50 protein-coding genes and 1 pseudogene (1 of these 51 running past the window's edge) are annotated in these 57,671 nt (G+C 46.6%); 27 read left to right on the top strand and 24 right to left on the bottom strand.

Annotation, left to right across the window (positions count from 1 at the left end; all coding sequences use genetic code 11):
- The coding region (locus tag ACQ4M5_RS31050; RefSeq protein WP_430679676.1) for a CPBP family intramembrane glutamic endopeptidase at positions 1 to 678 on the top strand (678 nt) is incomplete at its 5' end.
- 70 nt (positions 679 to 748) lie between these two features.
- On the opposite strand, the gene ACQ4M5_RS31055 is transcribed toward ACQ4M5_RS31050, so the two are convergent.
- Complete coding sequence (locus ACQ4M5_RS31055; protein ID WP_430679677.1) at positions 749 to 2,143, bottom strand: malic enzyme-like NAD(P)-binding protein; 1,395 nt, start codon at positions 2,141 to 2,143, stop codon at positions 749 to 751.
- Between the two features lie 86 nt (positions 2,144 to 2,229).
- On the opposite strand from ACQ4M5_RS31055, the gene ACQ4M5_RS31060 reads away from it, so the two are divergent.
- Entirely contained in the window at positions 2,230 to 2,670 is a 441-nt protein-coding gene (locus ACQ4M5_RS31060) for an SRPBCC domain-containing protein (protein WP_430679678.1), read from the top strand.
- Here the strand turns inward: ACQ4M5_RS31060 and ACQ4M5_RS31065 are convergent.
- Entirely contained in the window at positions 2,660 to 3,541 is an 882-nt protein-coding gene (locus tag ACQ4M5_RS31065; protein ID WP_430679679.1) for a tetratricopeptide repeat protein, read from the bottom strand. The genes ACQ4M5_RS31060 and ACQ4M5_RS31065 overlap by 11 nt on opposite strands.
- Positions 3,542 to 3,897: 356 nt before the next feature.
- On the bottom strand, positions 3,898 to 5,238 hold the full coding sequence (locus ACQ4M5_RS31070; protein WP_430679680.1) for an NAD(P)/FAD-dependent oxidoreductase: 1,341 nt from the start codon (positions 5,236 to 5,238) through the stop codon (positions 3,898 to 3,900).
- 382 nt (positions 5,239 to 5,620) lie between these two features.
- Between ACQ4M5_RS31070 and ACQ4M5_RS31075 the strand changes: the two genes are divergently transcribed.
- The 3 genes from ACQ4M5_RS31075 to ACQ4M5_RS31085 all read left to right on the top strand — a co-directional run bounded on the left by ACQ4M5_RS31075 (position 5,621) and on the right by ACQ4M5_RS31085 (position 8,966).
- Complete coding sequence (locus ACQ4M5_RS31075; protein WP_430679681.1) at positions 5,621 to 5,908, top strand: YiaA/YiaB family inner membrane protein; 288 nt, start codon at positions 5,621 to 5,623, stop codon at positions 5,906 to 5,908.
- Positions 5,909 to 6,036: 128 nt separating this feature from the next.
- Positions 6,037 to 8,307, top strand: a complete 2,271-nt coding sequence (locus ACQ4M5_RS31080; RefSeq protein WP_430679682.1) for a PBP1A family penicillin-binding protein — start codon at positions 6,037 to 6,039, stop codon at positions 8,305 to 8,307.
- A 386-nt stretch (positions 8,308 to 8,693) separates the two neighbouring features.
- Positions 8,694 to 8,966, top strand: a complete 273-nt coding sequence (locus ACQ4M5_RS31085; protein ID WP_430679683.1) for a phospholipid-binding protein — start codon at positions 8,694 to 8,696, stop codon at positions 8,964 to 8,966.
- On the opposite strand, the gene ACQ4M5_RS31090 is transcribed toward ACQ4M5_RS31085, so the two are convergent.
- A complete protein-coding gene (locus ACQ4M5_RS31090; protein WP_430679684.1) occupies positions 8,959 to 9,447 on the bottom strand; it encodes an ureidoglycolate lyase in 489 nt (162 codons plus the stop codon). The genes ACQ4M5_RS31085 and ACQ4M5_RS31090 overlap by 8 nt on opposite strands.
- A 105-nt stretch (positions 9,448 to 9,552) precedes the next feature.
- Here ACQ4M5_RS31090 and ACQ4M5_RS31095 point away from each other — a divergent pair, with 105 nt between their 5' ends.
- Complete coding sequence (locus tag ACQ4M5_RS31095; protein ID WP_430679685.1) at positions 9,553 to 9,981, top strand: hypothetical protein; 429 nt, start codon at positions 9,553 to 9,555, stop codon at positions 9,979 to 9,981.
- Here the strand turns inward: ACQ4M5_RS31095 and tsaB are convergent.
- On the bottom strand, positions 9,978 to 10,598 hold the full coding sequence (gene tsaB, locus ACQ4M5_RS31100; protein WP_430679686.1) for a tRNA (adenosine(37)-N6)-threonylcarbamoyltransferase complex dimerization subunit type 1 TsaB: 621 nt from the start codon (positions 10,596 to 10,598) through the stop codon (positions 9,978 to 9,980). The genes ACQ4M5_RS31095 and tsaB overlap by 4 nt on opposite strands.
- The gene (locus ACQ4M5_RS31105; protein WP_430679687.1) at positions 10,568 to 11,248 is read right to left on the bottom strand and encodes a GntR family transcriptional regulator; all 681 of its coding nucleotides are present in this window, start codon (positions 11,246 to 11,248) and stop codon (positions 10,568 to 10,570) included. The genes tsaB and ACQ4M5_RS31105 overlap by 31 nt, the downstream gene beginning before the upstream one ends.
- A gap of 105 nt (positions 11,249 to 11,353) precedes the next feature.
- On the opposite strand from ACQ4M5_RS31105, the gene ACQ4M5_RS31110 reads away from it, so the two are divergent.
- Genes ACQ4M5_RS31110 through glnT form a run of 3 tightly spaced genes read left to right on the top strand, consistent with a single transcriptional unit; the run spans position 11,354 to position 14,594 of the window.
- Complete coding sequence (locus tag ACQ4M5_RS31110) at positions 11,354 to 12,292, top strand: fatty acid desaturase (protein WP_430679688.1); 939 nt, start codon at positions 11,354 to 11,356, stop codon at positions 12,290 to 12,292.
- On the top strand, positions 12,289 to 13,293 hold the full coding sequence (locus ACQ4M5_RS31115) for an alpha/beta fold hydrolase (RefSeq protein ID WP_430679689.1): 1,005 nt from the start codon (positions 12,289 to 12,291) through the stop codon (positions 13,291 to 13,293). Before ACQ4M5_RS31110 ends, ACQ4M5_RS31115 begins: the two co-directional genes overlap by 4 nt.
- A complete protein-coding gene (gene glnT / locus ACQ4M5_RS31120; RefSeq protein ID WP_430679690.1) occupies positions 13,290 to 14,594 on the top strand; it encodes a type III glutamate--ammonia ligase in 1,305 nt (434 codons plus the stop codon). The genes ACQ4M5_RS31115 and glnT overlap by 4 nt, the downstream gene beginning before the upstream one ends.
- Before the next feature lie 48 nt (positions 14,595 to 14,642).
- Here the strand turns inward: glnT and ACQ4M5_RS31125 are convergent, their stop codons facing one another.
- Together ACQ4M5_RS31125 and ACQ4M5_RS31130 are read right to left on the bottom strand one after the other, a co-directional pair.
- Positions 14,643 to 14,798 carry a hypothetical protein gene (locus tag ACQ4M5_RS31125; RefSeq protein ID WP_430679691.1) on the bottom strand — a complete coding sequence of 52 codons (156 nt, stop codon included), beginning with the start codon at positions 14,796 to 14,798 and terminating at the stop codon, positions 14,643 to 14,645.
- Between the two features lie 14 nt (positions 14,799 to 14,812).
- Positions 14,813 to 15,826, bottom strand: a complete 1,014-nt coding sequence (locus ACQ4M5_RS31130; protein ID WP_430679692.1) for a nucleoside hydrolase — start codon at positions 15,824 to 15,826, stop codon at positions 14,813 to 14,815.
- A 146-nt stretch (positions 15,827 to 15,972) separates the two neighbouring features.
- On the opposite strand from ACQ4M5_RS31130, the gene ACQ4M5_RS31135 reads away from it, so the two are divergent.
- Entirely contained in the window at positions 15,973 to 16,170 is a 198-nt protein-coding gene (locus ACQ4M5_RS31135; RefSeq protein WP_430679693.1) for a type II toxin-antitoxin system HicB family antitoxin, read from the top strand.
- Between the two features lie 523 nt (positions 16,171 to 16,693).
- On the opposite strand, the gene ACQ4M5_RS31140 is transcribed toward ACQ4M5_RS31135, so the two are convergent.
- Positions 16,694 to 16,981 (bottom strand): metal ABC transporter permease, encoded by a 288-nt coding sequence (locus ACQ4M5_RS31140; protein WP_430679694.1) that lies wholly within the window; start codon positions 16,979 to 16,981, stop codon positions 16,694 to 16,696.
- A 168-nt stretch (positions 16,982 to 17,149) separates the two neighbouring features.
- Between ACQ4M5_RS31140 and ACQ4M5_RS31145 the strand changes: the two genes are divergently transcribed.
- Positions 17,150 to 18,133 carry a metal ABC transporter solute-binding protein, Zn/Mn family gene (locus ACQ4M5_RS31145; protein WP_430679695.1) on the top strand — a complete coding sequence of 328 codons (984 nt, stop codon included), beginning with the start codon at positions 17,150 to 17,152 and terminating at the stop codon, positions 18,131 to 18,133.
- Here ACQ4M5_RS31145 and ACQ4M5_RS31150 read toward each other — a convergent pair whose 3' ends face one another.
- Positions 18,134 to 19,237, bottom strand: coding sequence for a precorrin-8X methylmutase (locus ACQ4M5_RS31150; RefSeq protein ID WP_430679696.1), 1,104 nt, complete (start codon positions 19,235 to 19,237; stop codon positions 18,134 to 18,136).
- Between the two features lie 83 nt (positions 19,238 to 19,320).
- Between ACQ4M5_RS31150 and ACQ4M5_RS31155 the strand changes: the two genes are divergently transcribed.
- The 3 genes from ACQ4M5_RS31155 to ACQ4M5_RS31165 all read left to right on the top strand — a co-directional run bounded on the left by ACQ4M5_RS31155 (position 19,321) and on the right by ACQ4M5_RS31165 (position 25,425).
- Positions 19,321 to 21,225: a heavy metal translocating P-type ATPase gene (locus ACQ4M5_RS31155; protein ID WP_430679697.1), complete on the top strand. Its 1,905-nt coding sequence runs from the start codon at positions 19,321 to 19,323 to the stop codon at positions 21,223 to 21,225.
- A 115-nt stretch (positions 21,226 to 21,340) separates the two neighbouring features.
- Positions 21,341 to 25,045: a magnesium chelatase subunit H gene (gene bchH / locus ACQ4M5_RS31160; protein WP_430679698.1), complete on the top strand. Its 3,705-nt coding sequence runs from the start codon at positions 21,341 to 21,343 to the stop codon at positions 25,043 to 25,045.
- 5 nt (positions 25,046 to 25,050) lie between these two features.
- Positions 25,051 to 25,425: a VOC family protein gene (locus ACQ4M5_RS31165; protein ID WP_430679699.1), complete on the top strand. Its 375-nt coding sequence runs from the start codon at positions 25,051 to 25,053 to the stop codon at positions 25,423 to 25,425.
- On the opposite strand, the gene ACQ4M5_RS31170 is transcribed toward ACQ4M5_RS31165, so the two are convergent.
- The 7 genes from ACQ4M5_RS31170 to ACQ4M5_RS31200 form a co-directional block, all read right to left on the bottom strand.
- Entirely contained in the window at positions 25,422 to 26,696 is a 1,275-nt protein-coding gene (locus tag ACQ4M5_RS31170) for an ABC transporter ATP-binding protein (protein ID WP_430679700.1), read from the bottom strand. The genes ACQ4M5_RS31165 and ACQ4M5_RS31170 overlap by 4 nt on opposite strands.
- Positions 26,693 to 27,361 (bottom strand): energy-coupling factor transporter transmembrane component T family protein, encoded by a 669-nt coding sequence (locus ACQ4M5_RS31175; protein WP_430679701.1) that lies wholly within the window; start codon positions 27,359 to 27,361, stop codon positions 26,693 to 26,695. Before ACQ4M5_RS31175 ends, ACQ4M5_RS31170 begins: the two co-directional genes overlap by 4 nt.
- Entirely contained in the window at positions 27,354 to 27,893 is a 540-nt protein-coding gene (locus ACQ4M5_RS31180; protein WP_430679702.1) for a hypothetical protein, read from the bottom strand. The genes ACQ4M5_RS31175 and ACQ4M5_RS31180 overlap by 8 nt, the downstream gene beginning before the upstream one ends.
- A 9-nt stretch (positions 27,894 to 27,902) precedes the next feature.
- Positions 27,903 to 30,269, bottom strand: coding sequence for a TonB-dependent receptor domain-containing protein (locus ACQ4M5_RS31185; RefSeq protein WP_430679703.1), 2,367 nt, complete (start codon positions 30,267 to 30,269; stop codon positions 27,903 to 27,905).
- A 302-nt stretch (positions 30,270 to 30,571) separates the two neighbouring features.
- Positions 30,572 to 32,728, bottom strand: coding sequence for a TonB-dependent receptor plug domain-containing protein (locus tag ACQ4M5_RS31190; protein ID WP_430679704.1), 2,157 nt, complete (start codon positions 32,726 to 32,728; stop codon positions 30,572 to 30,574).
- 223 nt (positions 32,729 to 32,951) lie between these two features.
- Positions 32,952 to 33,353 (bottom strand): ExbD/TolR family protein, encoded by a 402-nt coding sequence (locus ACQ4M5_RS31195; protein WP_430679705.1) that lies wholly within the window; start codon positions 33,351 to 33,353, stop codon positions 32,952 to 32,954.
- 20 nt (positions 33,354 to 33,373) lie between these two features.
- Positions 33,374 to 34,027 (bottom strand): MotA/TolQ/ExbB proton channel family protein, encoded by a 654-nt coding sequence (locus ACQ4M5_RS31200; protein ID WP_430679706.1) that lies wholly within the window; start codon positions 34,025 to 34,027, stop codon positions 33,374 to 33,376.
- A gap of 303 nt (positions 34,028 to 34,330) precedes the next feature.
- On the opposite strand from ACQ4M5_RS31200, the gene ACQ4M5_RS31205 reads away from it, so the two are divergent.
- The 3 genes from ACQ4M5_RS31205 to ACQ4M5_RS31215 all read left to right on the top strand — a co-directional run bounded on the left by ACQ4M5_RS31205 (position 34,331) and on the right by ACQ4M5_RS31215 (position 37,761).
- Complete coding sequence (locus ACQ4M5_RS31205) at positions 34,331 to 35,854, top strand: energy transducer TonB (protein ID WP_430679707.1); 1,524 nt, start codon at positions 34,331 to 34,333, stop codon at positions 35,852 to 35,854.
- A 99-nt stretch (positions 35,855 to 35,953) separates the two neighbouring features.
- The gene (locus ACQ4M5_RS31210) at positions 35,954 to 36,955 is read left to right on the top strand and encodes a FecCD family ABC transporter permease (RefSeq protein WP_430679708.1); all 1,002 of its coding nucleotides are present in this window, start codon (positions 35,954 to 35,956) and stop codon (positions 36,953 to 36,955) included.
- The gene (locus ACQ4M5_RS31215) at positions 36,955 to 37,761 is read left to right on the top strand and encodes an ABC transporter ATP-binding protein (protein ID WP_430679709.1); all 807 of its coding nucleotides are present in this window, start codon (positions 36,955 to 36,957) and stop codon (positions 37,759 to 37,761) included. Before ACQ4M5_RS31210 ends, ACQ4M5_RS31215 begins: the two co-directional genes overlap by 1 nt.
- Here the strand turns inward: ACQ4M5_RS31215 and ACQ4M5_RS31220 are convergent.
- From ACQ4M5_RS31220 to ACQ4M5_RS31235, 4 genes are all read right to left on the bottom strand, one after another.
- A complete protein-coding gene (locus tag ACQ4M5_RS31220) occupies positions 37,738 to 38,607 on the bottom strand; it encodes an ABC transporter substrate-binding protein (RefSeq protein WP_430679710.1) in 870 nt (289 codons plus the stop codon). The genes ACQ4M5_RS31215 and ACQ4M5_RS31220 overlap by 24 nt on opposite strands.
- 4 nt (positions 38,608 to 38,611) lie before the next feature.
- Positions 38,612 to 40,978, bottom strand: a complete 2,367-nt coding sequence (locus tag ACQ4M5_RS31225) for a TonB-dependent hemoglobin/transferrin/lactoferrin family receptor (protein ID WP_430679711.1) — start codon at positions 40,976 to 40,978, stop codon at positions 38,612 to 38,614.
- Between the two features lie 258 nt (positions 40,979 to 41,236).
- Positions 41,237 to 41,752, bottom strand: coding sequence for an ABC transporter substrate-binding protein (locus ACQ4M5_RS31230; protein ID WP_430679740.1), 516 nt, complete (start codon positions 41,750 to 41,752; stop codon positions 41,237 to 41,239).
- Complete coding sequence (locus ACQ4M5_RS31235) at positions 41,673 to 42,809, bottom strand: TonB-dependent siderophore receptor (RefSeq protein ID WP_430679712.1); 1,137 nt, start codon at positions 42,807 to 42,809, stop codon at positions 41,673 to 41,675. Before ACQ4M5_RS31235 ends, ACQ4M5_RS31230 begins: the two co-directional genes overlap by 80 nt.
- 631 nt (positions 42,810 to 43,440) lie before the next feature.
- Here ACQ4M5_RS31235 and ACQ4M5_RS31240 point away from each other — a divergent pair.
- From ACQ4M5_RS31240 to ACQ4M5_RS31255, 4 genes are read left to right on the top strand one after another with little or no spacing between them, the layout of a single operon-like run.
- Positions 43,441 to 44,247: an ABC transporter ATP-binding protein gene (locus ACQ4M5_RS31240; protein ID WP_430679713.1), complete on the top strand. Its 807-nt coding sequence runs from the start codon at positions 43,441 to 43,443 to the stop codon at positions 44,245 to 44,247.
- Positions 44,247 to 44,384 carry a hypothetical protein gene (locus tag ACQ4M5_RS31245; protein ID WP_430679714.1) on the top strand — a complete coding sequence of 46 codons (138 nt, stop codon included), beginning with the start codon at positions 44,247 to 44,249 and terminating at the stop codon, positions 44,382 to 44,384. The genes ACQ4M5_RS31240 and ACQ4M5_RS31245 overlap by 1 nt, the downstream gene beginning before the upstream one ends.
- A gap of 12 nt (positions 44,385 to 44,396) precedes the next feature.
- Complete coding sequence (locus ACQ4M5_RS31250) at positions 44,397 to 44,618, top strand: hypothetical protein (protein ID WP_430679715.1); 222 nt, start codon at positions 44,397 to 44,399, stop codon at positions 44,616 to 44,618.
- A 1-nt stretch (position 44,619) separates the two neighbouring features.
- Positions 44,620 to 44,808, top strand: a complete 189-nt coding sequence (locus ACQ4M5_RS31255; protein WP_430679716.1) for a helix-turn-helix domain-containing protein — start codon at positions 44,620 to 44,622, stop codon at positions 44,806 to 44,808.
- Here ACQ4M5_RS31255 and ACQ4M5_RS31260 read toward each other — a convergent pair.
- Positions 44,791 to 45,642, bottom strand: coding sequence for an Rpn family recombination-promoting nuclease/putative transposase (locus ACQ4M5_RS31260; protein WP_430679717.1), 852 nt, complete (start codon positions 45,640 to 45,642; stop codon positions 44,791 to 44,793). The genes ACQ4M5_RS31255 and ACQ4M5_RS31260 overlap by 18 nt on opposite strands.
- A gap of 187 nt (positions 45,643 to 45,829) precedes the next feature.
- On the opposite strand from ACQ4M5_RS31260, the gene ACQ4M5_RS31265 reads away from it, so the two are divergent.
- Positions 45,830 to 46,519 carry an AMIN domain-containing protein gene (locus ACQ4M5_RS31265; RefSeq protein WP_430679718.1) on the top strand — a complete coding sequence of 230 codons (690 nt, stop codon included), beginning with the start codon at positions 45,830 to 45,832 and terminating at the stop codon, positions 46,517 to 46,519.
- A gap of 141 nt (positions 46,520 to 46,660) precedes the next feature.
- Here ACQ4M5_RS31265 and tnpA read toward each other — a convergent pair.
- Positions 46,661 to 47,094: pseudogene (gene tnpA, locus ACQ4M5_RS31270) on the bottom strand (IS200/IS605 family transposase).
- A gap of 185 nt (positions 47,095 to 47,279) precedes the next feature.
- Here tnpA and ACQ4M5_RS31275 point away from each other — a divergent pair.
- Positions 47,280 to 47,684: a Uma2 family endonuclease gene (locus tag ACQ4M5_RS31275; RefSeq protein WP_430679719.1), complete on the top strand. Its 405-nt coding sequence runs from the start codon at positions 47,280 to 47,282 to the stop codon at positions 47,682 to 47,684.
- Between the two features lie 48 nt (positions 47,685 to 47,732).
- Positions 47,733 to 48,956 (top strand): dicarboxylate/amino acid:cation symporter, encoded by a 1,224-nt coding sequence (locus tag ACQ4M5_RS31280; protein ID WP_430679720.1) that lies wholly within the window; start codon positions 47,733 to 47,735, stop codon positions 48,954 to 48,956.
- A 3-nt stretch (positions 48,957 to 48,959) separates the two neighbouring features.
- On the opposite strand, the gene ACQ4M5_RS31285 is transcribed toward ACQ4M5_RS31280, so the two are convergent.
- The gene (locus tag ACQ4M5_RS31285) at positions 48,960 to 50,699 is read right to left on the bottom strand and encodes a CHASE2 domain-containing protein (protein WP_430679721.1); all 1,740 of its coding nucleotides are present in this window, start codon (positions 50,697 to 50,699) and stop codon (positions 48,960 to 48,962) included.
- 126 nt (positions 50,700 to 50,825) lie between these two features.
- Here ACQ4M5_RS31285 and ACQ4M5_RS31290 point away from each other — a divergent pair, with 126 nt between their 5' ends.
- From ACQ4M5_RS31290 to ACQ4M5_RS31300, 3 genes are all read left to right on the top strand, one after another.
- On the top strand, positions 50,826 to 55,754 hold the full coding sequence (locus ACQ4M5_RS31290; RefSeq protein WP_430679722.1) for a CHAT domain-containing protein: 4,929 nt from the start codon (positions 50,826 to 50,828) through the stop codon (positions 55,752 to 55,754).
- A gap of 214 nt (positions 55,755 to 55,968) precedes the next feature.
- On the top strand, positions 55,969 to 56,733 hold the full coding sequence (locus ACQ4M5_RS31295; RefSeq protein WP_430679723.1) for a DUF928 domain-containing protein: 765 nt from the start codon (positions 55,969 to 55,971) through the stop codon (positions 56,731 to 56,733).
- A gap of 53 nt (positions 56,734 to 56,786) precedes the next feature.
- Positions 56,787 to 57,671 carry the 5' portion of a glycosyltransferase family 9 protein gene (locus ACQ4M5_RS31300; RefSeq protein ID WP_430679724.1) on the top strand. The gene runs 228 nt beyond the window's last position, so only the first 885 of its 1,113 coding nucleotides appear in the window; it begins with the start codon at positions 56,787 to 56,789; the stop codon falls past the right edge of the window.

Consider the following 57,671-nt stretch of genomic DNA (forward strand, 5'->3'; position numbering starts at 1 on the left):
CATAGTAAAATCAGATGCAAGGTTTTTGCACGGTTTATAGTGCTTTATCTTGCATTTTATCAGCAATTTATCCCGCTGAAATTCAGTCCTAGAAAGCTTCTTAGACTTCCTCAGCAAGCCCTATTTACGGATAACCATTTAACGTTCATCCTGATATACGAAAGCGTTGTATTGCTGATTCTGGTTTGGTTTCTGAAGAAACGAGGCTGGAGCTTTACACAATTAGGAGTCACACCCAAATGGAAGTCCACTTTCATAGGCATCGGACTCTTTATCGCGACCTGGATTGCTTGGATTCTCGTTTATGTTGCCTTAGTAGCGCTGTTTCCAGTCATTCAGGAAATCGAACAGAGCAGAACATCTACACCATCTAGCCTCGCTCTCTGGAGAATTGCACTTGTCTCAATGCTCAATCCAGTGTACGAAAGTCTGTTTGTCTGTGGCTATGTCGTTACTTTCTTCAAGAAGTCAAACAATCTCTGGATTGCAGTTCTGATCAGTACTGTAATTAGAACGGCTTATCATTTGTACCAACCTCTGTCTGGAATCCTCTCTGTATTCCTCATCGGTTTGATATTTGCATATGTGTATGCCAAAACCAATCGATTATGGGCAGTCATTGTTGCTCATGGAATCTTTGATTTCACAGGTTTGCTTGCATATAGCCTTCAGTCCTAACAAATTCTAAATTTGAATTTTTGAACTATCTCTGTGGAGGATAGGAAATGCTATCCTCCGTTTTTTCACGTCATCGTCCTGCGACTCCATCTTCTCTCGCGGCACGTTGAACAGCAGCAGAAACCACGGTTGCCACTCGTTCATCGAACACAGATGGGATGATATGTTCTCGATCGAGATCTTCTGTCTTAATCAAAGATGCGATCGCTAGTGCCGCCTGCAAATACATATTGGTCGTGAATGCCGAGGCTCGACAATCTAATGCACCCCGGAACACACCCGGAAACGCCAACACATTATTAATCTGATTCGGATAGTCGCTTCGTCCAGTTGCCATTACTGCAACATCCTCTCGAACTAACTCAGGCTGAATCTCAGGAATTGGATTTGCCATCGCAAACACGATCGGATCAGTTGCCATCGATTTCACCATTTCAGGGGTGACTACTCCAGGCGCACTCACACCCAAGAACACATCTGCACCCTTCATTGCATCAGCAAGCTTTCCAGATTGTTCTACTGCAAAGGCGCGTTTTTGATCGTTTAAGTCTGGTCGATCGACAGACAAAATCCCTTTCGAGTCACACATCGTGATCCCAGTTGCACCGCTTTTCTGTAATAGAGTTGCGATCGCGACTCCAGCAGCACCCGCACCATTAATCACAATCCGAATCTCTGACATCGGTTTCTTTACGAGCTTGAGTGCATTCGTCAGAGCCGCAAGCGTGACGATCGCAGTTCCATGCTGATCATCGTGGAACACTGGAATATTCAACTCTCGCTGAAGTCGCGCTTCAATCTCAAAACAGCGAGGAGCCGCAATATCCTCCAAATTCACGCCGCCAAACACCGGAGCAATTCGCTTCACTGTTTCGACAATCTCATCGGTGTCTTGAGTCGCTAAACAGATCGGGAACGCATCCAGTCCACCGAACTCTTTAAACAGCATCGCCTTCCCTTCCATCACAGGCAATGATGCCTCAGCCCCTAGATTTCCCAACCCTAAAACTGCGCTGCCATCGGTAACGATCGCCACCATGTTCTGTTTCACGGTCAATTCATAGACTCGCTTGGGGTCTTGAGCGATCGCAGTACAAATCCTTCCCACCCCAGGAGTGTACGCCATCGCGAGATCTGCCTGTCCTCTGAGGGGAATCTTACTAACAACGCTAATTTTGCCACCGCGATGCAGCGTGAAGGTTCGATCGTAAACATCCAGCACTTTGATATAAGGTAAATCTTTCACCGCTTGCACGATCGTTTCCGCGTGTTCGGTACTCGCAGCATCGACCGTAATATCTCGCATCGAAATATCGCGAGTTTGTTCAATGAGATCAATCTGTCCCATATTGCCGCCGAGGATCGAAATTGCTTTAGTAACACTGGCAAGCATTCCGGGACGGTTGGGAACCTGAAACCGGATCGTCAAGCTAAAACTGGAATTGGGAGTTAGAAGGTCTGACATGGGAGGAGTGATTTGCGACTCGGCAAATCTTACCGCACTTGAGGATCATGAATTGTAAATAGCGAACGACTAAGGATTATCTTCAAATGCCAACGTTATATACAGAAATTGAAATTCGCGCCGCTCGATCGCAGGTCTGGCAAATCCTGATCGACAAAGAGCGCTGGAAATATTGGAATACTTTCTTATACGATTGCGATCCTTCTCTGCCATTTGTAGAAGGTCGCGACGTGGCGCTTTCTTTGCTGCGAAATCCGGGAGAAGAGGAAGTCCAGTTTCGCCCGATCGTGACTCTGGTACAACCCAATTACTGTTTGAAATGGCTGTCTACCATTCCCGGTCTGCGAAATGAACACGTTTTAGAACTTCAAGATACTGGGGTCAATCAAACACGATTTCTGTACCAGCAGAATTTCTCTGGAACGTTGGCTCGATTCTTACTACCGTTCATCCGACAAGATGAGCGCAAAGGCATTCAGCGGATGGCATGGGAACTCAAGCAATATGCAGAAAAGCTCAATCGTTGAGAAGCTGATCGCGACGAATGACAGCATCAGAGCAATTTGGATTCAACTCGATCGCTTTTTCAAACGATGCGATCGCGTCCTGTCGCTTTCCACTCCGACTCAAGGCGACTCCGCGACTGTACCAAATACGATCGCTATTCGGGTTCAGACTCAGTGCCCGATCATAACTCTCGATCGCGCATTCATGTGACCCTAATCGATCGAGTGCATTTGCCTGGTTGTACCAAACTTCGTACAGCGTCGGACGAATTTCTAAAACTTGCTGGTAGCTTCTTAAAGCTTCTTCGTAGCGTCCCAAGCGATAAAACAGATTTCCCAAATTGTAGTGAGCAGCGGAAAAATGGGGTCGAGTTGCAAGAGCTTGCTGGTAACTGTCGATCGCTTCTTCAAATCGCTTCAGTTGAGTTAAGACAATTCCCCGGTTGTACCAGGCTTTCGTGTAGGTCGATTTGAGTTTGAGCGTTTCTTCGTAGCTATAAAGTGCTTCATAGCTTGATCCGAGTTTCAAGAGTGCATTAGCTCGGTTAAACCAAACCTTGTAGTTTGCGGGACACAGTTGAATCGCTTTATCGTAGCTGGCGATCGCTTCTGCGTACCGTTGAAGTTGAGACAGCGCCATTCCCTGCAAATTCCAGGCAGGCTCGTAATCCGCTTTGAGCAAAATCGATTCTTTGAAGCTCTCGATCGCATCGTGATATCGTTTGAGTCCATAGAATGCTTTTCCCCGTTCAAACCAGGCAACAAACGAACTCGGTTGACGCTGTAGAAGTTTATCGAGCGCCGCGATCGCGTCCTCATAAATCCCGGCTCGACTAAGTTGCCGAGCTTGCCTAAGGTAGAATTCGACTTGAGAATCGACGGTATCGCGCATAGCTGAACAAGGGTGAATGCAATCCCCGTTTAGTATGGACAGCGAAAAAGAAAAGCAGACGAGTTTAATCTCATCTGCTCTGATCTCAAAGAAATTGAACGTGCCGTGGCGAATAAAATTCGGTGGGCAACCCATCCGCTCTAAGAGGGAGGTTGAAAAGTAGCTGTTCATCGCCTGAATCGCCCCTCGAATGGAATTCGGGGCTATCGGAACGAAGTCTGTTGAAACAGACTGAAGAGTTGACTGCAAGGGCTTTCAGTCCCCTTCAGTGGACTTTGTTCCGATAGACCGTGATTTTCAATCACGGGCGAAATGTCATCGAAGTGAAGCGTCTTCCTATACTTTCCAAACACGCTCTAAACCTTGAGTGGTTCTTCCTGCCGCGATCGTGCGACTGGCGATTCGGCTGGAACTAATGTCGTGTCGGTGATAATCCGCGCTCCACGGGCACGAGTGACATAACTCCAAACCCACTGAATCATCACGATAAGCTTGTTCTCAAACTCAATCAAGAAGTAGACGTGCGCCACAATCCAGATAAACCAAGCAATAAAGCCAGACAGATGAACGCCACCGAGATTCGCCACGGCTGCATTTTGTCCAATCACCGCAAGGCTACCGAACTCTTTGTAGAGGAATCGATCGAGCGATCGGTTTTGTAATCTCGCTTTGATCAGTCGCGCCACATACTTGCCTTCCTGCATCGCTACAGGTGCAACTCCCGGATAAGGCTTTCCTTCGGGATCAGCACAGTGAGCCAGATCGCCAATCACAAAGATATTCGGATGATTTGGAACGCTGAGATCGGGTTCAACCATGACGCGACCGACACGATCGAGCGATGCCCCAGTGCGATCGCTAATCACACGACCGACTCCAGAAGCTTTCACTCCTGCTGCCCACAGAATCGTTTTTGCCGAAATTGTCTCGGTCTGATCGTCGGATTCGAGCGTCATTTTCTCGCCGTCGATCTGGGTCACTTTGGTTTTTGTCCGTACCGTGACACCCAATTTCGTCAATTGTTCAGCCGCTTTCACGGATAAATCAGCGGGATAAGGAGGCAAGACCCGATCCAACCCTTCGACCAATAAAATCTGAGTCTCGGTGGTATCAATGCTGCGGAAATCTTGCTTCAACGTATGGTTTGCGAGGTCTGCGATCGCGCCCGCCATTTCCACACCCGTCGGACCCGCGCCCACCACAACGAAGGTTAACAACGCCTTGCGCTTTTCGGGATCAGTCTCTTTCTCGGCTGCCTCAAATGCTAGGAAGATTCTGCGGCGAATCTCGATCGCATCTTCAACCGTTTTCAAACCAGGAGCATCATCTTTCCACTGATCGTTACCGAAGTAGTGATGGCTCGCTCCGGTTGCCACGATCAACGTATCGTAAGGAATCGCTCCCCGACTGGTGATCACTTGCTGGTTTTCAGAATCGATGTCTCTTGCTTCGTCCATTAAGACGCAGGCATTTTTTTGGCGGCTGAGAATCGATCGTAAAGGGGCAGAAATATCCGCAGATGAAAGGGTTCCAGTTGCGACTTGGTAGAGCAGCGGTTGGAACAGATGAAAATTGCGTTTATCAATCAAGGTCACATCTACATCGGCGTTTTTGAGACTCTGAGCGGCATACAAGCCACCGAATCCACCACCGATAATAACCACACGATGCTTGGGCGGTTGCGTCACAGGTTCCATAGGTTGTCAACAATGCTTATGTGGGCGGGTGAAAGCTAGAAAAGCGCACTCTGAACATAGGGATACAGTCCGAAGAGCCTAAAAATGATTGGGTGATTCAGTTCAACTCATCAATTTCGGTTCCTCGCTCCTCGTTCAAAAATGCCCGGTCTCTACTCAAGTGTAATTAGCCCGTTCGTAATTTTGTGACAAATTGTAACTGAAATTGAAAGATTTTACTATCGCGTCACAAAACGATGATATTCGAGTTGTTTCTTTCATCTTCTACGAGGTTCGAGACGGAAAAACAGGACAAATCTGAGAGTGTCTATTTTTTATGCTTCGTGCTCAAAGTAACGGCTATCTTCTGAGGTATCGACTCTATTGCTTTCAGGAGAGCCTCATGCAGAAGTACGACAATACAACTCAAGCTCATAGTAGCGCATGGATTTTTCAGGCGTGGGCATCGTTCGCGATTTCGGTGACGGCAACCACGATCGGAATTTGTTATCTGCCTGTAGACGGTTGGGTGAAGGGGTACATCGGAATGGGGACGCTGTTTACGGTGGCATCGACGTTTAGTGTGGCGAAGACGACACGCGATATGCACGAATCGAAACGGCTGGTCTCGCGAGTGGATGAGGCAAAATTAGAGCGGATTTTAACGGAACACGACCCATTTAAGAAGTAGTAATGGAGGTAGAGAGTGGGGGGTAGGGAGTAGGGAGTATAAGATAATTATTTTCTTACTCCCCACTCCCCACTCCCCACTCCCCACAATTCACTAAAATAAATCGCAGTCCCTCGATCGCTCTCTCCATGACTCAACCGCCTCTGCCCCCGCGCCGATCGCAAACCGTTCTCGGCAATTTCACCCAAGCTGTTAAAACGACACTCACGCGAATTAATTTCTCGAAGCTGAGATTAAAACCTGATGCGCGAGTTCCAGAATTATTAGTGCAAGATGCAGATGCACCGAAGGCACAGGTGTTTCCGCTATTGGGCGATCGCTATTCGATCGGACGCAGTTCTAAGTCGTGCGATATCGTGGTGCGAAATCCGGTGGTGAGTCAAGTTCATGCTGTGGTGAAGCGCGATCGTAAGCGGAAGTTTTTAGGATTGCCGACTCGATCGAGGTTTATGATTCGCGATGAAGGTTCGACGAATGGACTTTATCGCGGCAAACGTAAGCTGAAATCGAAAATTCTCTACAACGGCGATGTGATTTCTTTGGGTCCGCCTGAACTTGCTGCATCGGTTCGCGTTCAGTTTAAAGATCCCCTGCCTTGGTATCTCAAAACGATTCGATATGGATTGTTTGGAATTAGTGGGGTGACGGCTCTAACGGTGGCAGTCATTGGAATCGAATGGCAACGCTTTTCGGTTTATCCGTTGCCGGAATCGGTTCAGGGTCCGGTTGTGGTCAATTCGCGAGATGGACAACCGCTCCGGACACCGAGAACCGATCGACATGTTGAAATCCAAAATCTCTCAGATTTTTCTCAATTCCTACCCGATGCGGTGATGGCTTCTGAGGATTCGCGGTTCTTCTGGCATTTAGGCGTTGATCCGATCGGAACCACTCGCGCTCTGTTTACGAACGTTCGAGGCGGTGAAATCCGAGAAGGCGGAAGTACCCTGACTCAGCAACTCGCGAGAAGTATCTTGCCGGATTATGTTGGGCGACAAGATTCGGCTGGACGGAAAATTCGAGAAGCGATCGTTTCTCTCAAACTCGAAACCGTCTACAGCAAAGATTTTCTGCTGAAAATGTACATGAATCGGGTTTACCTCGGTAGCGGGATTTATGGCTTCGAGGATGCAGCACAATTCTATTTCGGCAAATCAGCTAAGGATTTGAGCTTATCTGAAGCCGCGACTTTAGTTGGAATTTTGCCTGCACCGAATAGTTTTAATCCAGTTACGAACTATAAAGCAGCGGTTGAATATCGCGATCGAGTTCTTGAACGAATGGCGCAACAGGGTATGGTGTCGCAAGAAGAAGCCGATCGTGCCCGTCGATCGCGGATTGAGATTAGTCCGAGAGCGCGGCAAGAATTACAAAGTGCGATCGCGCCTTATTTCTACAGTGCCGTGTTTGATGAACTCGAATCGCTGCTCGGTGGCAGTCTTGCGAGTGAAGGCAATTTCATTGTAGAAACGGGACTCGATCGACGAATGCAATCGAGAGCCGAAGCTGCTTTGAGAAATAGCGTCGAAACCAGTGGCGCAAGTGCGGGCTATTCGCAAGGTGCTGTGGTCACGCTGGATGCTAAAACGGGTGAAGTTCTCGCAATGGTAGGCGGCACTGATTATCGAGAGAGCCAGTTTAACCGGGCAACTCAGGCACTTAGACAGCCTGGATCGACCTTCAAAATCTTTGGGTACACAGCAGCTCTCGAACAAGGCATCTCTCCCGGAACCAGTTACTCTTGTGCGCCCCTAAACTGGGGTGGACAAGTTTATGCAGGCTGCGGAGGAGGTTCGGCAGATTTCTACACGGGAATGGCACAGTCGCTCAACGTTGTGGCACTGAGAATCGCTCAAGATGTGGGACTTGATAAAGTCGTGCAAACGGCACAGCGGATGGGTGTGAAGTCGAATTTAAAAGCGGTTCCGGGACTGGTTTTAGGACAAAGCGAAACAACCCCTTTAGAAATGACCAGTGCGTTTGGTGTGTTGGCAAATGATGGGGTTCGGAATCGTCCGCATACGATTAAGCGAATTCTCGACAGTGGAGACTGCAAGAATCGCGAAGATATCAATACTTGTCGGGTGATTTATCAAGCTGATCAGGATGGCGAGAACAATCAGCGAGTCATTCAACCGGAAGTGGCGCAAACGATGACGACTTTGCTCCAGGGCGTTGTGCGATCGGGAACTGGACGTGCTGCCGCGATCGGACTCGGTGAAGCAGGAAAAACCGGAACCACGAACGATAATAAAGACCTATGGTTTATTGGATATGTCCCAAGTCAGTCGATCGTAACTGGAGTTTGGCTTGGAAACGATAATAACGCTCCAACTGACGGAAATAGCGGGCTTGCTGCGAAACTTTGGGGCGATTATATGCGGCAGGTTGTGAAATAAGGTTCGTAACTTCCCTCCGCAGGAATACAGGTTGTAGTTCTGAAAAATTTTCAGCTATTGACTATGTTCAATTCGTGCTTCCGAAGAAATACGGATTGCTAATTCGCGTTTCGATGAGAATTTGCTAGATTGAGAAGCATCTGATTTATTTAACGAAAACTACCTGATTTCGGTCATTTTCCCGTAGTTATACAGCAGGGCTTGACCTCTTCCTTAAGGCGGATTGTGAAAAATCTTTGCAAAACCTTTAATACTTGCATGGATTGTAAATCTACCTTTACCGATTTGGCAGACCTCAGATGACAACTACAAGGGTGCAATTACGAAATTCGTCTTCTACCGCGCCGAAATCTGCGAAGTGTGATTCCCTTTTTGATGCTCACACCATGACATACTCCCTTTTGAATACGATCCCGCCTGAGCGGGTCGGTCTTAACGGCGAATATGACCATAGCGGTTTGGCGAAGCGAGTTCTTCAGGCTTTCCAAGCTCATTTCCCGACTCAAGATTTGGCAGGATTGCGAGTAAATCAACGTGGCAAGGTCGTGATCTTGCTGGGAAGTTTACAATCGACAAAATTATTAGACCAGTTAACGACGATCGCGCTCGAAGTGGATGGCGCGATCGATGTCGAAACTCACGGGATTCGATTTAGATAATCTCGAATTCAATGCCATACGTCGATCTCAAATCGCAAGTGTCGTGATCGACGATATTGGTGTCACTTAGTTCGAGATTGTAGAAATCAACCACGTCGCCATCGAAGTAGGGTCCGGCGTGCCAGGTTCCGATGTCGAGTTTGATGAAACAATTTCCGGGAATGCGGAATGCAGTGAGATCAGCGATCGCTGGATTTTCTGCTGTTCCTGGAGGCGCAACGACGATTAACCATTCTTTGCCTTCGAGCGAACCCAGACATTGAGTACATTGCTTGTGTCGAGTAATTTTATGAAACTTTCGCCCTCGATGCTTCAGGCACATGATGTAGAAGCGAGGAATGCCGTTCTGTAGATGCAATTGAGCATCTTCTTGATCAAAACTTTTCCCGTCATTTGAGGCTTGGATCAACTGCCCAAATGGACGAAAGTTTTCAGCGGTGATCAGACTGGCTTGAAGTTGTTGAATGGTTGGAGACGGCATTAAAATCTCTCCCGTGGTTTATGGTGAACCTTTCTTCAGATTGACGATCGATTTCTAAATTCCTTCTAGGATGCCATGAGTAACTCGTTACAGAGGATATAACTCATGAATACATTAAAACGAATTCGCCAAGCTGTATTGTTGGTTTTATTGATGGCAGTGGTGCTGTTTGCTCCGATGCAGGCGGCATTTGCGGCAGATCCGTCTTATTCTCCTGGTGCGCCTGATAGTCCGCTGAAGAAGGAAAAGACGCTGTTTGAAGGTCGTCGCAATGTCAGCACTGGAGAACAACCGCAGGCGAAAGATTTACCAGAGAAGATTCAGCAGGATTTGAAGAACATCGACAGCGATCGACCCAAGACGACGGGCGAATGGAATCGTGAAGCACAGGAAACCGCAGGCGAACCGGGTAAGCGCTTAGGTCGGATTGCAAAGGAAACGGGTGAAGCGGTGAAAGATTTTGGAGGAATGTATCCTGATACCGCAGAACGCAGTGGCGATGCGTTGCAAGAAAGTCTCGATCGTTCTAACTAATTCGTTTCGACTGGATGTTGACCGTAGTAGGGGAGTGCCTCCGACCAGTGGGGGCGCTCCCCTTTTTGCCAGTGTTGAACTGCGATCGCTAAAATTCCCTCAACAGATTGCCCTTGATTCGATTCCGCTTCAATTCGCTGATCCAGGGTGTGCTGTTCTAAACTTTTTGTCCATTGTTCTGCTGACATGACTGAATCGGGTTGCAATGCAATTCCATTCTGATAAATCGCTGTGTAGAGTTCGCCTCGTTGAGCAGGCATTTGAACCGCGATCGTTCCAGAGTGATTGTGTGCGATCGCAGCTAAACTCGAAATTCCGAACAATGGAATCTCTAACTGTTGTGCCAAAGTTCGAGCAGCAACGACTCCGATTCGAGTTCCAGTAAAGCCACCAGGACCGATCGCAACTGCAATAAAAGCAAGATCTTTCCAAGATTGCGGTTTGAGAAATTCTAATAGATGTGTGTGTAACGAGCTAGATAAGTCGCGACCGAGATTGAGAACGATCGATCGCTGATCTTCCTCAAAGTTAGAAATCGCCAATCCTAGATCCGGACTGCTGGTGTGAATGGCTAAACCGTACATCGTTACTTTCTCTTGATCTGCACTGAATAACATAAACGATCGCCGCGCGAAATCGATCTTCCATGTACGATCGCACAATTTCCTTCCGTATAAGCCGTGTGCTGATAAACAATCAATGGATGTCCAAGCGGCACTTCTAATAGTTCTCCTGTTTCATCATCCGCCTGTGTACATTCAATCACTGCATCAAGTTTTTCTGTAAAAATCCCATGCTTTTCCAGAGCCGTTAAGCTAAGTTTTTGCTTCAGATCCTTCTCATAAGCTTTTCCTAACTCTGGAGCAATGTAAGTGATATCAACACAGCCTGGAACGCCGTTAAATAACAGTACCTTCTTTTGAAAATAAGCGGACTTTACCGATAGTATTTTCCCAACTTCTGGCGGAACCATCACTAATTCAAATACTAACGATCGAACCGTTACCGTAACATCCTGTTCTGCCATATCTGCTTCAAGCAACAACGGACTAGAGAGCCTGTGAGTGACTTTTTGATGATCTGCAACGAACACGCCTTTTCCTTGTTGAACCGTGACTAAACCTTGCTGCATCAAATTCGCGATCGCTCGTCTTGCCGTAATCCGACTCACCTCAAACTCTGACATTAATTGGTGTTCGCTCGGTAGCTGATCGCCGGGTTTGTATTGTCCATTGATCATACGATCGCGGAGTTCTTTAGAGATCATACTGTGCAGAGGAATAGGCATCATTCGTAGCTTGAGATACAGCGATTTAGTGATATATTGCTATCTTGCTTGTTATAACAAGTCCAGCTTCTTAAGGAAAAAACGATGAGTTCATCTGTTTCTGAGTCTAACTTGGTTGAACCCGAATCAAAGCGTCCGTCACCGTTGAGTAACGAAGCTTTGAAGAACTTGAATACTCGATCGACCTCTAAAGGATTGTTCCAACTTTCGGCACACTTCACAATTCTGGGTATCAGTGGCTATCTTTGGGGCACGAATCTAGGGCATAACTGGTTCATTGCAATTCCCGCTGTGATTGTCTATGGATTCGGCTTCGCTGCAATGTTCGCACCCATGCACGAATCTTCTCACCGAACTGCATTCGAGAACAATTTATTGAATGATTCGGTTTGCTGGCTTGCAGGTGTGCTGTCTTTCTACAATGGTGCGTTCTATCGCCGCTATCACAAGTGGCATCATCGCTATGCTCAAGACTTTGATAATGATCCAGAGCTAAGTGATCCGCTTCCTCAAACCTTAGTAGATTATTTGATCATGCTAAGTGGCGCTTCTTGGTGGTGGGGCAAGCTGAAAACTCACTATAAAGTTGCCACTGGACAGCTAAAAGACTATCCGTACATTTCGGAAGAATCGCGGGATAGTGTCATGTTTGCAGTCCGATCGCAGTTAGCCGTTTATGGAATTGCGATCGCGATTTCTGTGATCGCTGGTCATCCTTGGTTTATTACCTATTGGCTTTTCCCCTTGATGGTTGGACAGCCGATGCTCCGAATGATTCTGCTTTCAGAACATACCGGATGTACGCATGATAACAATCCATTGACGAATACTCGATCGACAAAAACGCTCTTTCCGCTTCAGTTCTTGATGTGGAATATGCCGTATCATGCTGAACATCATCTCTATCCCTCGATTCCATTTCATCAATTACCTGCTGCACACCAACAGTTAAGAGAACATTTCACCTACAAAGATCAAGGCTATGTCGAAGTAAACTACAGCTTTGCTAAAAACCTTGTATGAGTCATTGTTTCACTCTGAAAGACTTTCCGCTGTACTGTGGTGCAACATTGCCCGAAGCCCAGATCGTGTATCAGACTTACGGGACATTGAACCACGATCGAACAAATGCAATCCTCTATCCAACCTCATACGGAGCGCAGCATACTGACATCGATTGGCTCATCCGCCCAGACGGAATCTTAGATCCAACCGAATGGTTTATTGTGATTCCGAATATGTTTGGGAATGGTCTATCCACTTCACCGAGCAACAGCGAGATTGAAATAGAAAGCATTTGGTTTAGTCACTACGACAATGTTCGTGCACAGAAACAGCTACTTGAGGAAGTCTTTCAGATTGAACAATTAGCTCTCATCTATGGTTGGTCAATGGGCGCACAACAGGCATATCACTGGGGTGCGCTCTTTCCCGATCGCGTTCTCAGAATTGCTGCTCTCTGCGGAACCGCTCGAACAACGGATCACAATCGCATCTTTCTCCAAAGCTTACGAACAGCATTAACCGCTGATCCAGCTTGGACAGGAACCCGATTTGAACGATTACCCGATCGAGGTTTTCGTGCCTTTGCCCATATCTATGCAAGTTGGGCAGCTTCCCAAGCTTTCTATCGTGAAGGTATCTATTACCAACTCGGCTACAGTTCCTTAGAGGATTACATTGCTCAATTCTGGGAGATGAACTATCGCAAACGTGATCCGCACAACTTGATAGCAATGATCGATACTTGGCTGCATTGCGATGTCAGCGACAATCCGACCTATCAAGGCGACTATATTGCTGCGATGAATGCGATCGAAGCCAAAACTTTTGTAATCCCTGCAACAACTGATTTGTACTTTACACCGGAAGATTGTGCAGCAGAAGCCGCTTTGATTCCGAATGCAGAATGTCATTCAATTGAATCTATCTGGGGACATCGAGCAGGCAATCCGTATCAATATCTGCCTGATGCTGCATTTATTCGATGGCTAATCCAAACCCTACTCCAACAATCACTATGACGCTTTCTCAAACCGCTCAAGCTCAAGGAATTCGCTACTTTCTGATTTCGTTCACTGACTTGTTTGGAGTCGCTCGATCGAAGTTAGTTCCAGCCGAAAGCATTGATCAAATGGCGACAAGTGGAGCGGGATTTGCGGGATTTGCAGCTTGGTTAGATATGACTCCGGCTGATCCAGATATTTTGGCGATTCCTGATGTCGATAGCTTGATCCAACTTCCTTGGCAGCCTGATGTTGCTTGGTTAGCAGCGGACTTGCACACAATCAATGGTGAACCTTTAGAACAAGCGCCTAGGGTGGTTCTGAAGAAGGTTTTACAACAAGCTCAAGACTTAGGCTATCGAGCGCGAACAGGTGTTGAATGTGAGTATTTTTTGCTGAGTGCGGACGGTGAGCAGATATCGGATTTGCGCGATCGACAAAGCAAACCTTGCTACGATCAACAGTCCCTCATGCGCCGATACGATGTCATTCGTGAAATCTGCGATGCAATGTTAAAACTCGGTTGGGGTGCATATCAGAACGATCACGAAGATGGAAACGGACAGTTCGAGATGAATTGGATGTATGCCGATGCGTTAATTACCGCCGATCGACAAGCTTTTTTCAAATATATGGTGAAGTCGATCGCAGAAAAGCATGGTCTCCGAGCCACTTTCATGCCCAAACCGTTTGCACATCTGACTGGAAATGGTTGCCACACTCATCTTTCACTGTGGGACAATGCGGGACAAGAGAATCTATTCTATGATCCTCAAGGCGAACTGGGACTCTCTCAACTCGGCTATCAATTTATTGCAGGTGTCTTACATTCGGCTGAAGCGCTTTGTGCCATTACGAATCCAACTATAAATTCCTACAAGCGCATCAATGCACCTGTGACTTTATCCGGTGCAACTTGGTCGCCAAATACTGCTAGCTACAGTGGCAACAATCGAACCCATACTATCCGAATTCCTGATGCTGGAAGGTTTGAGTTTCGTTTAGCTGATGGAGCCGCAAATCCTTATCTATTGCCTGCTGCACTGATTGCAACAGGGTTAGATGGTATTGTGCAGAAGCGCGATCCGGGGGTTCGACGAGACAACAATATGTATACTGATCCGCTGCCTGCAAGTGAAGTGAAACTGCTACCAAAAAACTTGCTAGATGCGTTGCGGAGTTTGGAAGCAGATGAAGTGATTTATCGATCGCTCGGTGAACCATTCACGAAAGCCTATCTCAACCTCAAACACCAGGAATGGAATCGGTTTACGAGTTGTGTGACACCTTGGGAATTGGAAAACACACTAGATTGTTAATATACCAGTAGATGTCTTAGGAACTATACGTACGCGAAATGTTTGCCACTATTGACATGATGCCGCAGTTGGAGCGGGTACAGGCGCAGCAGTCGGAACAGTAACCAATCGTCGCCATGCAGTTCGTAATACGGCGAATGGTGCAGCGGTCGGTGCTGTGATCAATGTTCTCACACCGAAGCCACGTCGATAGTTAAAGTTCACTAGATTCTGAGGGGTCAGGGTTTTCCTGATCCCTTATTTAATGCTTTCAAGTCCTCAATTAAATTCGTAAAGAATCGAGTAGCATCGACTTCTGTTGAGATCCAAGCGTTTGCAGGCTGTTTTGCGAGATTACGATCGTCGATCGCCGTCATTCCTCGCGTCCATCCTTCCCGCGTCTCAATCTGCACTCTCGCCCGTCTCCACACCATTGTTTCCGGGTAAAACAAATACCCCAAAGTCGCTGCATCATGCACTAAAAAGCCCAAAGTACCATCGGTTTCCCGATACTTCAAGGCAGTGCTAATCATGAACTCACAGAGATTTGTCAGGAATTTGGATAGTTCGCTGGTTGGGTTGGATTGAGCGTGCAGCGAAGCTGATCCGTACCGGATCGCATTTCCCATTTCTCTCGTAAATACCAATCGCCGCGTCACATCCAAGGAAGTAATCACCAAATCATCTCGACTGTTCAAAACAATCTCTGCTGCTTCTGGATCAAACCACAGATTAAATTCTGCATGAGGCGTAACGTTCCCTGGACAATGAAAAGCACCGCCCATAATGATAATTTCCTTAGCTTTTCTGAGAATGCCAGGATGTTTCTTCTCTGCCGCTGCAAGATTTGTTAGAGGCGCGATCGCAATGACGGTAATTTCTCCCGGCATTGCGTTTAATCGATCGATCAATATCTCATCCGAATATCGAGCCGTTTCATAGCGATGAACTGGAGCGGGAAGCTGTGCGGAGAGATTGCCCATACCATCAGAACCATGAATATGTGAGGCATCGTCTGAGGAGTGTGTGAGCGCAACTCCTCGCCCCACTTCCACCTCTGCCAACCCTCCTAAACTTAGAATCCGACTCGCACTAGAAAACGTCTTCTCAGTCGAAACATTCCCGCCTGCTGTCGTCACCGCAACAAGTTCTGCCAATCCCTGCTTCACCAAGCTCTGAAGCCAAAGCAGCGCAAAGATATCATCGCCACCCGGATCGGTATCGAGAATAATTTTAGGAACAGTAGGGAACATAAACAGATACTAAATCGATGAATGATTATCCAAATTCTATTTGAAATTAGTCTTTCAAAATCCGTGCGCTACAATCCTTCTTGAAAGCTTCTTAACACAGCTTACCGTATGAAAATCAAGGCAATTATTTGGCAAGAAGACGTTGTGTGGTGTGCTCTGTACCCGCTCTTCCTGGATGCCATGCTTGGGGAGAGAGCTACGAGCATTTATTAGAAATGCTGGAAGATGCGGTTCAGGACTGGTTGGAAGTTGCCAGCGATCGCGAAGAGCTTGAGCCAGAAAAGCAATTGATTGAGCTAACCCTACGAAAGCCATTTCCGGCAAAATGCTTTGCAAAATTGTAGAGCGAAATGGCTGGGAGCTAAAGCGAATTACGGGTTTGGAGTCGATCGGATTTGGTCGTTGCCAGGTCACACTGTCGGAGGAGAACTAATCATGGGTTGGAAATCTTATGATCTCGATCGCATTGCTCAAAAATTAGTCCTGAATGCCAGAACAAGAGATCCACAATCACTCAATCAGTCTCACAAGATGCGAATGGCAGTTGCTTATGGGCTAGAACGGTTTTGGGGTGAACATTTGCGCCTCAGTGGAAAAGAACAACAAAAATCAGACTACTGGAAAGAGACGTGGGATGAACTCGTTGCCATCATGAAACGAGCAGGCGTAACGATTCCCAATGATCCAGCCAATGTCAACAATGTTAAACAAGTCCAAGCAATGTCGGAGAAGCTATGGGCATTGAGATTAGAAGATCAACGAATCGCGATCGCAGTTCTGACCCAACTCTGTGATTGCATTGGTTTCCTGTTCGAGGTTGCCTTACTCAAAGGGATGAAGATAACCGGTGTGGTACTAAGCGACCAGTTAAATCGCTGCATCAGCTTTCACACGACTTTGAGAGCGAATCCAAGCAATCAAAGACGCGCCCAGAATTCTAGCCCCGAATGCGCCAATCAAAATATCAATTCCCAAAAAGAACGAAATCGATAGCTCTGGCAGCACACAATGAGCAATCACATCCCCAAACAGTGCCATACGTTGCACAATGAGGTAGCTTCCGACCACTGGGCAAAGGATGCCGACTAAAAGCTCGATCGCTAAAGCATTTCTCATAAACTCAAAGCCAAGCGGTTCTAGCAACACTTGAGGCATACTGATTAGCAAATAAGGGTTGAGTTGAGAAGCTCACTGCATCTAGTCCCCTCATCTCTCGATAGCTAACCGCTAACTGCTGAACCTTCAACATTCATTTAGATTTGAATTAAGTGAGAACGATTATCATTGTAGGATAAAGACGTTCATTTCAAACTTTAAAAAAGTATGGATAAACCATTTCGGCTGCGTTGGACTGTGGCAACGATCGCAATTGCTCTCAGTGGTTTCGCCTGCACGCCTCAGTCACCCTCCACTAATCAATCTGCCCCAACTCCGCAAGCCTCACCCGTGTCAGAAGGTGTCCCTAAAGTTGTTGCAACTAATACAATCCTCTGTGATTTAACCAGGCAGATTGCAGCAGCGACGGTGAATTTAACTTGTTTAGTCAAGCCGGGTGCAGATCCGCATGTCTATCAAGCGACTCCCGAAGATCGTAAAGCGATCGAGCAAGCCAATTTAGTGCTGTATGGGGGTTACAATTTTGAACCGACCCTGATCAAACTGATTCAAGCCTCATCTAATTCGGCTCCAAAAGTTGCAGTCAATGAACTTGCAGTTCCCAAGCCTCAGCAGTTTGAAGAAGATGGAAAAACCGAAGCTGACCCTCATGTCTGGCATAATGCTCAAAACGGAGTACGAATCGCAGAAGTGATTCGCGATAACCTTGCAAAAATTGCTCCGAACAATGCCACACTCTATGCGGACAATGCTAAAAAAGTAACCGGAGAAATCGGTCAAATTGATAGCTGGATCAAAACTCAGATCAGCACCATTCCTCAAGCTTCTAGAACATTAGTCACGACCCATGATGCACTGGGATACTATTCACAAGCCTATAACATTCCTGTTGCAGCCCTTGAAGGCATCAGCACCGAAGAAAAACCAACGGCTGCTAAGGTCAAAGAGCTAGTCGGGGAAATTCAAGAGAAAAAAGTCCCGACGATCTACGCCGAACTCTCGGTCAATCCGCAGGTGATTCAAACGGTCGCGAACGAGGCAAACGTCAAGGTTGCTGAAGCAGAGATCTATGCAGATGGATTGGGTGAAGCAGGGAGTCGTGGAGAGACTTATCAAAAGATGCTGATTGCAAATACAATAGCGATCGTTGAAGGATTGGGAGGTCAACTGACTCCGTTCCAATCGAAATAGTTAGCGCGACTCTAGAAAACAATGACAATCAGGCTTCTCAATCAACGATTCAACCAGCGCATTTAAAGCTGTTGCCGCTAATAGTCCTCCGCCCAAGGTTCCAGCGATCGTAATCGAGGGAATCTCTAAGTGTATTAATTGTCGTTTTGCGGCAGGCGCATGACTAAACCCGATCGGCATTCCAATCACTAAAGCAGGCTGAATCTGCTGATTTTGAACTGCATGACAGACCGCAAGCAATATCGAAGGTGCATATCCAATCACAACAATCGATCCCATTGAAATTTGCTCAATGCTCTCTTGTAGAGCTTGTTCTCGCCAAAATGCTTGCTCTGCTTCGGGTGCAGAAGAAATGTGTGGATTCTCAATCAAGGCTTTAACGGTGCAACCGAGATGAGCGAGACGAGTTTGATCTAACAGAGCTGCGATCGCAGCAACATCCGTCACAATCTGACATCCTGCTTTCAATGCGGTTCGACTCGCCGCGATCGCGCCATGATTCAGCTTCACAAACGGAATTAAACTGACATCCCCGCAGGCTAGAACCAATTTAGACAGCAAATCTATCTCAATCTCAGAGCGATCTGAAAGATTTGGTAACAACTGTTGCAGCGACTCTATAAACATTTCAGGATGAGCATCTACGGCAGCATCTAACCCGTTCCAAAGCTGCTCCAACTGATCTAAATTCGATTGAGTTTCGATCTCTAATAACTTAAGTTGTGCGATCGCATCTGCTTGAATCGCTTGGCACTGTCGATCGCGCCCCAATAATCCCTCTAATGCCGTCGCAGTTTGCCGAAGGCGGATCATTTGCTGCATCACCGCAGAATATTGTTGTTGCAGTTGTGAGATGAGCGTCTGGGATGTCTCTGTATCATCGGCTTCAAGCAGCTTGCGGATATGAGAAAGCTGGAATCCTTGCTGCTTGAGTGCCACAATTCGCTTCAGTCGCTTCACATCTTGATCCGTGTAAAGGCGATAATTTCCTGACGATCGCTGCGGTTGCGGCAAGAGTTCTAATTGATGGTAATGGCGCACCATCCGAGGCGTGATTCCGGCTCCAACCGCCTCCGTGAGTTCTTTAATCGTAAGAGACTGCATTGACGTGACTGTAAACGCTTTCTTCTTGACATTAACACTGATGTCAACGTTTAGCCTGGGAATATCGCGACAACACAAGCGCCATGTTCAACGTTCCTCGGTCACTCCAAAATCACTCAGATGCTCTTGCTGCAATCATTTGCGCTATTCTTGTTTTACTCAGCGCAGTTGCATTACATCTCAATTGGCTTGGATTAGCATTGTTGCTATTACCGATCGCTTATGTGATTGGCGGATTTGAGAGTGCCCGTGAAGGGTTGACAACGCTCTGGCAAGAGAAAGAACTTGATGTTGACTTGCTGATGATTGTGGCGGCACTGGGTGCAGCAGGATTAGGACTCTGGCGGCAAGAGTATTTTCTCATCATTGATGGAGCCGTTTTGATTCTGATTTTTGCAATCAGTGGAGCATTAGAAGGGTATGCAATGCAACGGACGGAACGGAGCATTCGCAGTTTGATGAGCCTGACCCCAGATACCGCTTCAGTCATTCGTCAAGGACAAGAAAAGCAAATTGCGATCGCACACCTGCAAGTCGGGGATGAGATTATTGTCAGACCGGGAGAACTGATTCCAACCGATGGTGTGATTGTAGAAGGCTACAGCACGATTAACCAAGCTGCGATTACAGGGGAATCGTTGCCTGTTGAAAAAACAATCCATGATGAAGTTTTTGCAGGCACGTTGAACGGTGCAGGTGCTTTGAGACTGAAGTTAGTTCAACCGCCTGAAAGCAGTCTGATTCAGCGCATTGTTCGATTAGTTGAACAGGCTCAAACCGAAGCGCCTCCCTCACAGCAATTCATTGAGCGATTTGAAAAACAATATGCAAAAGTGATTGTAGGACTGGGTTTAGTGCTTGCGATCGCGCCTCCCTTTCTTTTTAACTGGAGTTGGGAAACAACCATCTATCGTGCGCTGATCTTTCTAGTGGTTGCGTCTCCTTGTGCATTGATGGCAGCGATCATGCCGACCTTGCTATCGGGAATTGCAAACGGCGCTCGACAAGGGATTTTATTTAAGAATGGAGGACAACTAGAGAAAATCGGACGAGTGAGCGCGATCGCATTTGATAAAACTGGAACGCTCACGACGGGTGAACTACAAGTCGTTAAAGTGGCAGCAATGGAAGGTTGCTCCAGTGATGAAGTATTAGAACTTGCTGCGACTCTAGAAGCATATTCAGAACATCCCATTGGAGTCGCGATCGTTGAGGCAGCAAAGCAGCAAAGCACGACTCAGCACATCAAGAACATTCAGGCTGAACCTGGTCAAGGCATTATTGGACAGGTCAGCGGTCAAACGGTTCGAGTTGGGAATCTGAAGTTTATTGAGCAAGCGATTTCCAAACGGAGCGATCGCTTGATTCAAGAAAGCTTACAGGTTCAAAAGGATGGAAATATGATCGTTTACGTTGCCGCAGAAAATCGAATGATCGGATGGATTGCGATCGCGGACACCATCCGTCCGGAGGCTTTAAACGCGATCGCACAACTTAAGAGATTAGGAATTCAATCCATTGTGATGCTCACTGGAGATAACTTTTCGACTGCAAATCGGATTGCTCAAACTCTTGGGATTGATCAAGTCTATGCAGAATTACTTCCAGAAAATAAACTTCAGATCATTCGCCAGCTTCAAGAAAGCAATCAATCGGTTGCAATGGTAGGCGATGGCATTAATGACGCGCCTGCTCTGGCTCAAGCGACGGTTGGAATTGCAATGGGCATTGCTGGAAGTGATGTCGCTTTAGAAACCGCAGACATCATTTTGATGAGCGATCGACTGAGTAAATTAGTCACTGCAATTCAGCTTGGTCGGCGATCCCACAACGTCATTAGACAAAACATCATCTTCGCTTTGAGTTGTATTGTACTACTGCTAATTACGAATTTTGGTGGCGAGATATCCCTTCCACTTGGGGTGATCGGACATGAAGGCTCTACAGTACTGGTCATTTTAAGCGGACTACGTTTACTGAAGCCCTAAAAAGCAGCGTGTCAAACTTGAGAAAATGCTACTTGACTAAACTTAGAAGTCAAAAGGTTGCAGAGAACAGAGAGAATCATTATCCTCAAGAGGAAAGATTTGTTTGACCAAAATCATGTCTCAGACGCTACCTCGTCTTACGTTGATTTCGTCGGCTTCTCCGTTGGGTGATTTACCGAGTGCGATCGCACAAGTCACTCAGCAGTATGGCACCCTGTTTGAGGTTGTTCCGCTGTTGCTGCATCAGTTGGATCGGGTTGAGGATGGACTCGAAACAATTCAGCGATCGAAAGCTGTATTGTTTGATTTGCGGGGCAATCCTGAAAGTGCGATCGCATTAATTCAACGGGCACTGATCGAAACTCAAGGTGAGGAGATTGCCTTTATTCCCGTATTTGGCGGCGGTCCGAGCGTGATGGCAATGACGCGGATGAAGGCGTTTGCACTCTCCAATATGCCGTCAAGCGGGACTGACTATCGGCAAATGAAGCAGTCTACCAGGTCGATGGTAGAAAAACTGCCACCTGAAGCTCAGTATCATGCGCGAAACTGGTCGAAGTGCGTTAGCTATTGGACAAATTCGGGGGTTGAGAATCTGGCGAATCTGCTAAAGTTCGTCGCGGCTGAATACGCTGATGTTCCAATTCAGGCAGATGAACCGATCGTATATCCAGACTTCGGCTTTTTAGATCTCAACACTCATCAGCGTTACTCGTCGTATCTAGAGTACGTTGCAGATCATCCACTTGATCCAAACTGTCCCACAGTTGCCGTTCTGTTTTACAGTGGCACGAGTATGACCTTTAATCTACAAGGCGGGGCAGAACTGTTTGCAGAACTCTCAGAGTCAGCAAATGTACTACCTTTCTTCGCGGATGGCATCAAAACAGCAGAAGCATTAGAACAGCATTTCTTTAACAATGGAGTTCCGATTTGTGACGCGATCGTATCTCTTTTATGGTTCCGATTAGATGGCGGACCCTTGGGTGGAGATGCAGAACACACGATCGCATTATTAAAAGCATTGGATGTTCCGTACTATGTTGCGGTCACTTCTAACAATCGCGAGATTGCAGTTTGGGAGCAGACTGCTGAAGGATTACCGCCTGTTGAAACGCTCTCGACTGTTGCTTTTCCAGAATTGGATGGTGCGATCGATCCGGTGATTATCTATGGCTTAAATGATCAAGGAGCCGCAACACCGATTCCGGGACGTGGGAAACGATTGGCGCAGCGAATTTTGAAGCGGATTGCATTGAGACGAAAGACAAACATAGAGAAGAAAATTGCGATCGTCATTTTTAACTATCCACCGAGCGAAGGTACTTTAGGAACTGCTTCATTTTTAGATGTATTTGCTTCAGTGGAACACCTTCTTGATCAATTGCAGCAGGCAGGTTACTCAGTTACGCCTCCAGAAGTGGGAACATTGAAAGATTTGTTTCTCGATCGAGGTTTGCTACACAATGGCGATTTTACTTCGGTTCATTTGACTGCTAACCATGCGATTCGAGTACCGTTAGAACAATATTTGCAGTGGTACGATCGCTTACCCGATTCGATTCAGAAGCAAACTGAGTCGGTGTTTGGTTCGCCACCTGGGGATCTAATGAGCGATCGCAATGATCTTCTGATTGCAGGAATTGAGTTCGGCAATGTTGTTGTTGCGATTCAACCGTCGCGGGGTGTGCATGAAGATCCAAGTAAGTTACATCATGACGATAGTTTACCTGCACATCATCAGTACATTGGATTCTACCGATGGTTAGAAGAAGGCTGGAATGCAGATGCTGTCGTTCATGTGGGAACGCATGGAACATTCGAGTTTTTGCCTGGAAAACAAGTTGCATTAGATGAAGGTTCTGCGCCTGACGCTTTGTTAGGGAATCTGCCGAATAGCTATATCTATCATGTAGTGAATGTTTCTGAAGGGACGATCGCGAAACGTCGTAGCTATGCTCAATTAGTCAGCTATGCGTCTCCGACCTTTGTTCCTGCTGGACTTTATGAGCATTTGACCCAACTCGAAGATTTGCTTGATGAATATGAGGATCAGAAAACGAAAAGTCTACCAAGAGCGATCGCGATTCTCCGCCAGATCATTCAAGTGTGTGATGCAAATGATGTTCTATTGTTGCTCACGGATGAATTAAAGCAGAACATCGAAGACTTATCTCTCTATGAAACTGCCTTAGAAACGCTGCATATTGATTTATTTGAGCTTAAGCGTGTTGCGATTCCGATCGGATTACATACCTTTGGACATCGATTGCAAGATGAGGCATTGATTGACTATCTAACTTTGGTTGCTCGATACGATCGTGCTGAAACGCCATCTTTACCAAGATTACTCGCTCAACAATACGGCTGGAACTATGATCAATTACTTGATTCTGCGGATTCTAAAGTGATTGAGCTAGGTGAGAAAAGTCGATCGCTGATTGCAGAGTTCTTACTAGGTGAAACCGTTCAAGAACCATTACAACCTACTTTTAATTATTTAGACGCGATCGCAAAACAAATCGCGGCGACTGATGAAGTGCGATCGCTGCTTGATGCTCTAGAAGGTAAATACATCGAACCCGGATTAGGTGGCGATCCGGTACGAACTCCGCACACTTATCCAACTGGGCGGAATACTTATCAGTTTGATCCGACTAAATTACCAACTGATAGCGCTTACGATCGAGGCGCACAAATCGCAGAAGAAACGCTATCTCGATACTATGCAGAACATGGAACTTACCCAGATGCAGTTGGTGTGATTCTGTGGGGATTTGAAACTTGTAAAACTTATGGAGAAACGATCGGGCAAATCTTGCGTTATATCGGTGTAAAGGTCGATCGTGGACAAGGCTATTTTATGCGTCCGGTTGTGATTCCGATTTCAGAATTGAATCGTCCTCGCGTTGATGTTACCGTTAACATCTGTGGTTTCTTTCGTGATTTGTTTCCAAATCTCGTTCGATTAATCGATTTGGCATTTCAAATGGTCGCTCAACTGGATGAGCCATTAGAACAAAATGCAGTTCGACGGCATACTTTAGCTGTGAGCGAACAGCTTGATTTTCGATTAGCTTCGGCGCGATTATTTGGTCCGCCTCCGGGTGAATATGGCAACCGCCTGAGTACGATGATTGAAACGGCGGCTTGGGAGAGCGAATCAGATTTGGGAGAAATGTACATCGATCGTACTCAGTATCTCTATGGCGATCGCTTAACTGGAACCGAATCCCGACAGGCTTTTACTGCTGCATTAGGGCGGACTAAATTTATTACTCAAGTGCGCGATTCTCACGAATTTGAAGTTACTGATATCGATCACTACTACGAATTCTTTGGTGGAATGGCACAAGCGGCGACTTTAATTAGCGGCGATCGACCTGAAGTTTTAATCGCAGATACAACGAAAGAACGAATCCAAGTCAAAACAATCACCGAAGCTGTTCGTCAAGGTGTGACCAGTCGATTGTTTAATCCAAAGTGGATTGATGGAATGTTGAATCATGCCCATCAAGGGGGACAAGCGATCGCCGATCGAGTCGAATATTTACTCGGCTTAGATGCGACTACGCGGAGTGTAGGAACTGCTACTTGGAGTCGAGTCGCTGAACGGTTTGTATTCGATGCAGAAATGAGAGAGCGAATGCTAGAAAATAATCGATATGCAGAAGCGGAAATCATTCGGAAGCTAGGTGAAGCAGATCATCGTGGATACTGGGACGCAAACGAAACACAACGCGAACAATTACAGCAAATTTATTGTGACATTGAAACTCAAATTGAATTAGGCTTGAAAGCAGAAACAACAGTGAGGTAAATCAAATGGCAGCAGAATTTAAACACGTGATGCTAATGGTGAAAGATGTGATGGCAAGCGTCAAGTTTTACAGTGAAGGATTAGGAATTCCGGTCAAAATGGCAAGTCCGGGATGGGCAGAACTTGATGCTAATGGAACCACGATCGCGTTTCATGCCGCAGAAAGTGTGAGCAACGTCGGAGATTCGCCGATTCTCAGTTTTCATGTTGAAGATGTGATGAGTGCGATCGCAACTTTAGAAGAGATGGGCGCAAAACTAGAAGGACGAGTCAGAGAACCTGCTTTCGGAAAAGTCGCGGCGGTGCGAACTCCTGACGGTCACTTATTAAGCCTACTGCAACCCGCGATGCAACCGACCGGGGCATCAATGGCACATTAGAGAGTAATAATTCTCGCATTCAGCCGATCTGCAACCTGTGGATCGTGACTGGTGACAATCACTGCGCCGCCTGCTTGGGTAAATTGTTTCAGTAGTTCCAGCATCAAACTGAGAGATGCCGCATCTTGTCCAACGGTGATTTCATCGAGTAGACAAATCTTGGGACGACGAGCAAGAACTGCTCCCAAAGTCAGGCGGCGTTTTTGTCCTTGAGAGAGCGATCGAGGATGTTGTTCTGCCTGTGCTTGTAAATTCAACTGCTCTAACATCTCTAACTTATCTTGAACTTCTTGCTTGACTGATTCTGCAAATAGCTGATGATTCGGATTTTGCAGCACAAAGCCGACTGAACGAGCAACATCGGCAATTCGACGCGGTTGAGGTTTTCCTAAAAGCCCGATCGTGCCTGTCGTCGGTTTAAGAAGTCCGCTAATCAGCTTTAACAGTGTTGTTTTACCACAGCCATTTTCACCTTGGAGTAAGATTGTTTCTCCAGCGTGAAGCGTCAGATTAGGGAATGGAGGATAGCCACCCCAACTTAGATTTCGGCACTGTAAAACAATCTGATTAGATTGAGATAAAGGCGCTTCAAAGCTTGTCTGAGTCGTTAATTGCTCTTGCTGTAGATGAAAGGTTTGAGTTGCGATCGATTGCACTAAATCTAGTCGGTGTTCGATTAAGACGATTGCTTGTCTTTGTGTCGATCGCGCTTTCAATAGTTCAATTAGGAAGAATGCACTGGCGCGATCGAGATAGGCAAACGGTTCATCCATGATCAGAATCGGCTGCTCCATTGCCAAAATACAAGCAATGACTAATCTCTGTTTTTGTCCGGCTGAAAGCTGCCCGATTGCCCAGTTTCGTTGTTGAGTCAGCCCAAATTCATTCAACGCAGTATCAATTAAGTTCGGAATTTGATCAGGCGGTAGGTTGAGATTTTCTAAACCAAAAGCAATTTCATCACTCACACGATCGGTAAAAATTTGTGTTTCAACATTCTGAAGCAGAAAACCGAGATAGCGCGATCGGGTTTTAATGTCCCATTGCAAAATGGACTGATTTTGATAAAGAATATTGCCGCTTAAAGTCCCGGCGGAATAGTTCGGTACGATGCCCGCTAAACAATTGAGCAATGTACTTTTACCGCTCCCCGTCGCACCTGTGATCAGAACAATGTCACCCAACGAAACTGATAGATTGATTCCCTGTAAAGCAGGCTCGGTCTGTCCTGCGTAGGTGAAGGATAAGTTCTCGATTTTCAGTTCGTTCATAGTTCTAGATGAGCGACGATGCCGAAAACTAACAGTGCTGCGATCGTAAACACTGTATCTTGAGCTTGCCAAGTTAGCGGTTTACTAATTGTTCTAGGTGCATCTGGATCATAGCCTCTGGTTTCGAGTCCGATCGTCACTTCATCGGCATAGCTGACAATCCGAAAGACCAACGGCACAAACAAACTAGAGAACCAGAGATGCGGCTGTCGGCTTAAATCAACGCCTCGTAGTTGATTTGCTTCGAGAATGCGCTGGGATTCTTGTTGGATCACAGGCAAAAATCGCCAAGTTAACATTAAGCTTAATACAAGAAATGAAGGTAATTTGATCGCTTGCAAGGCTCGAACGAGATCAGTCGGAGAAGTCGTAAAAGCAAATACGGGAGCCGGAAGTAAAAGCGCTAACAATCTAAGTGCATAGAACAAAGCAAGCTGCCAGTTTGCTAAAGTCCAAGTTCCGAAAGCAACAAATCCAATGAATGCGATCGCACTAATGACCGCGTTTTTCGCTTGAATCCGAATCGAAGTTAGAAATAGAATCAGTAAAACAATCACGAGAAATGCGATCGCGTCCAACGTTTTCAGCGATAGAGCAACGGTTACGATCGCTAAACTGATTCCGATCTTTAACAATGGATTGATGCTAAACAGGAACTTAAACATTAAGCTTTCCAGCCCGTTGTAGTTGCGTGACGATTTTTTCGCCCATCCACCACCCGATCGCGCCTGCCACACCAGAAAGCAGCGTCATTGGAATCAGAATCCAAGCTTGTGCAATCCAGGCAGCAAAGACTTCTCCAGCGGTATAAGCTCCCACGATCGCACCCGAAACCGTTGCCGTTGCGAAAAACACTGCATTTCCAATCAATCGATCTAAGCGATTTCGATACCCGCCTCGAAACCACATCACTGCCTCTGTAATCAGCAATGCAGCCACTAAGAAAGCAGTAATAATCCAAGAAATCCGGCTTAATAAAAGTGCTAATGTTCCAATCATCAAAGCAACACTACCGCGACGTTGCAATCTCGCCATTCCCAATGTCAGAAAAATTCCGGCGAACGGTGCCCAGACGATCGTGCGAATTCCTGGTAGTGGAATCGATAGCGTTAATGGAACTGTGATCACAGATGCGATCGCAATTCCGATCGTCATAAATGCTGCGAACACATAATCTCTCAGTTGCCAGCGTGACATTGTGACCTCCTAAAAATCTGCTCGAATTCCTGCTAACACTCGGATTCCGGGAGCCGCGATGTTTACTGTAGGAAACACATAGTCGGCATTGAATAAATTCTCGATCGTTAAAGTGAGTTCAGTCGATCGCGTAGCACGATAGCCAATCTGAAAATCGAATACAGTTGCGGCTGGACTGCCCTCGCCTTCGACATTGTTTGCTAGTAGAACGGTTCCTTGTCCCCCATAGATCCGAGACTGTAAGAAACTATTAAATCGTCCGTTATCATATCGCAACCGAACTAGCGCTGTGAACGGAAACACTTCAAGCTGTGACAATCTTGCTCCGGATGTGTCTCGACCGGAAACATAAGTTAGATTGCCATCAAGAAACCAGCCGCGTGTAAACTGATAGCTTGCCGAAAATTCCACGCCCTGCAAAATTACATTTTTGTTTGCAGTTTCCAGGGTGGCAAATCCTGCTGTTGTTTGCCGAGGAACGATCGGGTTAAACCCAAGAAAATCAGAAATGTTGTTGTAAAAATAGCCTAAACGGGCTGATACATCTCGCGTTTGATATTCAAAGCCGATATCGAAGTTATTGGCGCGTTCTGGATTTAGATCTGGATTGGCTACGATCGCGCCTCGTGTTGGTGCAAAGAAAGATCCATCTGCGTTACTACCAAACAATAACTGTAGCGTGGGTGGACGAAATCCCTGAGCAAAGTTAGCTCTCAATGCAAGCGCATCTGTCAATCGATAGATACTTCCAACATTGAACGTAACCGCACTATCGTTACGTTCTTGATTGTTATCTGCTTCAGAATCAAACGCATCAAATCGTAAGCCTGCTGCCAAGGTTAGGTTCGGAATCACTGTGTAAGCTGACTGCACAAACACACCGTTAAACGTGCGAGTTCCTAAAACGCCGCGCTGATTGTTCAACAGATCAAACGACGAACCTCGATCGCGGCTAAAGTCATAGCCATACGTTAAGATAGCATCTCCGATCGAACTATTTGCCTGAGCCGAAAACCCAAACGTCTCGGTTAATCCACGGCTCGAACTTGCTCCCGGAATTTGAATTGCTGGAACAACGATCGGCGGCAAAAATGGACCTCGACCAATCGTTCGACCTGGAATTGTTAACAGGTTGTTTAAGTCGGTCTGATCCTCAAACCGTTGATAGTATCCTCGAACTGCAAAGCTTGTTCCTCCCGGTACACCTTCATTGATATAAGCTAATGAATAGCGATCGCGATTTTGATAGGCATTCTGAGCGCTGGTAATCTGAAACGGACTTTCTGGCGGAGTCGCAAATCCAGCTAAATCGACATCATATTGACTGGTACGATCGAGCCGCAATTCTAATCGATCCAATCGACTCAGATCAATCCGTCCACTTGCATAGCCGCTGGTTGACTGATAGCTAGTTCCCAACGGAATTAAGTTACCTTTTCCATCTCGCGCATCGCCTGCGGTGCTAAACGATCCACCGACAATAATATTTGGAGCTTGAACTTCTAAGTTTGTGGTGAGTTCTGCGGCTCCACCCCCAAACAATTGAGTCCGGACTCGAAACGGGCGATCGGGTCTAGGAGTTGTCGTAATCACATTCACTACGCCACCAAACGCATCGGCTCCGTAAATCGAAGAGGCAGGACCTTTCAGCACTTCAATCCGCTCAACCCGGAACGGATCGATCGTGCTAAAGTTCGGACCAAATTGACGATTTGGCAATCGCTCCCCATCAACTAACAATCCAATTCGCTCTCCAGTTAGTCCCCGAATATTCAGCGATCCGGTCAACAATCCCAGGCGATTTACCGTGATCCCTGGAACCGTTTGCAGATTATCGACAATCGATCGCGCTAAAGGACGTTCGCGTTGAAGTTCGGCTTCGGTTTTGACCTCCACAGCAGCGGGAGTTTGCGATCGCAAGGTAGGGCGGCGATTTCCCACTACAACCACTTCTTCCTCGTCTTCTTCTGCAACTAAAGTCGGAACACTTACCACGATCGCCTGATTCTGCTGCGACACTTCAACCGTCGGCGCTGTAATCGTCCCGGTAATTTCAATTCTCAATCGTGTGGCATCGATCGGTGAAACGATAATTGATGCAATTCCTGCTCCTGGATTGTCCTGACGAAAGGGTGTTCCACTTTTCAGTTGAGCATTGAGAACCTCAAACGTGACTGTGTTTCCAGTAATTGTTGGCGCTGTTGTCGAAACACCCGTACCAGGTTCCAGACGAATTGCCAGCCCAGTGCTTGTAGAATTGACTTGAACCTCGATCGCGCTTGTCGTTTGAGCGATCACAGGACTCGCACCAATAGCAGCGCAGACAACAAAAGCCGTGGCTAGTTGACTAGATAAATATTGATAGTGTCGCATCATTCCTCACACAAATCCGATCGCTGAATTCAGCAGCTTAAGCGAAATTATCCGGGTACTACAATAATCAGACTCTATCCTAGAATGAAGTCCACTTTTGATTAGATTGAATTGCTCCCAATCACTTTATCAACATAAAAAGGAATTTTGCTATGCCCACCGAGGGGATAACTTTAGGAACCGATGTGTACTGTTTGACTCAACAAATACAACGGACAAATCTGTAATTCCACAGGTGTATCCAAAATTATCACTGCGGTTGCGGTAATTGCGATCGCGAAATTACTGCCTGTTCGTTCAGATGCTTAAAAATCCGAAACTAGCCCAATTCGATAAGTCAAGCCCGGTTGATAGATGCGATTGACTCTTTCGTAACTACGATCGGCAAGATTTTCGAGGAACACGGTAAGACCTAATCCACGAGTGACCGGAATCCGTAAACCTAGATCAAAACTAATCCAAGACGGTGAAAATTCACGAGAACTATCGCCTGCAAGCGTAAATAAAGCGCGTCGTGCACCGCTGAAGTAGCTGGCAAATAAATTGACTTCCCAGCCGTTTGAGGCGTAACCGATGCCAAATCTCGCCACCGAAAACGGAATTGTACTCAACTGCAATCCTCGTTCTGTACCACTGCCGATCCTGGCATCGGTGTAAGTGTAGTTCACGAAGGTTGACCATTGAGGAGCAATCTGCCAGCGTAACGCGGCTTCAATGCCATTGGTATTCACTAATCCAATGTTTGCCCATTGTCCGGACTGAACAGCAATACGATCGTTTAATCGACTGCCAAAGTAAGTAAACTGTGCAGCAAAGCTCTTGGAAAGTTGCACATCAAAGCCAGCCGTCCAAGATGATCCGGTTTCAGGTTTAAGATCAGGATTCGGTAGCCAATTATGAACCGTATCAAAAGCGTAAAGTTGATCCAGCCCCGGATTGCGATGAACAGATACCCAACTTCCTCGTAGTGCAAGATTCGGTGAAAGTGCCCAACGCGCTCCCACACTCGGATTAAGATAACTCCCAAATTCGCTGGTGAAGTTCTGGCGTAAACCAAATTCTGCTTGAAAGTTATTTGTAACTTGCCAAGTATTTAAGGCAAATAAGGCAGCTTGAAAGCGATCGCGATCGAACTCACCGTTAAATCGAGCTAGTCGAGGCAGTGTACTAAATGCTTCTCCGGTCAGCAGCGAATTTTGTAAGTCAACCCCCCAACGTAGATTGTTTGTTTTGCTCGTCTGCCAATTATGTTCGACTCTGGCATTCAAGCCGCGAGAATTGAGAATTCCTCGACGAAAGAACGTTGCTTGTGTCGGTCCATAGGTGCTGAAATAATCTTGATTAAATGAAAGCGTTGTATTGAGGGTTGAGTCTTGTCCACCGCCTAACAGTGCTTTCCAGGTCAATCCTAAATTCACCGTATCGTGATCTAAGCGATCGCGCTGCAATGGAAACCCAAAGTACAACAATCCGCGCCGACTCGTGACGGTTGAGACATCGAAACTGAGCGAATTACGATCGTTAAGATCTAAGCTCAGACTGCCATAATAGTTATCTTGCGTCGAATCGCCATTGAACAATCGCCCATCTGGTCCTCGATTCGCGGCTCCGATTGGAACACGGTAATCATTGTCTGCTCTGAATCGCTGATAGCTAAACAGATAATCAACCGCTCCAAGCGAACCAGAGTAACTGCCTCGATAGTTCGAGGTACTAAATGATCCTAATTGAGCAAAGCCATTAAACTGCGGTAAGCCACTCCCTTTCTTGGTGACGACATTCACGACACCGCCAATTGCTTCAGAGCCATAAAGTGTCGCAGCGGTTCCGCTCGATAGTTCTACTCGATCGATCGCGCCTGTAGGAATGGAATTTAAATCAGTTCCACCATGATAAGTACTGACGTTTGAGCCGAACGCTCTACCATTAAGCAGGAATACCGATTGATTGATCGAAGCGCCTCGATAAAACGTTCCCGTGTGAATATCTGCACCAAAGCCAGCATCATTAATGGCAAACCCAGGCAAACCTCGAAGAATTTCGGCTAAACTATCTGCACTCTCGCGCCGAATTTCATTGGCATCGATCGTATAAACCGGAGTCGAGGTTGGCTTCTGAAGCTTTCCGACTCCAATAATTTCTTCCTCTTCTTCCTCTGGAGTTAAGGGCGGATTCAAGTCTTGTTCTGCAAGTTCTAGACTATTGCGCTCGATCGACCGCTCAGATTGAAGCAGTCGGGCATCAGTTAGAGGTGCTTGAAAGTCTCGAAGATTAGAGGGTGTCAATTTTTGCTGCGAGATTGCACTACCCAGTGAAGTACTTTCAGAGTGAGTGATATCCGAAGAAGTTGATTGAATGAAAGATTTCTGTGCTGGCGCTTCCACACCATAGCTTAACCCAGTTACTAAACAGATCGATGCTGCGCTAGAGATAAACGCAACGCCAAAAAAAGGAAATTTCATCAGTTTCGTGCTTCTACTGCTTTCTAGGCTTGCAGCCTAAACGCTTTCATACAATTGTTTGTATAAAGGTTTAGCAGGTTCACTGTCAAAAGACGAAGCGTCGTAGTTCTACAATTTGTCGAACTTAAGATTGCAACAGCACGAAACGACAAAGCAGCAGAATCGTCACCGTATCCAAAATAGAACAATTCTGCCAATTGAAGCAGTTTATCTAAACGCTGACTTACTTTTTCTTGGTCGCGATCGCCATTTTCACACCCTCAATTTTCCGAATTTCATCCATCACGGCAACAATCTCACCATGCTGCACTTTCTCATCTGCATTGATGACGACGACTGCTTGCTGGTTTGCTTGAACTAAAGTTCTCACTCCGATTTCTAGTTCAGACAGTTGCACAGGTTGTTTATTAAGCGCGATCGCACCATTCGGCTGTACACTCACTGCAATTCTCGTCTGCTGCTGAGTCTTTGCAGTCGCCGCACGCGGAAGATTGACAGGCAATCCTTCTGAGCGTGTTAGAAACAGCGTCGAAACAATGAAAAAAGTCAGCAATGCAAACACCACATCGATCATCGGCACAATGTTAATCGTGGGCGGTGCATCATTCTCTTCAGGAAATAGCATAGGAATTTGACCCAAAACAATTAAGAATGTAATCGAGATAGATGATGGTCTTCGTAACGGCGGCTATAAATTAGTTCAAATCGATTCGCGTATTCTTGGATCAAAGCAGTTTGACGAGTGAAAAAGCCGCGAAAGATACTAACAGCAAACAGATTGAAGATTGCTACGACCAAGCCTGAAGCGGTTGAAACCAATGCTTCACTAATCCCACCCGTGACTCCTGCCGTCTGACTACCCCCCACGTTCCCAATGTTGAGCGAGGCGAATGAGACAATCAATCCAGTTACCGTTCCCAGCAAGCCGAATAAAGGAGACAAACCTACAATCATGTCAAAGACATTCGTAAACCGCTTCATTCCTGGCGTTTCTGCTTGTGCTTCAGCCTGCATTGCTAACCGAAACTGTTCGGGTGTAGGTCGATCGAGCGACAAGGCTGATAGCAAAATTCGTGCCGCAGGCAGATCAATGTTCTTTTTCAGAAGCGCGATCGCTTCTGTAATATTGTTTTCTTGATACAACATCAAAACCCGCTGCATCAGTTTGGGTTGGCGTTTGATAATTCGACTCCAAAATCGCGATCGCTCAATGATCAGACCGATGGCTGCAACAGAAAACAGCAGCAATGGGATCATCACAATCCCGCCCGCTTTGAGAAGGTCGATCGCACTATTCATTACAGCTACTCCAGCTTGCTTCTGTATCCTTGAAAACAAAATGACAGCTTCTTGTGTTAAGGCGACAAGAAGACAGATTCAAGCAGCGTAGATCTAATGCAAATTACTGTCAAGTATTTTTCAGGTTTTCTCAGTATTAGAACGATGAATTCGTCGCAAACTGTCGCAAACTATTGTGTTGAAAGTAATTACTGATGTAAATTCGCCGCAATATTTTTAACCTGATTAGTGGTTGACAGATACTCGATCGACCATTAGCGTAATATAAGAAAATCGTCTGATGCAATTCATTATCAATAAATTATGAGTTCCGTTCCAGAAGTTGTTGAACAACGCAAAAAGGAAGATGCAAAGCTGAAGCGATTTTTACCCTTTAGCTTTACAGGCGCGATCGCGCTACATCTGATCCTCATTCCTTTGTTCCTACTCTGGAAGCCAGCAACACCGCCGACTGTTGCCGAAGACGAAATCGAAATTATTGCAGAAGATCAACCCGACGAACCGCCCCCTGAGACTGAATCGGCAACCGCTCAAGATGCAGGCGGCAGCGGTGGCGGCAGCGAACAGTTTTCGCTATTTAATCCCAATCCTGGTGCTCCTCCTCCACCGGATACGGTCGCGATCGCACAAGTTCCAGAACCCGCGATCGAACCCACTCCAATTCCAGAGCCGGAGATCGCTGAACAGATTCCACCGACCCCTGCTCCCACGCCTTCTCCGACACCGACTCCCACGCCTTCTCCGACCCCTGCTCCCACGCCTTCTCCGACACCGACTCCCACTCCTAACCCTACGCCTTCACCGAATCCTACGCCTTCACCGAGTCCATCTGCCACACCCACCACGCAAGCGAGTCCACAACCCGGACAGAACAATCCTGCAAATAGCCCGATAGCATCTCAGCCAAATCAAGCGAGTGGAACTAGCACCGGAACCGGAAATGGAACTGGAAACGGTTCTGGCAACGGAACTGGCAATGGGATCGGGAATCGTGGAACCGGAAATGGAATCGGTAACGGAACTGGCAATGGAACCGGGAATAGTACAGGCTCCGGGCAGCAAGCAAAGCCGAGTTCATCTCCTCAACCTGTTGCCGTTCGTGAAGCTCCACCGCGTGAATCTTCAGATCAACCTGCTCAATCGCGCCGCAATCGCCCAAAATGCAAAGAAAACTGCGGCTTAGATCGGTATTTTGGTGCAGAAGGTTCAGCACGAGTTGCTTTTGATGTCGATAAAGACGGTAACGTAACGAATGTGCGAGTGCTAGAATCGAGCGGAAATGCTGAAATCGATCGACAAGCAGAAGAAGCCATTCGGCGACGCAAATATAGCCCTTCAGACAGCGGATTCCAGGGGCGCAGCATTAAAGTCACATCCGAGCAAGAAGGCTCGGACTTCCAGCGTCGAAATGCAGAACGTCGTCGCCAAGAAGAAAGTGAACGCGCCGCACGAGAAGCCGAACGCGCCGCACAAGAACGTTTGGAGCAAGAACGGATTCAACGTGAAGCCCAACAGCAAAAGCCGCCTGAATCTGCAACTCAGCCGAGTCCATCCCCTCAAAGTTCGCCATCGACCCCTGCTACACCGATTGCACCATCGCCGGAACCTGCTGCACCGTCGCCGGAACCTGCTGCGCCACCTCCAGAACCTGCTCCTGCTCCAGAAGCTCCCCCACCAGCAGAACCTGCGCCTGAACCCGTTGCCCCTGCTCCAGAAGCTCCCCCACCCGAACCTGCGCCCGAACCTGTTGCTCCTCCCCCTGCGCCCGAACCTGTCGCACCTCCGCCAGAACCTGCCCCTGCTGAAGCTCCTCCTGCTACGCCCTAGTCTGCCGCAACCCTTGATTTCAGCGGAGGTCAAAGTACAGTCACTTGGCTTGTGCTGCCAGCAGTATTGATATAAATTCCATTGTTACTCTAAACTTCCTTGAAACATTATTCTGTCTCCAACTCACGATCGCTGTTTCTCTCTATCGGACTTGCGATCGCGCTCCTTGCCACCCTGATTCTTGCTCTGTCTAAAGGTTCGGTGTCACTGAGTTTAGTAGAAGTCTGGCAAGCTTTACTGAGGCAAGGTAATACGACTCATCAAACAATCATTTGGGATTTAAGAATTCCTCGAATTGTTGCGGGGATGCTAGTCGGGGCATCTTTGGGGCTTTCTGGTGCAATGCTCCAAGGAATGCTGCGAAACAGTCTGGCAGATTCCTTTGTGTTAGGGATTTCTTCAGGTGCAGGACTGGTTGCAGTGGTTCTGATTACGATCGTACAAGTTCAATCTTTAGTGCCGATTGGGGCATGGATCGGCGCATTAACTGCTGCGGCTACGGTTTTTGCTTTGGGGTATCAGGGTGGAAGAATCGTGAGTGAACGGCTGATTTTAGGGGGGATTGCGATCGGGACATTATTTGGCTCGGCTCAAACCATGATGATTCTATTTGCAGAGGAGGGAAGAATTCAGGGTGTTTTGAACTGGCTGATCGGCAGTTTGAATGGACGAGGTTGGACTGATATCAATCTTGTTGCTCCTTATATTGTGGTTGCGCTGATTGTCGGTTGTTTGCTGGGTAAGACGATCAATCTACTCAATCTGGGGAATGAAATGGCAGCCAGTCTGGGGGTGTCATTAGTGCGATCGAGAATTCTCATTGGGGCATCTGCCAGTCTACTTGCTGCAAGTGCGGTGAGTATTTCAGGATTAATTGGATTTGTTGGATTAGTTGTGCCGCATGGCGTTCGATTAGTGGTTGGCAATGACTATCGTTGGGTGTTGCCATTAAGTGCGATCGCGGGTGCGTTGGTTCTGACTTTGACGGATTGGATCTGTCGATTGGGTGCGATCGAGTTTCCGGTAGGAGCCATGACTGCATTGCTCGGATCGCCTTTGTTTATCTGGTTGCTTTATCGTCGTCGTCGAGGAGATTCATAATGCAGATGCCTCTTTTAGAAGCGCAAAGCTTGACAGGCGGTTATGTCGAGCGAGCGATCGTGCATGATATCTATCTCTCATTGCTGACCGGAGAGTGGCTGAGTTTAGTCGGTGCAAATGGTTCAGGGAAATCAACATTGCTTCGCTTGCTCAGTCGAATTTTGACTCCAAAACAGGGTGCAGTTCTACTTGATGGAAAAGCAATCCATCAGCAACCGCCGCGAATTGTTGCCCAAAAGCTATCCCTTCTCCCGCAACAGCAAACAATTCCAGAGGGATTAACGGTAGAACAATTAGTTGCATTGGGACGCGCTCCGCATCAAACTTGGTGGCAATGGGAATTGAGTGCTTTAGATCAGCAGAAAGTGAAAACTGCGATCGCACAAACTCAACTTCAGGATTTTACCAGTCGTTCCGTCGAAGAACTATCAGGCGGAGAACGTCAACGGGCATTCTTAGCATTGGCACTTGCTCAAGAACCGAAAGTTTTGCTACTGGATGAGCCAACAACTTATTTAGATGTTCATTATCAACTGGAGCTATTAGAACTCCTTCTTAAGCTCAATCAAAATCATCAGCTTACAATTATCACAGTGCTGCATGAATTGAATTTAGCAGCGCGATATAGCGATCGAATTGCTCTGCTCAAAGATGGATGCCTAAATGCGATCGGACAACCGAATGAAGTGCTAACCGTCGATCGATTAGCTGAAGTCTTTGGCATCCATGCTGCGATCCTAGAGACTCCTGTTGGACTACAAATTTGCCCCTTATATTCTCTATCATCGGAGGATCGTTTGCTTTAGTTTGGTACAGGCTTGCTCGATCGCGCTAATGCTTCCGGGATTGACTAAGCCAAAGTAATCCATTGTGTGAACTTGATTGTTTTGTACTGCTTGAAGTTGGCTCCAGAACGATTGCGATTTGAGTTGATTGATTTCGCCTTCGCTTGTATCAATCAAAATGATCCTCTCTGGATTAATTTGAAGTAGCTTTTCGGGTGAAAGCGTGACATAGCCGCTAAATTCAGAAGACCCTTGGAAATCTGCCACCACATTTTTTGCTGAGAACTGATTTAACAAGTCTCCAGCCCAGCTTGTTTTATTAGGTGAGAGAATTGGCTTTCCATTCGCAACAATCAGAACTGACGGAGATGAAGCAGCTTGAGGCTGCAAAAAAGCTTGATAGGACTGAATTAAGGGATCAGGATTTGCATTGAGCGCAGTCGCGATCGTGCGAGTAAGTTCTTCGAGCGATCGCCAACTATTCACCTCAGTTGTTAGCGTTTGAATGCCTGACTCTTTTAGCTTTGCGAGTACCTGATCATGAAATCCTTTTGCACCAATGACTAGATCTGGCTTCAGGGACACAATCTTTTCTAAGTTGGGTGGAGTACGTCCTTCGCTGACTCGTGGAAGTTTAGCAAGATCAGGATTCTGACTCACAAGCCGACTGCCAGAAATTCCAATTAACTTCGTCTTATCCAGTCGATTTACAATGTCTGCGGATAGAGAGGTCAGCGCAACGACTTTAGCAGCAGGCTTGATGTCTGGTTGAGTTTGAGAGGTTGGAGCTTGATTTGTAGATTGCTGAACAGTCGGCATTTGGCAGGAAGCCAGCAATAGGATGAGGATGAATGGAGTGAGTTTCATAAGATTAGAATCGATAAGTAAGACCTGCGCGGACACTTGTACCGGGTTGAGCGAAGCGATCGAGATCTCTCGGAGCCGCAGCATTGATCAAGGTGCGAACATCCTGATATTCAAAGTACTCAGTGTTAAAGAGATTGAATACGCCAATGTTAAAGCTGATCATCGGCGTAATATTGTAAAACCCGATTAGATCAAACACAGTGTAAGCCGATGGTGTAAATGATCCAGCAGGGCGATTTTCGCTTAATCTGGGTTGCGCCACAAAGCTTCCAATCAAATCTGCACCCCATCGATTTTCTGGCGCACGATAGCGCAATCCTACAACCGCTTTGAAGGGTTCTACACTATCGAGCGGTTCATTTGTGGTTAGATTGTCTCCAACTGTCCAGCCTAAACTAGCAAGTAAGCTGAGTCCATGAGGTTTCGAGCTAAATCGGTACTGTCCGCTAAGTTCAACGCCGTAAATTCTTGCTTTTGCTACATTGCGAGACTGAAATAGTGAGACGGGCAAGCCAGGAACGATCGTAAAACTCTGCCCTACATTTGCTAATCGCTCAATAAAGTTGTCATAGCTGTTGTAAAAGCCTGTCAAGCTAAAGTTAAACTGCGAAAATCCGCCGCGTAACCCTAGCTCAAATCCGTCACTGGTTTCCGGTTCCAAGTCAGGATTTGAAAGCGTTTTATAGCGAAATGTTGGGCTAGTCAGATTAGTAAATCCAGCATTGATCTCACTGTAGAGTGGGGCACGAAAACCACGCGCATATCGACCGACGATCGCGAGTTCTGGAGTCGTCTGCCACACAAATCCGAGACTGGGCGAAACCGCAGAAGAAGTAAAATCCGCAGCAACCGCACCAGGATTTCGGGCATAGATAGCATCTGGACTTGTCTCTAAGCGATAAGAGTCAAATCGTAATCCTGGAATGAGTGTAAAGGTTTTACCAAATTCAATTTCGTTTTGAATGTATGCGCCAAATCGCAATGTATCTGAATCTGGAAAGTCCTTGACTGGAAAGTTATCTGCGCCAATGACATTTGTGCTAGTAAAAACATTTCCAGCAGCATTAAATCTTTGTTCAAGTCCGTCGCGAGTTCTTTCGTTTCGAGTTGTAGAAACATCAATTCCATAAGTCAATCGATTCGTAACGTTGCCCAGATTGAAGTTACTTTGAAGTTGAACACCGCCCCCAAAAATACGATCGACAAATGAATTATTCAAGTTTCGCAATCGTCGTCGATCGACTCCTGAACCCGTCCGTACAAAGTCTTGAGTGCGTTCTTCTTCGACCTTGGCGTTTTGATAGTAAAGCTGTAATTTCGCGCCACTCAAGAAGCTACGACTGTTCGGATCATCATAGTTGTAGGACAAGCTAAAGCGCGATCGCGAAGTGGTGTAATCGATCGTCTCATCCTGTCCGCGAAAGCCCATCGGACCAATCAAATCTCGAACGGTTAAAGGACTGACATCAAAGTCATCAAAGTTCAGAAATCGCTCTGCGGTAAAGTCAAGGCTACTCGTTTGATTCAAACGATAAACGAACTTACCCAGATAGTTATTTCGCCCAACTCCGCGATCGTCCACAAAGTCATTGTTTCCTGGAACAGTTGCTTCTTGAGCATCGCGGCGAGTGTAGCTGAGTAAAAATTCTAAGTCTCCAATGCGATTCGCAGTCACCCCATTAAACACAAAACCGCGATCGGCACTATCAAAGCTTGTCGATAAAACTGATAAAGAGTCCCGTTTACCAAAGCGATTGAGCAAATCTGAAGGCTCGATCGTTCTAAAAGTAACCACTCCTCCAAGTGCATCACTGCCATACAAAGCTGAAGCGTTTCCTCGAATGACTTCTGCGCTTTGCAAGGTTTCAATTTCAAAATAGTCTCGTCCGATCGAAGGAGTGCCAAACGTGAATTGATTGGGGGTGCGAATTCCATCGGTTTGAATCAGAACGCGATTGCCGCCCAGTCCACGAATTGTGATGTCCTGAATGCCATAGCGTCGATTGTTTCCTACACCTACATTTGGCTCATAGCGAAAGAGATCCCGCAAGTCTTGGACGAGATTTTCGTCAATCTCCTCGTCTGTAATCACGTTGACGGTTGAAGGCGAAAGTCTCACAGGTCTGGGAGTGCGTGTCCCGGTGACTGTAATTTCTTCTTCTTCGGGGTTTTCTAGCTCAGGCTCGATCGGTGTTTGAGACAGTTGTTTTGCTTCTGTGATGGGTCGATCAAACTCTGATAACAGTGTTAGAGTTTGTTGAGTATTTTTATCAGATAAATCGGGCTGCTGTATCTCTTCTGCGGCAATTGCAGGCAGGGCAAGCAGCATACTTAGAACGGGTACACTCAGCCAGATCCGCTTCAATTTCATGAGATTAACCGGGCTTTATTAACGACTTCAAGATCGATAGACAAGTCAATAGGGAGAGACAGAGCCGTGGTCAGCTTTGCTGTGCCAAAGGCATCGCAACCTTACTTTTCTGTCACCCTAAATGAGAAGATTTTCTATTAGCTAAGAATAGAATTAATTGCAAGTTCTTGTCAATAAATCGATCGATGATTATCCGCCGTTTTTTCTCTGTTGGTGAAGAGTGACGATCGCTGACTCGTTTTTGAAGTGCGATCGCGCTCAACTTTGCCCTTTTGGTGTGTTGACGAGATATTTTTCGAGGTCATCAAGGACAACATCTGTAGCAATAAAAGTTGCCCCATTCCACGCTAAAGCATCATCAATAAAAAATATTCGCCTCTGTTGTACGGCTTTTAGCTTCTTACTGAGAGGCTCGGTGATAGATTTCTCAAATGCTTTTTTGTCCTCTTCACTACTAGCCAGCACAAATATGATGTCACCATCTATCATATCTAGCTGTTCTGCTGAGGTGAAGTTAACGTAGCCACTTTCCGTTTCAACGTTCTGCGCTTGAGGACGTTTTAATCCTACGTCATGAACAATAGAGCCACAAAATGAGTTTTTCACCATAATCCAGAAACCCCACTGGCTGCTAAAACCAAAAATAGATATTTCTTTGTCTTGATAGCGATCGCCCAACGCAGCTTTCAACTGATCAACTCGCTGATAGTATTGCTTCCAAAGCTGTTTGGCTTTCTCTTCTGTGCCTAAAGCCTTGGCGACAAAATCGTGGATTTATATCTGCCTTTACACCAATTTCATACTGAGTGCCTCTACTAGGCTGAAAAGGAGTTCTGTCAAACGATGAGCCAATCGTTGGTTCAAAAGATTGAGCAAAATTAGCATAGAGCGAGATGGGCTGAATCGGTTGATAGACAATCCCCACACGCGGACTAAAAGCATTACCAGATTGAACGGGTGTAGGATCGCCAAAAGCTCCGGTTTGAGTAAATGTATCAAAGCGTCCTGATAGGAGCAGTTTTAGATTATCTGCCAAAGTAAGGCGATTTTGTAAAACAATACCCAACTCATTGGTAGCAATAAACTCTGTGAATACTGATCCGAAGGTTTCGCGAGGTTGCCCAAAAATTGGATTGAAAATATCAATCTGAAAGGCATCACCTTCTTCCGTTCTGGATTGGAAAGTGTTTCTGCCTAAATCTAATCCAAGAAGCACTTCATGTTTAATAGATCCAGTAGAAAACTCGCCAATGATATTTGTAGCTAGTCTGTATTCATAGAATTGGTCAGAAGAATCTCCAGGAGTTACAGGTACTGTACGATTATCAGCAGCTAGTGCGCCTGGGAACGTGAAAGGACCACCCGAACTATAGCTATCGAAGCGAAACTTAGCGTTGAATGACCAGTCTTCACTAAAACGGTGATCCAACGCAGTAGTAATTCTAAATTGAGTGATGTTTTCTACTCCTTCATTAACATTGCGATCGCGGGGGATTTGACCATTAGGATTCGGTAGAACTGTTCCGATTAAGGGTAAACCAAGAGGAACTCTATCACTGCTTAAATTCTTGTAAACGCTCTCTATACTGAGGTTTGTATTTTCTCCCAAAGCGGCAGTGATTACGGGAGCAATGACTAGGTTTCGTAAATTATTACCCTCCAGAAATGAACCTTGACTGCGATAGGAAGCATTCAGGCGATACAGCACCTTCTTTTCTGGATCAAGGGGACCCGATAGATCTATCTCACCACGATAGAAACTGTAACTTCCAAAGGTGGCTTCAGCAAAATAATAGGGATCGCGTAACGGCTGCTTGGTGACATAGTTCACCGTACCTCCGGTAGGGCTGATTCTCTAAAGGAAGTGAAATCTCTGTAGTCCTATAAGTTCGTTGAGCATCAAAATATCAGCAACAGAACAATACAGGTTCTAGAAGTTTTCTTCTACTAGAGAATCAACCCTACCCAAATTTGGGGGATTTAGGGGGCACTAGCCGCTCGAAACGAAGCAATCCAAGACTTGTGTGTACACAGTAGGGACTGGAAGTCGGGGCTAATAGAACCAAGTCCACTCAAGGGGACTGAAAGCGCATTTCAGCTTCTTCAGTCCGATGAAACGGACTTCGCACCGTTAGCCCCGAATTCTATTCCGGGGCGAGATAGCGCAGAGGACGAAATGCCTAAAATACGTCTTGTTGGGAATGGTGCAAGATTTAAGTTAAGCAAAAATTGAAGAAAATCGTCGGCTTACGGTATTAAGAGGCACAGAATTGGTCAGTCGATACGATCTCAGTTTTAGCAATTTCCTACAGGCATCTTCGCTGTACCACTTGTTTAGGGGATGCTTTGCGCTCAGGTTAAGCGCGTCATATCAATCTGTTCCATCCTAAGCATAAACCTCGACAGAATGTGAGAACTCTGATTTAATCAAGGCTTAATAGAGTTTATTGACAAAGATTGTCATGTCTTTACCTACCGCTCTCACCGCCCGTAATCTTACACTCGGTTACGAAGGAACCTCGATCGTTCAAGATCTGACTCTCGCCATCCCGCCTGGACAAATCACGGCTTTAGTCGGTGCAAACGGATGCGGAAAATCGACGCTTCTACGGGGATTAGCAAGACTACTGAAGCCGACCAGTGGAGCCGTTTACCTTGACAGTAAATCAATCTTTAGTCGATCGACAAAAGAAGTTGCACAACAATTAGGACTATTGCCGCAAAACCCGATCGCACCTGAAGGACTGACGGTAAAAGATTTAGTCGCTCAAGGACGATACCCTTATCAGAACTGGCTGCAACAGTGGTCTACTCAGGATGAAAAGATTGTGCAGCGGGCATTGGAGACAACTGATCTAGAAGGGTTTAGCGATCGCTCTCTCGACACGCTTTCAGGTGGACAACGCCAACGCGCTTGGATTGCAATGGCACTCGCACAAGATACCGAAATCCTTTTATTAGACGAACCCACAACATTCTTAGACTTAGCGCATCAGATTGAAGTGTTAGATTTGCTGTATGGCTTGAATCAACAGCAGGAAAGAACGATCGTCATGGTGCTACATGATCTCAATCAAGCTTGTCGCTATGCAGATTATCTAATCGCTGTTAAAGACGGGCGAATCTTTGCAGCAGGTGATCCGCAAACAGTAATGACAGAAGAGACTGTTCAAGCTGTGTTTAATCTAGACTGTCGCATTTTTTCAGACCCGATCGCAGGGACACCAATGTGTATTCCAATCAGTCAGAGAGCAAGGGAGCGGCGGTAATGCGCCTATCTGGGGAAGCTTATGATGAAATGCTGCCTTTGCTTGAGGTTCAGCTTGATCCTGAAGATGAGTTCGATCGAACTTTTGCCGTCTCACAGGTAATTGGTGAGGGCTACACTCGATCGGTTGAACTGTGAGATAGCTTAGGATTGTGGAACGGCATTCAAATCGAGCTACCAGAGCGTGAGTCATGGCTCAGTTATCACTTTCATCTCTCAGGACAACATCAAGATCGATTAACTGAGGTTGATAACAATCAGTTTGCGCTGTATGGCAGTGGACTTGCATCTAAGGAGTTGATGATGGCTCCATCCGACTGCGATCCGCTTCTGGAGGTTCACATCAATATGCAGCCAGAACTATTCCGATAGTTTGTCGGCGCTATCCCTCCCTGCGCTAAAGCGTCAGGGTTTCTCGCGAGGTTCCGATGAAGTTTCAGAAGTGGCGCAAGCGATCGGCTTTGCGAATCGGAGCCATTTCGCGGAAGCGTTTCGCAAGAAGTTTGGCGTGAATCCAAAAGATTATCAGATGCAGCGGCGGAAATTAGGAATTAGCAGTTAACCAAGTTTCCAAATCGCTGACTGTCACGAAATCTAGCAGGGCTTCTCCTAATGATTCGAGTTGTTCAGAGGATAGGACGGAAACGCGATCGCGCATCGATTCAGGCAGTTCTCCAAGCTTCTTCGTCAGTAGGCGAAGGATAAGGGATCGCGATCGTTGCCGCGCCAGTTCCTGCTCCTCTTGTCTGGTTTCCCGAATGGCGCGTGGCTCTTTGGTGAAATCTAGTCCTAGCATTGCTCGAATCTCCAATCGACTTAAGTTTTCAAACTTGTAAACCATTATAGAGGTTACGATATCAATCAGATTTGCCCGTTCTCGCTCGGTTAAGTTTTCTTGCTCAGTTCTTTGTAGCAGCGATCGTGCAACCCCTGGAGCCTCCGTTTCATTGGCGATCGTTAGCACTGTGGCGGCAACTGTCACAGGTAATGTACTAACATCTTCCAATTCATTCAAATAAATTCGATGGACTTGCTCTCCGTTCAACAGCGATCGATGCGGATAAACTTTGCTCTGCTCAAGGCTTCGGAATGGATAAATCACGACTGCTTGCCAATCTGAGAAGCGATCGCTGTTCCGGTAAAAATACAGCAACGATTCTCCAAAAAGACGTTCATAGAGCTTTTCGTCTTTCTGCATTTGAACTTCGCAAAAGTAAACCGTTCCTAGCTCCGACTCTGGTGGCAGAAACACACCATCAATTTCAAATTTCGGCTCTTTCACGGCTACCGAATCAAAGCGATAGTCTGCGGCGTTACTCGGTCGCGCTCTTAATAGTTCAAAGAGCAGTTGGGGAGAACGCTGGAACATTTGATAAAAAATGGGATCGCGCCGCATTGCATTTTACTCAGGTTTACTCGGTCAAGTGTACTACTGCTCGGCTTTTGTCGCAACGCGATCGCATTCGGTCAAAAAAGTTCCGCTAGGGGTCAAAAAAAGTTCCGCAAACCGCCAAAACCGCTTGGAGTTTGCTGCATCAATCTCTTATTCTTGTTGATAATGCTTTTCGGTACTGGTGTGAGAGATGTTGAATCGGTTGCAGTGGTGGACGATGGCGATCGCGAGTGGATTAATTTTGGAAGTCGCGCCTGTACAGGCAGAATCACAGGTTCATCAGGTGCGGGATCTTCCGCGATCGTCTGTCACTGTAAAAGAGTGGCTTTCGCAACAACCGCCGGAGAGTGCTGCACCTGTTCGCGTAATTGCAGTGAGGTTGAACCCGACGCAGCAAGGCGTTGAGGTAGTGCTGCAAACGGAGACAGGACAGGCATTGCAAGCGACGCAGCAGGCGGATGGAAATACGCTAGTCTTGACGGTTCCGAATGCGGTATTGGCGTTAAGCAATGGGCAGGCGTTTGAGCAAGAGAAACCTGCTAAGGGTATCGATCGAATTTCTGTGACTCAAGCCGATGCAGCGAGCATTCAGGTCAGCATTACGGGACTGAATGATTTACCGATCGCTGAGATCGTTCCGGGACAGGGATTAGTATTGGCAGTGACTCCAGAAGCAGGAGAAGAAGAAGAGATAACAGTTACAGGAGAAGAAGGGCGAGGCTATCGGGTGACTACTTCTAACACCGTATTAAGAACCAATGCCTCACTCCGGGATACGCCTCAGTCTATTCAAGTGATTCCCCAGCAAGTGTTGCGAGATCAGAGAGCTGATGTAGTTACAGCCCTACGCAATGCCCCTAGTGCAAATCGGCGAAAATAAAGCAGCAGCTTATTGGAGCTTCGGCTCAAAGCCCTGAAACTTCCAGTTGAACGGCTTTGCCATCGTGCAATTGAAGTACTGACTAAACAACTATGCACTGAAAGTGCATAGGTTCCTCTAGGGCTGAAAGCCCAAGTTAACTCATTCCAGCATGAAATTGTCGTGATCCTGATTTGATGGATTTCGATGATGTTCCAGATACTCCGGCACTAGCTCTTCCGTCAGATTACCCGTACTCCATGCCCTATATCCAATCGCCCAAAAGTGCTCACCCCAGTATCGTTTCTCCAATTCTGGATACTCCTGCTGTAGCAATCGCGACGTGCAACCCTTGATCCGCCTCACGATGTCACTGATAGATTTTGACGGCGGATACTCGATGTGCATCTGCACATGATCCTTACTCACCACCCCTTGAGGATCTTCACGTCCTCCGCATCACAAATCTGGATGATCAATTCTCGACACCGCTTCTGGATCTCACCTTTGAGTACCGGATATCGATATTTCGTCACCCACACCAGATGGGCACTTAAGCGGGTGACTGTGTGGCTGCCTCGGCGTTGGTCGCTCATAATGGTTTTTCTTTCAAACCTATCACGCCTCCCTTTTCCAGCCATCGGGAGATGTGTAGCAACTAAAGTCTCCCACTAAAGTGGGTAGTTTCAACTAGCGTGCTGAGACAATGAAACAAGTTTTTCATTGGATGGTGAGCGGTAAAAATCCCGTTCTACCATCTTTTTTCTGCCTAATTTAATTTTTGAATACGTCTTTTGAAGAAATCGAAGTTGAGTTTGCACCAACTGGATCGATGGATCAAGAACGGGAAGGGATTGTCTCGGCTCGGGCAGATGAATCGTATTGTATTGGGGACTTGAAGCCGTTGCCGGATTTGTCGATCGAGGTGATCTTCACGAGCGGTGGTCCAAGTAAATTCGCGCGGTATCAAGCCTTGGGGATTCCTGAAGTGTGGTTTTGGCAGGGTAGATTGTTTAGCCTGTATCATTTGCGTGAGAACAGGTATGAGCGGATTTATCGGAGTGAGTTGCCGCATCTCGATCGATTAAACCTTGATGTTTTAACGCAATGTGTTTTGATGGCTCAAACTTCGCGACTTGAAGCGATTCGGACAATGAGAGCTGCCGTAAAAAGTCAGACAGATTGACGGAGACGACAATGCTACAGTGAGTCGTGACATTCAAAGATTCATAGTATGAGTTTATCGACGCTGATTTTGGTCGCGATGGCAGTGGGGATTGGGTTTGGGGCAGGATTGCATGATTATTTTCCGACGCTGATTCTCCCGCTCGATCGCTATTTGCTCACGCCAGTTGGAACGGCATTTTTGCGGCTGATTCAGTTTGTCGTTGTGCCGATCGTGTTCTCTTCGCTGATTTTGGGTTTGACTCGGATTCAGAATGCGGCGCAGGTCGGGCGATATGCAATTAAGTTGATTTTGAGCTATTGCGTTACAAGTGGGATTGCAGTGGTGTTGGGAATTGTTCTTGCGATCGTGGTTCAACCCGGACTTGGCATATCAAGTTCTGGTAGTGTTCAAATCGAAGTTGCTCAACAACAATCATTAATCGATTGGTTAGTTAGCTTAATTCCAACAAACCCGATCGAAGCGCTTAGTACAGGCAACTTGCTACAAGTCATTTTCTCGTCTGCATTGATTGGAGTTGCAATTCAGCTAGTTGGAGAAAAGGCGGCAAGCTTTGTCAGCTTTGTGGAAAGTTGCTATGCGATTAGTGAGAAAGTTTTATCGATCGTGCTTTATGTTGCACCGATCGGTGTTTTTGCACTAGTTAGCTCAGTGATTGCTACTGAAGGACTTCAGTTAATCTCTAAGTTGTTTGCTTATGTCTTTTCGCTGTTTGTTGGATCAGTGATCATGACTTTGTTCTATTTGTTAGTTCTAGGAATTCTTGGAGCTAAGCCGATTAAACTGCTTCAAAGTCTTGCTCCAGCTTTATCTTTGGCGTTTGGGACAGCGAGTTCTAATGCTGCACTTCCAATCTTGCTAAAGGATATTCAAGCGGGATATGGACTACGCGAAGACATTGCGAGTTTTGCGATTCCATTGGGAACAGCATTGAAGCGGGACGGATCAGCCATTTTACAAGGATTTAATGCAGTGTTTATTGCTCAGATGTTTGGGATTCCGTTGACTCCTTCATTGTTACTTGCGATCGTACTCAGCACATTCTTAGTTTCTTTTAGTACTCCAGGCGTTCCTGGTGCTGGAATTATCATGATGACGACGGTTCTCACGGCTTCGGGATTGCCTTTAGAAGGAGTTGCCATTGTCGCAGGAGTCGATCGATTAACCGATGGCTTTAAGACTGTAATGAACATTATTAGCAATGTTGCAAATGCAGTGATTCTCAATGTCTGGGAAAGTGCATCAGAACAAGAGACGACAGAGCTAATCTAAACATTACATATCGTACAGGAACTCTTTCAAGACAACGCAATTTCGTCCTGCTTGCTTCGCTTCATACAATCCAGCGTCTGCTACTTCGATCCAGGCTTTCGGAGTAATGCTTGAAGAAGGAACAACACTAGACACTCCTAAGCTCAGTGTGGCAAATGGCGAAATTAGCGAGCCACTGTGTTCTAGCTGCATCGCTTCAACTTCCGATCGAATACGTTCTGCGACTATCAGCGCTCCATTTGCATTTGTACTGGGTAGCAATACAATGAATTCCTCACCCCCATATCGTGCCGTCACATCAATCGATCGCTTCACCGATCGACGAATTGCGGCACTCACTTTTCGCAAACAGTCATCTCCAGAAGCGTGACCATACGTATCGTTGTAGCGCTTGAAATAATCGACATCGCAGAGAATCACACTCAGTGGAGTTTGCGATCGCCAAGCTCGTTCCCATTCGCGTGTGAGAGCTTCATCAAACGATCGACGATTTGCTAACTGCGTCAGACTATCTTGCATCGATAAGATATTTAATCGTTGAGCTTCGATCGTCATGCCGATCATTGCTGCGATCCCGATTGCAATTGCACCCGGTACGATCGGAACCCACCAGCCTAGAAGAAATAAGCCGTAACTTGCGGCAACTGAAGCAAGGATTAAACAGACTGTCCAGCCCATTTTGTAGAAGAACGAATCGCGTCGAACACTTAACCAGGCGCTAATGCTCGTTAAGCCGAGAATAAAGCTCCATTCTGCCCATTCTGGTAAGGTTTGAATTAAGACTCGTCGATCGAGTACTGCGCTGATGATTTGGCTGGTAATATTGGCGTGGAGTTCGACTCCAGACATTGGTTGAGGGCTGGAACCAGAGGCACTACTGTATGAGGTGAAAAAGAGATCCGATGCGCCTGCGGAAACATCGCCGACAAGCACAATGCGATCGCGAAATACAGTTGGGGGAATGTTGCCTTGGATCACGTCCCACGCGGAAATCATCCGAAATTTTCCTTTGCCACCACGGGGATTCAGTAAGATTTGGTAGCCGCCTGCATCGGCATTGATATACCCACCTGAATTTGAGGTGAAAGGCGGGAACTGTACTTCGTCGAGTTGTAGGACTGAAGAGTTTGGATTGGGCAAGATGCCTTGAACTGCGAGATATTCGATCGCGATTCTCAAACTGAAACTCTCGATCGGGGAATCGGTGGAGGGAAAGAGAAATGCTCGTCGCACTCGCCCATCTACATCCGCGATGATATCACTTGCACCGATCCGATCAGAGTTTCTCAGGATTGGATTTCCTGGAACGGTCTCACCTCGGTCGCCGATGACTTTCTCAATGCCGATCAGATTGGGAGTCGTTTTGAAGAGTTGTGTGAGTCGATCGTGTCCCGGTTCAGTCGCTAAATTGCGGTACAAATCTAAGCCGATTACACGCGGTTGTTGTTCTCGAATTCGTTCTAAGACGGTAGCGACCGCATGATCGGAGATTTGGGAATTGTTGAGCTTTTGCAAATCGGACTCAGTGAAACCCACGAGGACAATGCGATCGTCTCTCGGCTCGGTGGGGCGGGGTTGAATGAAGCGATCGAAAGCGGAGAGTTCGAGGATTTGCAACAGTCCAATGCCGCGAATTGCCAGAATAAAGCCTGCGGTCGTGATGCCCGATAGGAGCGCTCCTCGATATTGATAGAGCCATTTTTGTCCCAAATGGGTGAAGTGGGACAGAACCTTAGAAGCCATAACGGGCAGCGCGGCAGAAAGCGGAGTGTGCTTTTTTAGTTATCCCAATTTCGGAGGGTCAAAATCGTTGGATTTGGCGGGGCTGTGTCGATTAATAAAGCAAAGCCCGATCGATGAATCTGCGTTATGAAATCTGTTGCTGGAATTGCTGCTGTATTGCTTTTGATGCCTACTCCCGGTTTTGCTCAAATTGTGCCTGCGGCTGGAAGTAGCACGATCGCGCTTCCTCAAGGTCAACAGATCCAGATTCGGGGCGGAATTGGGGCGGGAGCGAACTTGTTTCATAGCTTCGATCGCTTTAACCTGGATGCAAATCAGACGGCAACTTTCTTCGCCAATCCTGCAATTCAGAATATTCTCGGTCGAGTAGTGAGTGGTGAAGCTTCGAGAATTAATGGCTTGCTACAAGTGAGTGGGAATGCCAATTTGATTCTGATGAATCCAGCGGGAATTCTGTTCGGGGCAACGGCTCGATTGGATGTGCCTGGATCGTTTACAGCGACGACTGCGAATCGGATTGGTGTTGGCTCTGGAGTGTTTAATGCAGTTGGTACAAATGATTATGCCCGTTTGATTGGAACGCCATCGAGTTTTGATGGAATATCAGGCGGCATCTTCAATGCGGGAAATTTGACTGCGGGGCAAAATCTATCGCTGTTTGGTGGAACGGTTTTGAACACTGGAACTTTGAATGGGCAGACGGTTTCGATCGCAGCAGTTCCCAATGGGATTCGTGTCACTCCTGAAGGTAGTTTACTCAGTTTAGAGCTTCCGAATTCTGGTGATATTGCAACTCGATCGTTGCCAGAATTGCTTACAGGTGGGGAATTACAGAACGCAACGCAAGCAGTGGTTCAAGATGGAATTCCGACATTAACACAGGCGGGAACTGCGATCGTGAGTGGAACTATCTCAGGATCGAATGTTCAGATTGTGGGCGATCGGATTGGATTAATTGATGCAACTGTGCAAGGGGAATCGATTCGAGTTGGCGGCGATCGACAAGGGATGGGAGAATTTCCACGATCGCAATTTCTATTTGGAAACAGCGGAACTCAGATCGAAGGAAGGAATGTCATTCTTTGGTCAGATCAAGCGACTCGATTTCACGGTTCGATTACTGCAAACAATGGATTTGTTGAAACTTCGGGCAAGCAAACCTTAGATGTCTCTCAAGCCAGAATTAGCGCAGTGGGTGGTACTTGGTTACTTGATCCGTCAGATATCACGATCGTATCAGGTGGAACTGGAACACTGACGAGCGGAGTATTTGATCCGCCAAATGCGGGTGCTTTAATCGATCCTGCTACGATCGAAGCTGCCTTGAACAACAATACAAGCGTAACCCTAACGACTGCGAATGGTTCGGGAGGCAGTGGCGATATTACTTTGCTGAGTTCTATCACTCAAACCGGATCACAAGCCTCTTTAACCTTGACAGCAAGACAGTTCTTTAGAGAAAACAATGCTCAAATTAATCTAAGTGGCAATAACTTTTTGGTCTTTAACTTAAATCAGGTTGCACCACTACCGAGTCTTTCTGCACAGTCCATTCAAACCGCGATCGATGCGATCGGAACTGGAAGTGGACCTGTTGACATTAACTTAGGTACTGGCACTTATACGATCGCCGGAACTCCGCTCACAGTTTCAACCAATAGAAATTTAACGATTAATGGGAATGGTTCAGCGAATACAACTCTAACCGGGAATAGTTCAATGCGAGTTGTTGAGGTTAGTCCGGGTGCAAGAGTAACGCTCTCAAATTTGACGATCGCAGATGGTAGCACTCCTTTTGGGCTATTGGGTGGTGGATCGGGTGGCGGAATCTTCAATCAAGGCAACACCGTTCTCAATCGTGTTGTGATGGCAAACAATACTGCAACGGGTACGGGTGGCGGCATTCGTAACTTTGGTACTCTAACGATTAACGACAGTACGTTTAACAATAATTCAGCCGGATTTGCAGGAGGCGGAATTCGCAATAGTACAGTCCTATCTGTGAATAGAACTATTTTTAACAATGGTAGCTCGAACTATGGCGGCGCGATTTCTAATCTTCAGGATGGAACACTTACTCTCTTTCAAGGTGTCTTCAATAACAATACAGCAAACATTTACGGAGGCGCGATCGCGAATGATGGAGCAATTTCGATTATCCAAACCGAATTTGCGGGAAATCGTGCAATTACGGGTGTTGGAGGTGCAGTAAGCAACACTGGCACATTGACTATGACTGGGGGGAACTTCATCAATAATGCAACGGGCAGTAATCCGGGAAATGCAGGGGGCGCGATCGCAAGTTTTAGAGATTTGAATCCTGTGCCTCAAGTGACGATTATGGATGCTAATTTCGCCCAAAATGCTTCATATCAAGGAGGCGCGATTAGAGTATCGCCTGAGTCTCGTCTTAGTGTCCAGAACACTCGATTTTTTCAAAATCAAGCCTTTACCCTTGGCGGTGCGATCGATACTGCTGGAACAACTGAGATTAGTGGAACTCTGTTTCAAGAAAATTCTGCGTTTGGTTCTCCCAATCCTGGCGGGGGTGCAATTTATACGTCGGGTAGCTCAAGTGTTCTGAACATCTCAACTAGCCATTTTCTAGGAAATCGATCGCAAACAGGAGGAGCGATCGATAGCTTTCTCCCAAATACAATCACTATTGATAGAACATTGATAGAACAGAATGTTGCAGATGGGGAAGGCGGCGCAATTTTAAGCGATCGAGGTTCTGCTCTAACAATTACAAATAGTGAGATTCGCAATAATCGTTCTACAGGGGACGCTGGAGCGCTCTATATCAGCGCAAACAGTAGAATTGAGAATACGATTATTCAGAATAATGTTAGTGCTAGTGGGAACGGCGGCGGAATTTATACGATCGGTAATGTCAGTCTGATTAACAGTCGATTGATTGGAAACACCGCTGTGAATGGTGGGGGATTGTTTATTGACCCTGGATCGGTCGGAGATGCAGGAACAGCGACGATTACAGGAACCACGATCGCAGATAACCTTAGTACCGCAAATGGTGGAGGGATTGCAAATACAGGACAATTAGGAACTACTAACACAACGTTCTCAAACAATACAGCTATTCAAGGTGGTGGACTTTTTAGCACTGCAACCAGCAATTTATCAAATACAACGCTCTCTGGAAATACAGGCGGCGGAATCTTTGTAAGTAATGGAGTAACTGAGCTTCAAAGTACAACGATCGCGAATAACACAGATGGGATCTTTAACTTTGCTGGAACTGTGAGATTGAGCAATACGATCATTGCAAATAGTCTGAATTCTGATGTTTTTGGTTTGTTTGATGATTTGGGTAACAATCTCATTGGTATCAGTGATGGCAGTACTGGGTTTACGGCAAGTACTTTAGTAGGAACGCGATCGACTCCGATCTCTGCGAATCTTGCACCCTTAGCAAACAATGGCGGATTAACTTCAACTCATGTACTCTTACCGAATAGTCCAGCGATTAATCGAGGCGGCAATCTCAATATTTCTTCTAAGCTTGATCAAGCAGGTCGTCCGCGCATTCAAGATACTACAGTCGATATTGGTGCATTCGAGTCTACGCCAATTCCAACTCCTCCCGATCCAACTCCTCCAACTATTCCCCCTACACCATTCATTGAATCTCCACTGATTGAACCACCGATTGAGTCTCCACCGATTGAACCTTCAATTGAGTCTCCAATGATTGAACCTCCCACAAGTGCGGCTCCTGAATCCCGTACAGAACCTCAGAGATCCGTTTCAACTGTGATTGAATTAGAGCGATCGCTGTCTAATGAATATGCACAATACTACGGATTTGAACTGCCGAAAGCAGCAACTATGCAGGACATTCAAGACACGCTTGCTAGAGCGCAGCAAAGTAAAGGAGTGCGATCGGGAATTATCTATGCGCTCTTTGTTCCGAATGCAATCACACCTGCTCCGAAGTCTGGAGAAGTATTAACTGATGGAATTGAGCCGATCACACCATTATTGCGATCGCAGTTAAAACAACAGAACGATCGATTAGAGCTTATTCTCGTTACTCCAACTGGACGGGCAATTCGCTATTCAACCACTGCAACTCGCGCTCAAGTGGCACAACAAGCGAAACTCTTCCGATTAGCGGTTTCTGATGTGGAAGATGAAGGGTATTTAGCACTCTCAAAACAGCTTTATCAGTGGTTGGTTCAACCTTTAGAACGAGAATTACAGAGCGAAGGAATTCAAGGACTAATCTACTGTTTAGATGAAGGATTGCGGACTGCTCCAATTGCAGCAATGGCAGACGATCGCGGATTTGTCGTCGATCGGTATGCGATTTCGATGATTCCTAGTGTGACCTTGCTCAATCGGGAGATTCACACGCTCACTGCTCAATCTGTGTTAGCAATGGGAGCCGATTATTTTCGAGAACATACACCCCTTCCAGCCGTTCCAACTGAGCTAGAACTAATCAGCGAACAGTTTTGGAAAGGCAATCGCTTTCTCAATCAGGACTTTACTCTAGAGCGATTGCTACAAGAGAGACAACGGACTCAAGCTGGAATTGTTCATTTAGCGACCCATGCAGAATTCAATCCGGGAACACCTGAGAGATCGTATATTCAACTGTGGGATCGATCGATTAAACTTAGCGAAATGTCCTCGATCGCTTGGTCGAATCCAGCCTTGCATCTATTGGTTCTGAGCGCTTGTGATACTGCGATCGATAGTGTTGACGCTGAACTTGGATTTACTGGACTCGCAGCGGCTTCTGGCGTTCATTCTGTGATGGGTAGCTTGTGGGAAGTTTCGGATGTCGGAACATTGGCGCTCATGAGCGAGTTTTACATTCAGCTTCAGAAAGTTTCGACTCGTGCAGAAGCGCTCAGACGTGCTCAACTCGCGCTCCGTAATGGTACGGTACGAATTGAAAATGGGTCACTCGTAACCAGTACAATTCGCGTTCCTTTGCCGCCTGCTTTGCAGCAGAATTTAGAGCCTCGATCGTTCGAGCATCCCTTTTATTGGTCAGCTTTCACACTTGTTGGAAATTCTTGGTAGAAAAATGATTTTCTCTCCGGATTTTGTGCTCGTTTCGCTGTAGATTAGAGTATTGCTTAATACAGCATCTTCCTGAATCCCCCTTAGAAGCATCGATTACCCCCCTCAAACAACCCTTTTACAATCGCCCCCAGTTTCGACTAGAGCTTTTCTGGTCAATTTCGGGGCGATTGGTTTCTTGATGCTCAGGTTTCTTGATACTTAGAGTGGCACGATGTCTAAACTATTTTCTGCTTCACTTGCGATCGCAACCTTCGGCTTTGTGATGGTGAGTCATGTTGGTGGGCAACTCATTGAGTTCGGTTCCGCTGCGTCTGCAAATCAGCCTCAACAGCGAGTTCGATGGCGACCAAATCCCAGAATGGGGAGTGCTCGCAGTACGTTGTCGGGTGGCAGACGCGGGAGTGCGATCGCTCAGTGTGATGCGACTCGAATCATGAAGCCTGCAACTTTAACCTTATTGGTTCCTCAAGCCAATCAAGGATTGTTCACGACTGTGGCAAATCCGACCTTTTTTTGGCACACAGAGACCGATCGACCGACCCAGGCTGAATTCATTTTGTCTGACCCGAACCAAGCGGAACCTGTGTTCACCAAAACGGTTGCAATCGATCGCTCAGGTATTAGTCGCGTTGCACTTCCCGCCGAATTCGCGCTCAAAGCAGGAACCCGCTATCGTTGGACAGTTCTTCTCTCCTGCAATGGTGGAGCCTCCAAAGAAGTCGTCGCCCGCAGCTTTGTGGAACGGATTGAGAATGCTGGCATACAACAACAAGTCAGTTCACGCTCAAGTGTCGATCGTGCTTCCAAATTTGCGGCAGAAGGCATTTGGTATGACGCGATCGCGACGTTAATCGAGGCAGCACAGCACGATCCGAACAATTCACGAATTAAGGCAGAACTACGATCGCTACTCTCACAAGTGGGAAGACCCTCGATCGAAATCGCTCAGGTACTTGAGGCAATGTTTGGTTCGTAGTGAGTTTGAACTTTTAACGCTCTGGCGGGTCACGAACCCGCTTTTTTTGTGTTTTGGAATCTACCAAAAGTGCGATCGTGCTTTTCTTTACCTCTATCTTTGTGTGGACGACGATCGGGTTTGGAAGGTCTACGCTGCTTCAAGATGTCAACGGTAGGAAAAACGTGAGCGGGGCGATTTCAAAGTTAGAGAAAATTGCGATCGTCCGGGCATTACCAGGACTGGGAGATTTTCTGTGCGCGATTCCAGCCCTACGTGCCCTGAGAGCGGCTTTTCCCGAAGCAAAGGTTACATTCATCGGCTTACCCAATTCGCAGGGCTTGACAGAGCGATTTTCACAGTACATTGACGAATTTGTGGTGCTGCCGGGTTATCCAGGCTTACCGGAACAGCCTGTAAATCTAGCCGCATTACCGGATTTCTTTGAACAGATGCGATCGCAGAAATTTGATCTCGCGATTCAGATGCATGGAAGTGGGATTGTGACGAATCCACTAACTTTAGGCTTGGGTGCAACTCGAACGATCGGCTTTTTTCAATCCGGTCAAGCCTGTCTTGATCCAGATTCGTTTCTACCATTCGTTGAGACAGAGCATGAGATTTTAAGGTATCTCCGATTATTAGAATTTGTTGGGATTTCAGCTTCAGAACCAGAGATGGAATTTCCGATCGCAATGGTCGATCGACAAGAGTTTCAAACCTTGTCTCAGCTACACGGATTGCAGCGGTATGTGTGCATTCATCCGGGTGCGAGTGTGCGATCGCGGTGTTGGTCGGGCGATCGATTTGCAGCAGTTGGAGAGCAGCTTGCTCAAAAGGGTTGGCAGATTGTTTTGACTGGAACTTGTGAAGAACGAGGACTAACAGAATCGATCGCTCGATTGATCAAAGCTCCAACGATTAATTTGGCAGGGCGAACGAGTTTAGGAACATTAGCG

The sequence above is a fragment of the Leptolyngbya sp. AN10 genome, from assembly GCF_050565645.1.
Taxonomy (GTDB): domain Bacteria; phylum Cyanobacteriota; class Cyanobacteriia; order Leptolyngbyales; family Leptolyngbyaceae; genus Leptolyngbya.

What these genes read in the sequence shown, in the direction of transcription:
- ACQ4M5_RS31055 (WP_430679677.1), bottom strand. Translation starts at nt 2,143, where the DNA reads ATGTCAGACCTTCTAACTCCCAATTCCAGTTTTAGCTTGACGATCCGG.
- ACQ4M5_RS31060 (WP_430679678.1), top strand. Translation starts at nt 2,230, where the DNA reads ATGCCAACGTTATATACAGAAATTGAAATTCGCGCCGCTCGATCGCAG.
- ACQ4M5_RS31065 (WP_430679679.1), bottom strand. Translation starts at nt 3,541, where the DNA reads ATGCGCGATACCGTCGATTCTCAAGTCGAATTCTACCTTAGGCAAGCT.
- ACQ4M5_RS31070 (WP_430679680.1), bottom strand. Translation starts at nt 5,238, where the DNA reads ATGGAACCTGTGACGCAACCGCCCAAGCATCGTGTGGTTATTATCGGT.
- ACQ4M5_RS31075 (WP_430679681.1), top strand. Translation starts at nt 5,621, where the DNA reads ATGCAGAAGTACGACAATACAACTCAAGCTCATAGTAGCGCATGGATT.
- ACQ4M5_RS31080 (WP_430679682.1), top strand. Translation starts at nt 6,037, where the DNA reads ATGACTCAACCGCCTCTGCCCCCGCGCCGATCGCAAACCGTTCTCGGC.
- ACQ4M5_RS31085 (WP_430679683.1), top strand. Translation starts at nt 8,694, where the DNA reads ATGACATACTCCCTTTTGAATACGATCCCGCCTGAGCGGGTCGGTCTT.
- ACQ4M5_RS31090 (WP_430679684.1), bottom strand. Translation starts at nt 9,447, where the DNA reads ATGCCGTCTCCAACCATTCAACAACTTCAAGCCAGTCTGATCACCGCT.
- ACQ4M5_RS31095 (WP_430679685.1), top strand. Translation starts at nt 9,553, where the DNA reads ATGAATACATTAAAACGAATTCGCCAAGCTGTATTGTTGGTTTTATTG.
- tsaB (WP_430679686.1), bottom strand. Translation starts at nt 10,598, where the DNA reads ATGTTATTCAGTGCAGATCAAGAGAAAGTAACGATGTACGGTTTAGCC.
- ACQ4M5_RS31105 (WP_430679687.1), bottom strand. Translation starts at nt 11,248, where the DNA reads ATGATCTCTAAAGAACTCCGCGATCGTATGATCAATGGACAATACAAA.
- ACQ4M5_RS31110 (WP_430679688.1), top strand. Translation starts at nt 11,354, where the DNA reads ATGAGTTCATCTGTTTCTGAGTCTAACTTGGTTGAACCCGAATCAAAG.
- ACQ4M5_RS31115 (WP_430679689.1), top strand. Translation starts at nt 12,289, where the DNA reads ATGAGTCATTGTTTCACTCTGAAAGACTTTCCGCTGTACTGTGGTGCA.
- glnT (WP_430679690.1), top strand. Translation starts at nt 13,290, where the DNA reads ATGACGCTTTCTCAAACCGCTCAAGCTCAAGGAATTCGCTACTTTCTG.
- ACQ4M5_RS31130 (WP_430679692.1), bottom strand. Translation starts at nt 15,826, where the DNA reads ATGTTCCCTACTGTTCCTAAAATTATTCTCGATACCGATCCGGGTGGC.
- ACQ4M5_RS31140 (WP_430679694.1), bottom strand. Translation starts at nt 16,981, where the DNA reads ATGCCTCAAGTGTTGCTAGAACCGCTTGGCTTTGAGTTTATGAGAAAT.
- ACQ4M5_RS31145 (WP_430679695.1), top strand. Translation starts at nt 17,150, where the DNA reads ATGGATAAACCATTTCGGCTGCGTTGGACTGTGGCAACGATCGCAATT.
- ACQ4M5_RS31150 (WP_430679696.1), bottom strand. Translation starts at nt 19,237, where the DNA reads ATGCAGTCTCTTACGATTAAAGAACTCACGGAGGCGGTTGGAGCCGGA.
- ACQ4M5_RS31155 (WP_430679697.1), top strand. Translation starts at nt 19,321, where the DNA reads ATGTTCAACGTTCCTCGGTCACTCCAAAATCACTCAGATGCTCTTGCT.
- bchH (WP_430679698.1), top strand. Translation starts at nt 21,341, where the DNA reads ATGTCTCAGACGCTACCTCGTCTTACGTTGATTTCGTCGGCTTCTCCG.
- ACQ4M5_RS31165 (WP_430679699.1), top strand. Translation starts at nt 25,051, where the DNA reads ATGGCAGCAGAATTTAAACACGTGATGCTAATGGTGAAAGATGTGATG.
- ACQ4M5_RS31170 (WP_430679700.1), bottom strand. Translation starts at nt 26,696, where the DNA reads ATGAACGAACTGAAAATCGAGAACTTATCCTTCACCTACGCAGGACAG.
- ACQ4M5_RS31175 (WP_430679701.1), bottom strand. Translation starts at nt 27,361, where the DNA reads ATGTTTAAGTTCCTGTTTAGCATCAATCCATTGTTAAAGATCGGAATC.
- ACQ4M5_RS31180 (WP_430679702.1), bottom strand. Translation starts at nt 27,893, where the DNA reads ATGTCACGCTGGCAACTGAGAGATTATGTGTTCGCAGCATTTATGACG.
- ACQ4M5_RS31185 (WP_430679703.1), bottom strand. Translation starts at nt 30,269, where the DNA reads ATGATGCGACACTATCAATATTTATCTAGTCAACTAGCCACGGCTTTT.
- ACQ4M5_RS31190 (WP_430679704.1), bottom strand. Translation starts at nt 32,728, where the DNA reads ATGAAATTTCCTTTTTTTGGCGTTGCGTTTATCTCTAGCGCAGCATCG.
- ACQ4M5_RS31195 (WP_430679705.1), bottom strand. Translation starts at nt 33,353, where the DNA reads ATGCTATTTCCTGAAGAGAATGATGCACCGCCCACGATTAACATTGTG.
- ACQ4M5_RS31200 (WP_430679706.1), bottom strand. Translation starts at nt 34,027, where the DNA reads ATGAATAGTGCGATCGACCTTCTCAAAGCGGGCGGGATTGTGATGATC.
- ACQ4M5_RS31205 (WP_430679707.1), top strand. Translation starts at nt 34,331, where the DNA reads ATGAGTTCCGTTCCAGAAGTTGTTGAACAACGCAAAAAGGAAGATGCA.
- ACQ4M5_RS31215 (WP_430679709.1), top strand. Translation starts at nt 36,955, where the DNA reads ATGCAGATGCCTCTTTTAGAAGCGCAAAGCTTGACAGGCGGTTATGTC.
- ACQ4M5_RS31220 (WP_430679710.1), bottom strand. Translation starts at nt 38,607, where the DNA reads ATGAAACTCACTCCATTCATCCTCATCCTATTGCTGGCTTCCTGCCAA.
- ACQ4M5_RS31225 (WP_430679711.1), bottom strand. Translation starts at nt 40,978, where the DNA reads ATGAAATTGAAGCGGATCTGGCTGAGTGTACCCGTTCTAAGTATGCTG.
- ACQ4M5_RS31240 (WP_430679713.1), top strand. Translation starts at nt 43,441, where the DNA reads ATGTCTTTACCTACCGCTCTCACCGCCCGTAATCTTACACTCGGTTAC.
- ACQ4M5_RS31245 (WP_430679714.1), top strand. Translation starts at nt 44,247, where the DNA reads ATGCGCCTATCTGGGGAAGCTTATGATGAAATGCTGCCTTTGCTTGAG.
- ACQ4M5_RS31260 (WP_430679717.1), bottom strand. Translation starts at nt 45,642, where the DNA reads ATGCGGCGCGATCCCATTTTTTATCAAATGTTCCAGCGTTCTCCCCAA.
- ACQ4M5_RS31265 (WP_430679718.1), top strand. Translation starts at nt 45,830, where the DNA reads ATGTTGAATCGGTTGCAGTGGTGGACGATGGCGATCGCGAGTGGATTA.
- ACQ4M5_RS31280 (WP_430679720.1), top strand. Translation starts at nt 47,733, where the DNA reads ATGAGTTTATCGACGCTGATTTTGGTCGCGATGGCAGTGGGGATTGGG.
- ACQ4M5_RS31285 (WP_430679721.1), bottom strand. Translation starts at nt 50,699, where the DNA reads ATGGCTTCTAAGGTTCTGTCCCACTTCACCCATTTGGGACAAAAATGG.
- ACQ4M5_RS31290 (WP_430679722.1), top strand. Translation starts at nt 50,826, where the DNA reads ATGAAATCTGTTGCTGGAATTGCTGCTGTATTGCTTTTGATGCCTACT.
- ACQ4M5_RS31295 (WP_430679723.1), top strand. Translation starts at nt 55,969, where the DNA reads ATGTCTAAACTATTTTCTGCTTCACTTGCGATCGCAACCTTCGGCTTT.